The 57,102-nt window shown below is 37.3% G+C and carries 66 protein-coding genes, 3 tRNA genes, 1 rRNA gene and 1 pseudogene (1 of these 71 running past the window's edge); 6 read left to right on the forward strand and 65 right to left on the reverse strand.

All coding sequences use genetic code 11. From position 1 onward, the window contains the following. Positions 1-33: 33 nt before the first annotated feature. The 5 genes from PYW42_RS11915 to PYW42_RS11935 all read right to left on the reverse strand — a co-directional run bounded on the left by PYW42_RS11915 (position 34) and on the right by PYW42_RS11935 (position 3,216). Positions 34-106: transfer RNA gene (locus tag PYW42_RS11915), tRNA-Ala, on the reverse strand. 79 nt (positions 107-185) lie between these two features. Beyond that, positions 186-1,746: ribosomal RNA gene (locus tag PYW42_RS11920) — 16S ribosomal RNA — on the reverse strand. Between the two features lie 433 nt (positions 1,747-2,179). Next, positions 2,180-2,428, reverse strand: coding sequence for a hypothetical protein (locus PYW42_RS11925; protein ID WP_002387756.1), 249 nt, complete (start codon positions 2,426-2,428; stop codon positions 2,180-2,182). Beyond that, positions 2,412-2,783: a hypothetical protein gene (locus PYW42_RS11930; RefSeq protein WP_002385270.1), complete on the reverse strand. Its 372-nt coding sequence runs from the start codon at positions 2,781-2,783 to the stop codon at positions 2,412-2,414. Before PYW42_RS11930 ends, PYW42_RS11925 begins: the two co-directional genes overlap by 17 nt. Positions 2,784-2,847: 64 nt before the next feature. Continuing rightward, positions 2,848-3,216, reverse strand: a complete 369-nt coding sequence (locus PYW42_RS11935) for a CvfD/Ygs/GSP13 family RNA-binding post-transcriptional regulator (protein ID WP_002365178.1) — start codon at positions 3,214-3,216, stop codon at positions 2,848-2,850. Positions 3,217-3,399: 183 nt separating this feature from the next. Here PYW42_RS11935 and PYW42_RS11940 point away from each other — a divergent pair, with 183 nt between their 5' ends. Beyond that, complete coding sequence (locus PYW42_RS11940; protein WP_002411007.1) at positions 3,400-4,566, forward strand: MalY/PatB family protein; 1,167 nt, start codon at positions 3,400-3,402, stop codon at positions 4,564-4,566. A 33-nt stretch (positions 4,567-4,599) separates the two neighbouring features. Here PYW42_RS11940 and PYW42_RS11945 read toward each other — a convergent pair whose 3' ends face one another. Both PYW42_RS11945 and PYW42_RS11950 read right to left on the reverse strand, forming a co-directional pair. Then, positions 4,600-4,806: a DUF3955 domain-containing protein gene (locus PYW42_RS11945; protein ID WP_002355151.1), complete on the reverse strand. Its 207-nt coding sequence runs from the start codon at positions 4,804-4,806 to the stop codon at positions 4,600-4,602. A gap of 164 nt (positions 4,807-4,970) precedes the next feature. Continuing rightward, on the reverse strand, positions 4,971-5,561 hold the full coding sequence (locus PYW42_RS11950) for a peptidylprolyl isomerase (protein WP_275063413.1): 591 nt from the start codon (positions 5,559-5,561) through the stop codon (positions 4,971-4,973). Between the two features lie 204 nt (positions 5,562-5,765). Between PYW42_RS11950 and PYW42_RS11955 the strand changes: the two genes are divergently transcribed. Together PYW42_RS11955 and PYW42_RS11960 are read left to right on the forward strand one after the other, a co-directional pair. Then, positions 5,766-6,776, forward strand: a complete 1,011-nt coding sequence (locus PYW42_RS11955) for an NAD(P)/FAD-dependent oxidoreductase (RefSeq protein ID WP_002368301.1) — start codon at positions 5,766-5,768, stop codon at positions 6,774-6,776. 148 nt (positions 6,777-6,924) lie between these two features. Beyond that, positions 6,925-7,887: a phosphoglycerate dehydrogenase gene (locus tag PYW42_RS11960; RefSeq protein WP_010709074.1), complete on the forward strand. Its 963-nt coding sequence runs from the start codon at positions 6,925-6,927 to the stop codon at positions 7,885-7,887. A gap of 64 nt (positions 7,888-7,951) precedes the next feature. Here PYW42_RS11960 and PYW42_RS11965 read toward each other — a convergent pair whose 3' ends face one another. The 19 genes from PYW42_RS11965 to efrA all read right to left on the reverse strand — a co-directional run bounded on the left by PYW42_RS11965 (position 7,952) and on the right by efrA (position 28,519). Next, positions 7,952-9,505: a bifunctional metallophosphatase/5'-nucleotidase gene (locus tag PYW42_RS11965; protein ID WP_002380858.1), complete on the reverse strand. Its 1,554-nt coding sequence runs from the start codon at positions 9,503-9,505 to the stop codon at positions 7,952-7,954. Between the two features lie 97 nt (positions 9,506-9,602). Beyond that, the gene (locus PYW42_RS11970) at positions 9,603-10,883 is read right to left on the reverse strand and encodes an extracellular solute-binding protein (protein ID WP_002359172.1); all 1,281 of its coding nucleotides are present in this window, start codon (positions 10,881-10,883) and stop codon (positions 9,603-9,605) included. Between the two features lie 23 nt (positions 10,884-10,906). Beyond that, positions 10,907-12,196: an MBL fold metallo-hydrolase gene (locus tag PYW42_RS11975; RefSeq protein ID WP_002411005.1), complete on the reverse strand. Its 1,290-nt coding sequence runs from the start codon at positions 12,194-12,196 to the stop codon at positions 10,907-10,909. Beyond that, positions 12,180-12,998: a carbohydrate ABC transporter permease gene (locus PYW42_RS11980; protein WP_002355144.1), complete on the reverse strand. Its 819-nt coding sequence runs from the start codon at positions 12,996-12,998 to the stop codon at positions 12,180-12,182. The genes PYW42_RS11975 and PYW42_RS11980 overlap by 17 nt, the downstream gene beginning before the upstream one ends. Before the next feature lie 4 nt (positions 12,999-13,002). Continuing rightward, on the reverse strand, positions 13,003-13,878 hold the full coding sequence (locus tag PYW42_RS11985; protein WP_002355143.1) for a carbohydrate ABC transporter permease: 876 nt from the start codon (positions 13,876-13,878) through the stop codon (positions 13,003-13,005). Then, positions 13,878-15,011, reverse strand: a complete 1,134-nt coding sequence (locus PYW42_RS11990) for an ABC transporter ATP-binding protein (RefSeq protein WP_002385276.1) — start codon at positions 15,009-15,011, stop codon at positions 13,878-13,880. Before PYW42_RS11990 ends, PYW42_RS11985 begins: the two co-directional genes overlap by 1 nt. A gap of 146 nt (positions 15,012-15,157) precedes the next feature. After that, entirely contained in the window at positions 15,158-16,096 is a 939-nt protein-coding gene (locus PYW42_RS11995) for a glycosyltransferase family 2 protein (RefSeq protein ID WP_002365181.1), read from the reverse strand. 203 nt (positions 16,097-16,299) lie between these two features. Further along, entirely contained in the window at positions 16,300-16,629 is a 330-nt protein-coding gene (locus PYW42_RS12000; protein ID WP_002355140.1) for a HesB/YadR/YfhF family protein, read from the reverse strand. 54 nt (positions 16,630-16,683) lie between these two features. Next, a complete protein-coding gene (locus tag PYW42_RS12005; protein WP_002355139.1) occupies positions 16,684-17,349 on the reverse strand; it encodes a potassium channel family protein in 666 nt (221 codons plus the stop codon). Between the two features lie 103 nt (positions 17,350-17,452). Continuing rightward, positions 17,453-18,085, reverse strand: coding sequence for a response regulator (locus tag PYW42_RS12010; protein ID WP_002355137.1), 633 nt, complete (start codon positions 18,083-18,085; stop codon positions 17,453-17,455). After that, positions 18,060-19,163, reverse strand: a complete 1,104-nt coding sequence (locus tag PYW42_RS12015; protein ID WP_002365182.1) for a sensor histidine kinase — start codon at positions 19,161-19,163, stop codon at positions 18,060-18,062. The genes PYW42_RS12010 and PYW42_RS12015 overlap by 26 nt, the downstream gene beginning before the upstream one ends. Beyond that, complete coding sequence (liaF, locus tag PYW42_RS12020; RefSeq protein WP_002381168.1) at positions 19,160-19,891, reverse strand: cell wall-active antibiotics response protein LiaF; 732 nt, start codon at positions 19,889-19,891, stop codon at positions 19,160-19,162. Before liaF ends, PYW42_RS12015 begins: the two co-directional genes overlap by 4 nt. 150 nt (positions 19,892-20,041) lie before the next feature. Next, positions 20,042-20,521, reverse strand: coding sequence for a transcription elongation factor GreA (greA, locus tag PYW42_RS12025; RefSeq protein WP_002355133.1), 480 nt, complete (start codon positions 20,519-20,521; stop codon positions 20,042-20,044). A 260-nt stretch (positions 20,522-20,781) separates the two neighbouring features. Further along, a complete protein-coding gene (mltG, locus tag PYW42_RS12030; protein WP_002375722.1) occupies positions 20,782-22,167 on the reverse strand; it encodes an endolytic transglycosylase MltG in 1,386 nt (461 codons plus the stop codon). Between the two features lie 207 nt (positions 22,168-22,374). Continuing rightward, positions 22,375-23,052, reverse strand: coding sequence for an HAD family hydrolase (locus tag PYW42_RS12035; protein WP_002411004.1), 678 nt, complete (start codon positions 23,050-23,052; stop codon positions 22,375-22,377). A 74-nt stretch (positions 23,053-23,126) separates the two neighbouring features. Further along, a complete protein-coding gene (gene wecB, locus PYW42_RS12040) occupies positions 23,127-24,278 on the reverse strand; it encodes a non-hydrolyzing UDP-N-acetylglucosamine 2-epimerase (RefSeq protein WP_025189139.1) in 1,152 nt (383 codons plus the stop codon). 13 nt (positions 24,279-24,291) lie between these two features. Continuing rightward, positions 24,292-24,783, reverse strand: coding sequence for a gamma carbonic anhydrase family protein (locus PYW42_RS12045; protein ID WP_002355129.1), 492 nt, complete (start codon positions 24,781-24,783; stop codon positions 24,292-24,294). Positions 24,784-25,025: 242 nt separating this feature from the next. Then, entirely contained in the window at positions 25,026-26,795 is a 1,770-nt protein-coding gene (efrB, locus tag PYW42_RS12050) for a multidrug efflux ABC transporter subunit EfrB (RefSeq protein WP_002365186.1), read from the reverse strand. Continuing rightward, on the reverse strand, positions 26,792-28,519 hold the full coding sequence (gene efrA / locus PYW42_RS12055) for a multidrug efflux ABC transporter subunit EfrA (protein ID WP_010708444.1): 1,728 nt from the start codon (positions 28,517-28,519) through the stop codon (positions 26,792-26,794). Before efrA ends, efrB begins: the two co-directional genes overlap by 4 nt. 228 nt (positions 28,520-28,747) lie before the next feature. Here efrA and PYW42_RS12060 point away from each other — a divergent pair, with 228 nt between their 5' ends. The 3 genes from PYW42_RS12060 (at position 28,748) to rnjA (ending at position 31,338) form a co-directional block, all read left to right on the forward strand. Next, complete coding sequence (locus tag PYW42_RS12060) at positions 28,748-29,161, forward strand: YbaN family protein (RefSeq protein ID WP_002411002.1); 414 nt, start codon at positions 28,748-28,750, stop codon at positions 29,159-29,161. A 277-nt stretch (positions 29,162-29,438) separates the two neighbouring features. Beyond that, the gene (locus PYW42_RS12065) at positions 29,439-29,651 is read left to right on the forward strand and encodes a DNA-directed RNA polymerase subunit epsilon (RefSeq protein ID WP_002355123.1); all 213 of its coding nucleotides are present in this window, start codon (positions 29,439-29,441) and stop codon (positions 29,649-29,651) included. A gap of 1 nt (position 29,652) precedes the next feature. Beyond that, the gene (gene rnjA, locus PYW42_RS12070) at positions 29,653-31,338 is read left to right on the forward strand and encodes a ribonuclease J1 (RefSeq protein WP_002355122.1); all 1,686 of its coding nucleotides are present in this window, start codon (positions 29,653-29,655) and stop codon (positions 31,336-31,338) included. Between the two features lie 105 nt (positions 31,339-31,443). Here rnjA and PYW42_RS12075 read toward each other — a convergent pair whose 3' ends face one another. The 39 genes and pseudogenes from PYW42_RS12075 to PYW42_RS12265 form a co-directional block, all read right to left on the reverse strand. Further along, complete coding sequence (locus PYW42_RS12075) at positions 31,444-31,644, reverse strand: cold-shock protein (RefSeq protein ID WP_002355121.1); 201 nt, start codon at positions 31,642-31,644, stop codon at positions 31,444-31,446. A gap of 153 nt (positions 31,645-31,797) precedes the next feature. After that, positions 31,798-31,959 (reverse strand): annotated as a pseudogene (locus PYW42_RS12080) (JAB domain-containing protein); the annotation flags it as partial. 68 nt (positions 31,960-32,027) lie between these two features. After that, on the reverse strand, positions 32,028-32,513 hold the full coding sequence (locus tag PYW42_RS12085) for a hypothetical protein (protein ID WP_010816175.1): 486 nt from the start codon (positions 32,511-32,513) through the stop codon (positions 32,028-32,030). Positions 32,514-32,614: 101 nt separating this feature from the next. After that, positions 32,615-32,688 (reverse strand) — tRNA-Ile (locus PYW42_RS12090). Positions 32,689-32,712: 24 nt separating this feature from the next. Beyond that, the gene (locus PYW42_RS12095; RefSeq protein ID WP_002402066.1) at positions 32,713-33,246 is read right to left on the reverse strand and encodes a PBECR4 domain-containing protein; all 534 of its coding nucleotides are present in this window, start codon (positions 33,244-33,246) and stop codon (positions 32,713-32,715) included. Positions 33,247-33,640: 394 nt separating this feature from the next. Beyond that, positions 33,641-34,726 (reverse strand): SH3 domain-containing protein, encoded by a 1,086-nt coding sequence (locus PYW42_RS12100; RefSeq protein ID WP_010816176.1) that lies wholly within the window; start codon positions 34,724-34,726, stop codon positions 33,641-33,643. Beyond that, complete coding sequence (locus PYW42_RS12105; RefSeq protein WP_002417568.1) at positions 34,727-34,960, reverse strand: phage holin; 234 nt, start codon at positions 34,958-34,960, stop codon at positions 34,727-34,729. Beyond that, complete coding sequence (locus tag PYW42_RS12110) at positions 34,953-35,174, reverse strand: hypothetical protein (RefSeq protein ID WP_002374005.1); 222 nt, start codon at positions 35,172-35,174, stop codon at positions 34,953-34,955. The genes PYW42_RS12105 and PYW42_RS12110 overlap by 8 nt, the downstream gene beginning before the upstream one ends. A gap of 33 nt (positions 35,175-35,207) precedes the next feature. After that, positions 35,208-35,363 (reverse strand): XkdX family protein, encoded by a 156-nt coding sequence (locus tag PYW42_RS12115; protein WP_002411012.1) that lies wholly within the window; start codon positions 35,361-35,363, stop codon positions 35,208-35,210. A 1-nt stretch (position 35,364) separates the two neighbouring features. Then, positions 35,365-35,685 (reverse strand): hypothetical protein, encoded by a 321-nt coding sequence (locus PYW42_RS12120; protein WP_002374000.1) that lies wholly within the window; start codon positions 35,683-35,685, stop codon positions 35,365-35,367. 10 nt (positions 35,686-35,695) lie between these two features. Then, on the reverse strand, positions 35,696-36,184 hold the full coding sequence (locus PYW42_RS12125) for a hypothetical protein (RefSeq protein ID WP_002411010.1): 489 nt from the start codon (positions 36,182-36,184) through the stop codon (positions 35,696-35,698). Continuing rightward, the gene (locus PYW42_RS12130) at positions 36,184-36,501 is read right to left on the reverse strand and encodes a hypothetical protein (protein ID WP_010816177.1); all 318 of its coding nucleotides are present in this window, start codon (positions 36,499-36,501) and stop codon (positions 36,184-36,186) included. Before PYW42_RS12130 ends, PYW42_RS12125 begins: the two co-directional genes overlap by 1 nt. Beyond that, positions 36,494-36,811 (reverse strand): hypothetical protein, encoded by a 318-nt coding sequence (locus PYW42_RS12135; protein ID WP_002411009.1) that lies wholly within the window; start codon positions 36,809-36,811, stop codon positions 36,494-36,496. The genes PYW42_RS12130 and PYW42_RS12135 overlap by 8 nt, the downstream gene beginning before the upstream one ends. Next, positions 36,808-37,713 carry a phage baseplate upper protein gene (locus PYW42_RS12140; protein ID WP_010816178.1) on the reverse strand — a complete coding sequence of 302 codons (906 nt, stop codon included), beginning with the start codon at positions 37,711-37,713 and terminating at the stop codon, positions 36,808-36,810. Before PYW42_RS12140 ends, PYW42_RS12135 begins: the two co-directional genes overlap by 4 nt. 14 nt (positions 37,714-37,727) lie before the next feature. Next, positions 37,728-40,472: a phage tail tip lysozyme gene (locus PYW42_RS12145; protein WP_010816179.1), complete on the reverse strand. Its 2,745-nt coding sequence runs from the start codon at positions 40,470-40,472 to the stop codon at positions 37,728-37,730. After that, positions 40,469-41,173 carry a hypothetical protein gene (locus PYW42_RS12150; protein ID WP_010816180.1) on the reverse strand — a complete coding sequence of 235 codons (705 nt, stop codon included), beginning with the start codon at positions 41,171-41,173 and terminating at the stop codon, positions 40,469-40,471. The genes PYW42_RS12145 and PYW42_RS12150 overlap by 4 nt, the downstream gene beginning before the upstream one ends. 2 nt (positions 41,174-41,175) lie before the next feature. Beyond that, positions 41,176-43,473, reverse strand: a complete 2,298-nt coding sequence (locus tag PYW42_RS12155; protein ID WP_010816181.1) for a phage tail tape measure protein — start codon at positions 43,471-43,473, stop codon at positions 41,176-41,178. Positions 43,474-43,664: 191 nt separating this feature from the next. Further along, positions 43,665-44,120 (reverse strand): RNA-dependent RNA polymerase family protein, encoded by a 456-nt coding sequence (locus PYW42_RS12160; RefSeq protein ID WP_002373982.1) that lies wholly within the window; start codon positions 44,118-44,120, stop codon positions 43,665-43,667. After that, positions 44,120-44,767 carry a major tail protein gene (locus tag PYW42_RS12165; protein WP_002393025.1) on the reverse strand — a complete coding sequence of 216 codons (648 nt, stop codon included), beginning with the start codon at positions 44,765-44,767 and terminating at the stop codon, positions 44,120-44,122. Before PYW42_RS12165 ends, PYW42_RS12160 begins: the two co-directional genes overlap by 1 nt. After that, complete coding sequence (locus tag PYW42_RS12170; protein ID WP_002373978.1) at positions 44,764-45,126, reverse strand: HK97-gp10 family putative phage morphogenesis protein; 363 nt, start codon at positions 45,124-45,126, stop codon at positions 44,764-44,766. Before PYW42_RS12170 ends, PYW42_RS12165 begins: the two co-directional genes overlap by 4 nt. Then, positions 45,116-45,454 (reverse strand): hypothetical protein, encoded by a 339-nt coding sequence (locus tag PYW42_RS12175; RefSeq protein ID WP_010784237.1) that lies wholly within the window; start codon positions 45,452-45,454, stop codon positions 45,116-45,118. The genes PYW42_RS12170 and PYW42_RS12175 overlap by 11 nt, the downstream gene beginning before the upstream one ends. Continuing rightward, positions 45,444-45,770: a phage head closure protein gene (locus tag PYW42_RS12180; protein WP_010816182.1), complete on the reverse strand. Its 327-nt coding sequence runs from the start codon at positions 45,768-45,770 to the stop codon at positions 45,444-45,446. The genes PYW42_RS12175 and PYW42_RS12180 overlap by 11 nt, the downstream gene beginning before the upstream one ends. Beyond that, complete coding sequence (locus PYW42_RS12185) at positions 45,748-46,038, reverse strand: head-tail connector protein (protein ID WP_025189140.1); 291 nt, start codon at positions 46,036-46,038, stop codon at positions 45,748-45,750. The genes PYW42_RS12180 and PYW42_RS12185 overlap by 23 nt, the downstream gene beginning before the upstream one ends. Next, positions 46,031-47,386: a phage major capsid protein gene (locus PYW42_RS12190; RefSeq protein ID WP_010784239.1), complete on the reverse strand. Its 1,356-nt coding sequence runs from the start codon at positions 47,384-47,386 to the stop codon at positions 46,031-46,033. Before PYW42_RS12190 ends, PYW42_RS12185 begins: the two co-directional genes overlap by 8 nt. Positions 47,387-47,397: 11 nt before the next feature. Continuing rightward, entirely contained in the window at positions 47,398-47,970 is a 573-nt protein-coding gene (locus PYW42_RS12195; RefSeq protein WP_010816183.1) for an HK97 family phage prohead protease, read from the reverse strand. After that, the gene (locus PYW42_RS12200) at positions 47,942-49,168 is read right to left on the reverse strand and encodes a phage portal protein (protein ID WP_010784241.1); all 1,227 of its coding nucleotides are present in this window, start codon (positions 49,166-49,168) and stop codon (positions 47,942-47,944) included. The genes PYW42_RS12195 and PYW42_RS12200 overlap by 29 nt, the downstream gene beginning before the upstream one ends. 18 nt (positions 49,169-49,186) lie before the next feature. After that, positions 49,187-50,914 (reverse strand): terminase large subunit, encoded by a 1,728-nt coding sequence (locus PYW42_RS12205; RefSeq protein WP_010784242.1) that lies wholly within the window; start codon positions 50,912-50,914, stop codon positions 49,187-49,189. After that, entirely contained in the window at positions 50,911-51,363 is a 453-nt protein-coding gene (locus PYW42_RS12210) for a P27 family phage terminase small subunit (protein ID WP_010784243.1), read from the reverse strand. Before PYW42_RS12210 ends, PYW42_RS12205 begins: the two co-directional genes overlap by 4 nt. Before the next feature lie 112 nt (positions 51,364-51,475). Beyond that, positions 51,476-51,844: an HNH endonuclease gene (locus PYW42_RS12215; RefSeq protein ID WP_033627149.1), complete on the reverse strand. Its 369-nt coding sequence runs from the start codon at positions 51,842-51,844 to the stop codon at positions 51,476-51,478. Then, positions 51,844-52,260 (reverse strand): hypothetical protein, encoded by a 417-nt coding sequence (locus PYW42_RS12220; RefSeq protein WP_002393036.1) that lies wholly within the window; start codon positions 52,258-52,260, stop codon positions 51,844-51,846. Before PYW42_RS12220 ends, PYW42_RS12215 begins: the two co-directional genes overlap by 1 nt. Positions 52,261-52,415: 155 nt before the next feature. Further along, a tRNA-Trp gene (locus PYW42_RS12225) sits at positions 52,416-52,487 on the reverse strand. Positions 52,488-52,788: 301 nt separating this feature from the next. Next, complete coding sequence (locus PYW42_RS12230) at positions 52,789-53,256, reverse strand: ArpU family phage packaging/lysis transcriptional regulator (RefSeq protein ID WP_002380819.1); 468 nt, start codon at positions 53,254-53,256, stop codon at positions 52,789-52,791. 208 nt (positions 53,257-53,464) lie between these two features. Then, positions 53,465-53,701 (reverse strand): hypothetical protein, encoded by a 237-nt coding sequence (locus tag PYW42_RS12235; RefSeq protein WP_010816184.1) that lies wholly within the window; start codon positions 53,699-53,701, stop codon positions 53,465-53,467. Next, on the reverse strand, positions 53,695-54,012 hold the full coding sequence (locus PYW42_RS12240; RefSeq protein ID WP_010816185.1) for a thioredoxin domain-containing protein: 318 nt from the start codon (positions 54,010-54,012) through the stop codon (positions 53,695-53,697). Before PYW42_RS12240 ends, PYW42_RS12235 begins: the two co-directional genes overlap by 7 nt. Further along, positions 54,013-54,498 carry a hypothetical protein gene (locus PYW42_RS12245; RefSeq protein WP_010816186.1) on the reverse strand — a complete coding sequence of 162 codons (486 nt, stop codon included), beginning with the start codon at positions 54,496-54,498 and terminating at the stop codon, positions 54,013-54,015. Beyond that, on the reverse strand, positions 54,498-55,007 hold the full coding sequence (locus PYW42_RS12250; protein WP_025189142.1) for a DUF1642 domain-containing protein: 510 nt from the start codon (positions 55,005-55,007) through the stop codon (positions 54,498-54,500). The genes PYW42_RS12245 and PYW42_RS12250 overlap by 1 nt, the downstream gene beginning before the upstream one ends. Then, a complete protein-coding gene (locus tag PYW42_RS12255) occupies positions 55,000-55,593 on the reverse strand; it encodes a hypothetical protein (RefSeq protein ID WP_025189143.1) in 594 nt (197 codons plus the stop codon). The genes PYW42_RS12250 and PYW42_RS12255 overlap by 8 nt, the downstream gene beginning before the upstream one ends. A gap of 12 nt (positions 55,594-55,605) precedes the next feature. Beyond that, positions 55,606-56,550 carry a site-specific integrase gene (locus PYW42_RS12260; RefSeq protein WP_010816189.1) on the reverse strand — a complete coding sequence of 315 codons (945 nt, stop codon included), beginning with the start codon at positions 56,548-56,550 and terminating at the stop codon, positions 55,606-55,608. Next, a protein-coding gene (locus PYW42_RS12265; RefSeq protein ID WP_010816190.1) for an N-6 DNA methylase crosses the window boundary here: on the reverse strand, positions 56,547-57,102 show its 3' portion. The gene runs 98 nt beyond the window's last position; the window shows 556 of its 654 coding nt (coding positions 99-654); its start codon lies beyond the right edge, outside the window; it ends in the stop codon at positions 56,547-56,549. Before PYW42_RS12265 ends, PYW42_RS12260 begins: the two co-directional genes overlap by 4 nt.

Genomic DNA, 57,102 nt, shown 5'->3' on the forward strand with positions numbered 1-57,102 from the left:
TCAATGAACGAATCTGATAGCAAAAGCTATCAATGGAGCCTAGCGGGATCGAACCGCTGACCTCCTGCGTGCAAAGCAGGCGCTCTCCCAGCTGAGCTAAGGCCCCGAATTTATTTGATTGAGAGTAGACCTCTCAAAACTGAACAAAGTAAAGACGAAATGTGTATTTCCGTAATATTCCTTAGAAAGGAGGTGATCCAGCCGCACCTTCCGATACGGCTACCTTGTTACGACTTCACCCCAATCATCTATCCCACCTTAGGCGGCTGGCTCCAAAAAGGTTACCTCACCGACTTCGGGTGTTACAAACTCTCGTGGTGTGACGGGCGGTGTGTACAAGGCCCGGGAACGTATTCACCGCGGCGTGCTGATCCGCGATTACTAGCGATTCCGGCTTCATGCAGGCGAGTTGCAGCCTGCAATCCGAACTGAGAGAAGCTTTAAGAGATTTGCATGACCTCGCGGTCTAGCGACTCGTTGTACTTCCCATTGTAGCACGTGTGTAGCCCAGGTCATAAGGGGCATGATGATTTGACGTCATCCCCACCTTCCTCCGGTTTGTCACCGGCAGTCTCGCTAGAGTGCCCAACTAAATGATGGCAACTAACAATAAGGGTTGCGCTCGTTGCGGGACTTAACCCAACATCTCACGACACGAGCTGACGACAACCATGCACCACCTGTCACTTTGTCCCCGAAGGGAAAGCTCTATCTCTAGAGTGGTCAAAGGATGTCAAGACCTGGTAAGGTTCTTCGCGTTGCTTCGAATTAAACCACATGCTCCACCGCTTGTGCGGGCCCCCGTCAATTCCTTTGAGTTTCAACCTTGCGGTCGTACTCCCCAGGCGGAGTGCTTAATGCGTTTGCTGCAGCACTGAAGGGCGGAAACCCTCCAACACTTAGCACTCATCGTTTACGGCGTGGACTACCAGGGTATCTAATCCTGTTTGCTCCCCACGCTTTCGAGCCTCAGCGTCAGTTACAGACCAGAGAGCCGCCTTCGCCACTGGTGTTCCTCCATATATCTACGCATTTCACCGCTACACATGGAATTCCACTCTCCTCTTCTGCACTCAAGTCTCCCAGTTTCCAATGACCCTCCCCGGTTGAGCCGGGGGCTTTCACATCAGACTTAAGAAACCGCCTGCGCTCGCTTTACGCCCAATAAATCCGGACAACGCTTGCCACCTACGTATTACCGCGGCTGCTGGCACGTAGTTAGCCGTGGCTTTCTGGTTAGATACCGTCAGGGGACGTTCAGTTACTAACGTCCTTGTTCTTCTCTAACAACAGAGTTTTACGATCCGAAAACCTTCTTCACTCACGCGGCGTTGCTCGGTCAGACTTTCGTCCATTGCCGAAGATTCCCTACTGCTGCCTCCCGTAGGAGTCTGGGCCGTGTCTCAGTCCCAGTGTGGCCGATCACCCTCTCAGGTCGGCTATGCATCGTGGCCTTGGTGAGCCGTTACCTCACCAACTAGCTAATGCACCGCGGGTCCATCCATCAGCGACACCCGAAAGCGCCTTTCACTCTTATGCCATGCGGCATAAACTGTTATGCGGTATTAGCACCTGTTTCCAAGTGTTATCCCCCTCTGATGGGTAGGTTACCCACGTGTTACTCACCCGTCCGCCACTCCTCTTTCCAATTGAGTGCAAGCACTCGGGAGAAAAGAAGCGTTCGACTTGCATGTATTAGGCACGCCGCCAGCGTTCGTCCTGAGCCAGGATCAAACTCTCATAATAAAAGTTAGAACAATCTTACGATTGTTAAGCTCAATTGTTTGCTAGCATATTGCTTGCTTGTTAAAAATGTTTGTTGTCTTGAATTGAATCAAGACGCCCTACACATTTGGTTCGTCTATTCTTTGTTCAGTTTTCAAAGGTCTACGTTACCTCGCAGCAACTTTTATATCATAACAAACTTTCGTTTGAATGTCAAGAACTTTTTTTGAAAAAGTTTTTTAAGTTGTTTTGCTTGGTTGTTGTTGTCTGTTGTGACAACTTCTATATCTTATCATCTCGTTTGTTATTTGTCAACAACTTTTTTGTTGTTTTTTCAAACTTTTTTCGAGAGATTTGAAATCAAGAATTGTTATTTAATTATTGATTTCTGAATCGCTCAGCTGTGTGACTCGCCTTGCGACATGTAATAATATATCAAGATTTTGATGTTTGGTCAACACTTTTTTTCAAAAAAATTAAAAGAAGTTTTCAATCTGTTTTCATTCTTTTCAATTATTTCGTTTTTAAACTTTTTAAATCCTAATTGTCTATCAAAACAGTTTAATTCCTTACTAAAAATCGAACAATTTGAATCATATATTTGAAATAGTTCGATTAACTTTTTTACGTCCAACATAAAAAAAGAAAGAATCTGTTCGATTATCGACAGATTCTTTCTTTTTTGTTTAAAACATTGGGACACCTTCAATATGATATTTTGACCAAATCGTTTTTAATTCTGCAGGTGCTACCCATGTATAGTCTTTATCCATTTCATTTTTAAGTGCTTGTTCATCCATCTCGAAGACAAACAGCGGAACATTTTCTTTATTGATATGCGCGTTAGTTAATTCTACTAAGCTAATTGAAGTAACGTCCAATTGAACCTCTTCTTTGAACCATTGTAGCATACTAGCTAAACCCGTCATCTCATCAGAAACTTTTGCCATCGCAAACTCAATCGCTTCACCTATTGGATGCATCAAAAATTTTTTACTACCATCGTTTAAGTTCAGTATGATTGTTCCAGCGACTTTTTTGTTAGACACGACATCCACCTCAATTAATTTTTAGATTCACTAACAAAAGAAATTGTAACACACTTTCTGAAAAAATACAGAATTATTTTTCAAGCAACTTATCCATTGCTTCATCAATCCATTCTGGAAGTTCTTTGTCTAAGGTTGCAAAGCCAATTTTTTTATTCTTATCCGTAAAATATTTTTTGCGTCGATGGTTCACTGAATGAACTTTGTCTTCAAGGGTTCGTAAAGATAAGCTAATCTTTTGAGAATATTCATCAACATCAATAACTTGAACGGTTACTTTTTGTCCAACGGTTAAGAGTCCATGGATATTTTTGGTAAAGCCAGCTTGTACTTCCGAAACATGAATCAGTCCTTGTGTTTCTTCGTCTAAAGAAACAAATGCGCCATATGGTTGAAGTCCGGTAATTGTGCCAGAAAGTACCATACCAATTTTGTACTTCATCAAATTTCCTCTTTTCATACGATAAATTTCTTTTTCCGTTTCTACTCATTTAAAATAATAGCATTTTTTCAACGTTTGTGCATTATTTCTTCCCTAGTTGTTAAAACTATTGTTTCATCTTTTAAGCAAAATCTACTATACTATAGGAAGTAAGACTTTATATAGAAGAAAAGGAGTTATCTTATGTTTAATTTTAATGAAACCATTGAGCGTCGCCACACGAATTGTGTTAAATGGGACACCGTTGAAGCGAGTTACCACGAAAAAGATTTACTACCTTTATGGGTTGCTGATATGGATTTCAAAGTACATCAGCCTATTCTTGATGCCTTGTCACAAGTTATTGAACAGGGCATTCTAGGATATGCAGTTGCACCTAATGAACTGTATCAAGCAATTCAAGATTGGCAACGGCAACACCATCAATTGATTGTTGAAAAAGAAGAAATTTTGTTTAATAGTGGCGTGGTACCCAGTTTGGCCACAACCGTTCAAGCGTATACAGCACCTGCTGATTCTGTCATGATTTGTGATCCAGTCTACCCCCCTTTTGCAGATGTGGTAAAACAAAATGAGCGTAGACTCGTGCGACATTCCTTACTAGAAGTTAACGGACATTATGAAGTTGATTTGGTTAAAATGGAACAACAGATAATCGAAGAAAAGGTGAAACTGTTACTTTTTTGTAATCCCCATAATCCTGGTGGACGTGTTTGGACAAAAGAAGAATTGCTGGCAATTGGCCGTTTATGCCAAAAACACCAAGTAACTGTGGTTAGCGATGAAATTCATCAGGATTTGATTTTCAAACCGCATACCTTCACTTCCTTCACTGTCGCTGATGAAGCATTTAAGGAATTCACTGTTACCTTAACAGCGGCAACCAAAACCTTTAATTTAGCGGGGATCAAAAATTCAATGCTGTTCATTCCTAATGAAAAACTACGGCAATCTTTCGTATCTTTACAAGACAAAAATCATCAAGGCGGCATCAATACTTTTGGCTACGTGGGAACGGCAGCTGCCTATCAAACAGGGGAGGAATGGCTAACGGCATTACTTGATTATTTAAAAGAAAATATTGATTTTGCCCTTTCTTTTTTCCGTGAAGAGATGCCTAGCGTTCGTGTAATGGAGCCTGAAGGGACCTATCTTTTATGGTTAGACTTTAGTTCTTATTCACTAACGGATCGAGAACTTCGCGATACCTTAATTCATAAGGGGAAAGTGGTTCTAAATCCAGGAATTAGTTTTGGTCCCCAAGGTTCTCAACACATGCGTTTAAACTTAGCTTGTTCAAAAGAAACTCTCGAAGAAGGCCTTTTACGTATCAAAAAAGCCTTTAATTAAAAACAGCTGTCCTAGTTTTTAGGACAGCTGTTTTTAATTCTTTCTTTTGCGTTTAGCTAAATAAACTCTGACGAACCAGATACCTGAAAATAGAAGTAAAATTTCTCCAATTATTATTGTATAAAATCCTGGTTCATGAACGATTCCTTGCTGATCTACATACGTAAAAAACGTTCCTATAAATGGGAGTATTACTGCAAACAAAGCCAAGGCCATTGGATATCTGTATTTTTCTAACAAATTCGCTTCCTCTCCTTCTATTCTTTAACTCAGTATCCTATAAAGACTTCATTAAAAGAAGCGATTTGGATGCTTTTAAAAAAAAGTTAGTCGTTTTAAGAAAAAAATAAAGAGTACCAACGAATTTGTCCCTCGTTGGTACTCTCTTTTTCAATTGGTTAAACTTATTCACCAATGATTTCAACTGTGTCCATCACGACGTCAAATGTTGGACGGTCTTGGGCATCCCGTTGGACTCCACCAATTTCATCCACTACATCCATACCATCAACAACATGACCAAAAACAGTATGACGGAAGTCTAACCAAGGTGTTCCGCCTTGTTTGTAAGCTTCAATAATTTCTTCTGGAAAACCAGCGTCTTCTAACTGACTCATCATTTGAGCTGGAACATTTTGATTAGTAACAACAAAGAATTGGCTACCATTTGTGTTAGGACCAGCATTTGACATTGACAATGCGCCACGCAAATTGAAAACATCCCGAGAAAATTCATCCTCAAATGCTTCTCCATAAATACTTTCGCCGCCCATTCCTGTTCCGGTTGGGTCACCGCCTTGAATCATAAAATCAGGAATCACACGATGGAAAATAACGCCATCATAGTAGCCCTTTTTCGCTAATTCAACAAAATTTTCAACCGTTTTAGGCGCTTGTTCTGGGAATAATTGAACAGTGATGTCGCCTCGGTTTGTTTTAATGACCGCTTTTGGTCCTTTAGCATTTTCTAAATCTAATTGTGGAAATTGTGACATGAGAATGTCCTCCTAGATAATTATTTTATAGTTCCATCATATCGAAAAATGCTGAAAATTGCTATGATCTTTTTCCAATGATTAAAGAATGCTTTGATTCGTTAGCCAAACTTGCTTTTTTCGAAAAGCCGTGCTATTTTGTGAAGTGTTCGCAAAACGATCAATAGTTGTCTCAACCCTAAATGAATTAGGAGGAATTTTCAAATGTCTGATGAAAAAGATATTTATGATTTAACGATTATCGGCGGCGGTCCTGTTGGATTATTTGCCGCTTTTTATGCGGGAATTCGTAAAGCGAAAACGAAAATCATTGATAGCCTGCCGCAATTAGGTGGTCAGCTAACAATGCTGTATCCCGAAAAATATATTTATGATATTCCTGGATTCCCTGCTATTAAAGCCGGTGAGTTAATTGCCAATTTGGAAAAACAGATGCAGCCATTTCAGCACGATGTTTGCTTGGAAGAAGAGGTCACACACCTTGCACAGGAAGCAGATGGACTTTTGCGCTTAGACACAACTAAAGGCACACATTATTCTAAAACGGTTATCTTTGCGATTGGTAACGGCGCTTTCCAACCTCGACGTTTAGCTATCGAAAATGTTGAAGCCTTTGAAGGTGAGTCAATCCATTATTATGTGACTGACATGAAAAAATTCGCTGGCAAAAAAGTTGCGATTGCTGGTGGCGGCGATTCCGCAATTGACTGGGCTTTAATGCTAGAAAACGTTGCAGAAGAAGTATCTATTATCCATCGTCGCCCACAATTTCGCGGCCACGAACATAGCGTGGAACAACTGGAAAAATCTAGCGTTTCTATCAGAACTCCTTATATCATTAGTGATATTTTAAAGGAAAATGAAACGTTCACAGGCATCCAATTAACGGAGACAAAAGGTGACCAAACATTGGATCTCCCTCTGGATGATTTAATTATCAATTATGGCTTCACTTCTTCTTTAACACACCTCAAAGAATGGGGATTAGACGTTTCTAGAAATGCTATTAATGTTCATTCCGATATGTCAACTAACATTCCTGGTGTATACGCTGTAGGGGATATCTGTTCCTATGAGGGAAAAGTGAAATTAATCGCTACAGGATTTGGTGAGGCACCTACTGCCGTAAATAATGCTTTACATTACTTACGGCCCGATGCTCGACGTCAACCAGTTCATAGTACAAGTTTATTTGAAAACGGCGTACCTAAATAAGGTTAGCACTGGACTTTAGCAGTTTTTAAGCCAAGGACAAAAATCTAAATCGGATTTTTGTCCTTGGCTTTCTGCTTTACTGAAAAGCCTTTCTTTTTCTCTTTTAAATTTATTTTTGATACAATAAAAAGTGCTAGGAGGAAGAAAGATGAACCAACCAATTATTTATTTAAATGAAGTATTCAACGAAGAACAACTGGAACAAGTGAAAGCTGTGGCGCCCAATTATCTAGTTAAAACATCTACCGATCATTTATCCTCTGCTGAAGAAGAGGCAATCGAAATTATGTTAGGCTGGCATAAAGAAATTGGTCCGCGTTTATTAGCCTCTGATACTAGTCACCTAAAATGGATTCAGCTCATTTCTGCTGGTGCTGATTATATGGATTTTGATAAATTAAGAGAAAAAGGCATTCTGTTGTCTAATGGTAGCGGAATCCATAGTGTTTCTATCTCAGAACATGTTTTAGGCGTTTTATTAGCACATACCCGCGGACTGCAAGAAAGTATCCAACAACAAATGCAACACACATGGAATCAAACAGCCCCTTCCTATCAACAACTTTCTGGGCAAAAAATGTTAATCGTAGGCACTGGGCAAATCGGACAACAATTAGCTAAATTTGCTAAAGGTTTAAATCTTCAAGTTTATGGCGTGAATACCTCTGGACATGTGACGGAAGGCTTCATTGAATGCTATTCACAGAAGAATATGAGTAAAATTATCCATGAAATGTCCATTGTTGTGAACATTCTTCCTTTGACTGAAACAACAAAACATTTATACAATCAGGCACTTTTTGAAAAAATGGCTCCTGAAACAATTTTCGTAAATGTTGGTCGAGGCACCTCAGTAGCAACGAACGATTTGATAACTGCCTTAAACAATAAAACCATTGCTTTTGCTGCCTTAGATGTCTTTGAAGAAGAACCTCTTCCCGAAGATAGCCCTTTATGGGAGATGCAGAATGTTTTATTAACACCTCATATTTCTGGCATGACACCGAAGTTCAAATCAAAATTACTGGCGATTTTTATTCCAAACTTAAATCAATTTGTGACGGATCAGACCCTCGTCAAAAACCAAGTTTCCTTAAAAAAAGGCTATTAACTCAAAAAAGGCCTTCAACCATCTTTCAAGTAATTGCATGGTTGAAGGCTTTTTTTGCTATTTTTTACCAGATAACCTTGAAGTTATCATTTGTCGACGCTTGAATGATTGGATGTTTTTTTAAATATTCTGCAATCAGTTCCGTCATATCAATTTGAATTTCTCGAATAATTTTTTCAGGTTGGAACATTTGATAGTTTCCGCCACCGACTGCTCGGTATTGATTTGTCACGATTTCCAAAACATCTTCTGCTTGCACTGCTTTGCCATGATAATTAAGTTTCGTCACTCTTTCACCAAACGGTTGTCTTAAATCAAGCGTATACTCAATGCCTTCATACATATCATAATTATAGTATTGTGGTTTTGGATCGACATATTTCGGGTTGAAAATTGGTTGGCCTTTTTCTAACACAAAATAAGTAGCGCTTTGTTCTAACGCTTCACGGAGGTCTTGTCCAGTGACACGCAATACAGCCAAGGTATTTGGATAAATGTAGTTGGTAATGATATCGCGCATCGTAATTTGGTTATTAAACCCTTTGCCTTCATTGTTAAAAAGTGCAGTCCCTGAAATATCCGTTCCGCTTGAAGCCATTTGGACGTTATTAATAAATTCTATATATGGATGTTCTTTGAGGCGTACGGCATTCGGATTTTGAATCGTCATATCCCCTTCCACATTTCCCACTGGTTGGTCAAGCCACTCTTCTACCTCGTCATGTAACGCTGTTGTCAAAGCTAAAATTTCTGCATCTGGTTGTTCGTTTCCAACAGGATGAATAGCTGCGTCACTTCCAATAACGCGATAGCCTTTAGCCATAGGTTCAATTTCTAAAGTAATTTCTCCAACGAAAGCTCCTCGAAAACCTGGTTGAATCACAGGTATTCCATTCAGTTTTGTAGCAATTTCTCGATGTTGGTGACCAGTGACTAAGGCATCAATCCCAGGAACTTTTTCCAATAAATCGTAGCCTTCATTTTCTCCTGTTAGTAATTCCGTGGGTTCCCCTGTTTCTAAATCTTTTTCAAAACCGCCATGGTAAGCGACAACAACTAGGTCTGCTTCTTCCCGCAGTTTTGGCACGTATTCCGCCGCTGTTTCAACGACACTTTTAAACGTTAAATCTTTGACTGTTGCCGGCTGTTCCCAATGAGGAATATATTGGGTCGTCACGCCAAGGATGGCTACTTTAACCCCTTGTTTTTCTATGATGACATACGGCTGACCGAAATAAGGTTGTCCATCTTTACCAAGAATATTGGCAGCTAAAACTGGCTGTTGATAACTGGCAATCGTTTCCTTTAAATAATCTAAACCGTAATTAAATTCATGGTTGCCTAAAATGCTAACATCATAATTCATTTGATTAATGATTTTAGTGATGGCTTCCACTGAATGTGTTTCTGCTTTTCTTACGTAGTAACTAAGCGGCGAACCTTGAATAAAATCCCCATTTTCAATTTGAAAAACTGGTCCTTTGGCAGACGCCCGTAACTTTTTCAGCATGGTTGCTGCTTTTGCGGTTCCAAAAGGCAAATCCATCTTTTTTTCACTATAACTTGTCGGCATAATATACCCATGCATATCACTTGTTGCTAAAATTTTTATTTGCATTTTGTTTCTCTCCTTCTTCCGACCAAAAGAACAGGAAGGTTAGAACACGAGCCATAACGACTCAGATCCCAACCTCCCACGTCTGTTTATTTATTGATTATTGGTTCCATGCTTGTTCAAATTGTGATGTTGCATCTTTCAATAATTTTTTCGTGTCTTTATTTGATGAAGCAAAAATACTTTCCATAATTGTCCGCATTTCATTATAGGCTGAATCAGCATTTTCTTCTACTGGGATAGCGAATAAATCTTTTACTGCGTTTTCAAGTTGTGCAGGTACTTTGGTTGTCTTAGAATTTTTGTACTCATCACTGTGTAAAACAGATTCTAAAATTGGCATATAACCTGTTTGTTGTGCCCAGTACAATTGTGAATCAGGAGTAGCTAAGAATTTCATGAATTCAAATGCCGCTGTCCGTTGTTCTGGCGTAGCACTATCGAACATATAAATATCTGTTCCTTGTTGTAAGTTGATTTTTTCAGGACGTGGTGCAACACCGTATTCATAGCCACCAGCTTCAGCATCTTTTTGAACAAAACCAGCACCAGCAATACTACCGACAAACATTGCTACCTTTTTGTTTGCAAATGGGCCAGATAAATATTTATCTGAACCAGCTGTGCGGAAGTAACCTGCTTCGATACCATCACGGTAATAGTCCACGACTTCTTGTGAATCTTTGCTTGTTAAATCTAAGTCTTTATTAAAATCAACGCCTTTGTTTTTCATTCCAATTGCGTAATAGTTATTTAACGAGTCAAAACCAGCACCAACGACTTCTTTGTTGGATTTTTCGTAAATTGTTTTAGAAGCTTCTTTTAATTCCTCTAATGTTTTCGGTACTTCAACACCATATTCTTTCAACAAATCAGCATTATAGAATAACATTTCTGTCGATTTATTAAATGGAATGCCGTATTGTTTGCCGTCGATTTTGGCGCCGTCTAACAATACTTCACGAATTGGCTCTGCATCTTTCCAGCCGATTGTGTCATCATCCATATATGGTTTTAAGTCCACTAACATTTCATCTTGTGCAGCATTCCATAACCAGCCTGGGTACGCTTGCGTAATTGTTGGTAAATCTTTTGGTGAAGTTAAAGTCGAATTGATTTTGGCTTGTAAATCAGGGTAAGCAGATTGATTTTGTAATTCCACTTTAATTTTTGGATTTTCTTTCATGAAGTCTTTCGTTAATTTTGTTAACGCTTCTTCTTGAACCCCATTCATTGCATGCCAGAAAGTGATTGTCGTATCTTCCTTCACTTCTTTCACAATATCGTTTGATTCTTTGGCCCCATTACCGTTACCACAAGCCCCCAATGCGAAAATAGCTGCGGTTGCTAACACTGTTGTTGCTAGAGTTTTGAACTTCATTTTTTTCTCTCCCTTAAAAAAATTTATAAAACAATTTGCTCGCCACGTTCTGGCAATATTCTTTCACCATACGGGTTTTCCAGTTTTTCTGGTTTTAACGTATGGATTGGAACCAATACTTGAGGTTCAATCAATGCAATAATTTTATCCAGATCTTCTGGCATTGCATGTCCTGAACAAGCTAAACGGACAAAAGTAATGTCTTTTTTAGCCAACAAAGCTAAAAACACGCGATACTGTGGATCAAAGTCCCCTAACGGTTGCGCATCACTGTGAATGTATAAACTACCTTCTTGGAGGTTGTCAAACTGGTTCACAACTTGCCACAAATAGTCTGTTTTGTCCTTTAGTAACGTGTCATACGGGATTTCTAACGCTGGATTCAATTCTGGTATTTTACCAGATTCAGCATAATAATAACGAACTTCTATTCCAAATACTTCAAGTAACAACGCAGCCATATTTGCTTCTAAAACGACTGTACGTGGTGACTTTTCAATAATCTTAGCAAAACGTTCCACGTTTGCTGGATAACCATTAAAGGTAATTTGTCGATTCGGGTTTTCTAGTTCTAAACGAACCAAGTGCTGAACAAGATCTTCTTCACTGACAACCGCTATTTGGGCTGGATCTGGTTCACGTTCTGGGAAGCTAATGCTTACGCCTTCCATCATTAATAATTCAGTATGTTTAGCTTTTTCACAAAAAGCTAAAGTCTCTTCACGATTATGGCCATGTAAGCGCAAATCACCTGTGTATGTGATGAAATGGTCAGGCGTGCGAATCAGTAATGCCGAAGCACCGTACGCATCATGATCAACAGGCACGATTTCCACTGAAATTTCGCCAACTTTAATCACATCGTTTTTATTAAGACCAATCATTTCTCGGGTAAAATTCTTTTCTTCAAACGGTGATGGAATCAAAAAATCACCTTTGCGATTTAAACTATTTAGAATCATCTTCGTTTCTTTTAATGTGTACAACGGAACAGCTGGGTCTAAATAATTAATCATGCGCGAATGATCTAAATGGGCATGAGATAAGAAAACAGCTGTGTGTTGATACTCTTTGTCTTCTGTACCATGATATTCATAACCTAAACGTGGATCATATAAGTCTTTTAATTCTGGCACTAAACGATTATTAATTAAGGTTTCAATGTGATCATCGGGCAAATCTAATTCTGGTCGAAATTCTGTACCAAAATCAAAGAAGATGTGGGCATCTTTATACGCCACTTCAATCACGGTTCCTCCAATTGTTAAAATGCCACTGTGAAAAGTCACAGTTGTTTTAGCCTTTGATTCCATTTTTTGCAACTCCTCTGATAATTTCTTTTCTGAAAATCAAGTAAATAATTAAAATTGGAATAACGGTTAATGTTGCAGCAGCCATTTGTAAATGTACGTCACTACCGCTCTCTGTCGCAAAGGCCGATAGTCCATTATTCAATAGACGGTATTTTTTCTCGTTCGTTACCAACAATGGCCATAAGAAAGAATTCCAACTAGAAATAAATGTTAAAATCCCTACTGTTACCAACGCTGGTTTTGACATTGGTACTAAAATACGCCAAATATATTCTAAATCACTAGCGCCATCAATTTTGGCAGCCTTGTAAAAAGTATCAGGAATACCTTTTAAATACCCGTTTAAATAGTAAATATAAAAAATACTAGTTAAAAATGGAATAATTAAGGCGCTGTAAGTATTTAACAAACCTAATTGCGCAATCGTTTGATAATTGGTAAAAATAATAGATTCATACGGAACCATTAATAACGAAATCATCAAAGCAATGACCACATTTTTAAAACGGAACTTCAAACTCGTTAACGCGAATGAAGCTAACACGGCGGTGACTACCGTAGCAATCGTTGTAACGCCTGAAACAAAGACTGTGTTCAAGAAATACCGAAGAAAGGGTGCTTTTTGAAAGACCTCTGTGTAGTTTTGCCATTGTGGTTGTTTCGGAAACATGGTTGGCGGCATGCTGGTCGCTTCAGAGTAACTCATTAAACCAGCTAAAATCATATAGACAAATGGAAATAACGTAATAACGGCTAAAATGCCTAAGAAAACAAATGCGATAATCGTTAAAACTTTTTTCATTGGCTTATTGCCCCACTTTCTTTAAGAGTTTATTTTGTAAGAAAGTGACCACTAAAATAATCACAAATAAAATCACCGTGGCGGCCATCGCAATTCCGGGACGCCCTGCAATGTGGAATTTGTCATAAATATAGTACACTGCGGTTGTGGCACTGTTGGCAATCCCCGCACGACCACCGAATAAAGCATAAACTTGTGTATAAACTTTAAAGGCGCCAATTAAATTGACCGTTAATAAAAAGGCAATGGTCGGGACTAGCTGCGGAAACGTAATACGTCGGAAAATTTCGCCGTCTGAGGCGCCAAACATTTTTGCAATTTTAAAATGTTCTTCATCAATATTTCTCAACCCAGCCAACAAAATAATAATATTAAATGCTAAACTCGTCCAAACCCCAAAAATAATCAATGTCGGCATACTCATTTGAACATTATCTAGCCAGTTGACAGAAGGAATGCCGAAAAAGCCTAAGACGTAATTGACAATTCCATAATCGCCATTAAAGAAGTAACGGAAGACAATCCCAATGGCAATCGTACTCGTTACATAAGGCATAAAGAAAATCGTTTCAAAGAAACTCTTATGTTTAACTTTTTCAAAGATAATCCAAGCAATTGCTAGGGAAATTATCAAGGCAATCGGTACCACAGCAAATGCATAGAGCGCTGTATTTTTTAACGCTTTATAGAAGATTGGATCATTCAATACACGTTGGTAATTTTCTAAACCAGCGTAGCGTTGGTTAATTAAGGAACCTTTTTGGAAGCTCATCCACAAAGAACGAAACAGCGGATAAACGCTAAACAGTAAAATGATTCCTAATGATGGCAGAAGGAAGAGCCATGCTTTTGGTTGATTTTCTGGATTGTATTTTTTCATTAGTAAACCCGGTCTCCCGCTTCGTTAAAGATAAATACTTTTTTATATGAAAAATCAAAAGATAAAGTGTCTCCTTCTTCAATCGCTTCTTCTACACTTACAATTGATTTCACTTGTTCATTTCCTAATGTAAATCGTAAAATACGTTCTCGACCAATCAATTCCACTAAATCTGTCGTTGTGGTAAAGAGACCTGTTTCAGTTGGTACCACATCTTCTGGACGAGAAGCAAACGTATATTTCCCATCAGTCATTGGCATTTTAAAGCGTGCTTGCTCAAAACGCTCAAGCGGAATTTCAAAACTTTCGTGGTACATTTTGCCGTCTTTCACTTCAACAGACAATAAATTAATAATTGGGTTACCTATGAACTGAGCAACAAATAAGTTATTTGGTTCTAAGTAAAGGTTTTGAGGTTCATCATTTTGTTGAATAACCCCTTCGTTTAATAAAATAATTTTATCACTGATTGATAGCGCTTCCTCTTGGTCGTGCGTTACAAAGATTGTTGTAATGCCTACTTCTTTCACCAAGCGGCGGATTTCTTCACGAATTTTCAAACGCAAACGTGCATCCAAGTTACTTAAAGGCTCATCTAATAATAAAACATCTGGTTTTTGAACTAACGCCCGGGTAATCGCAACACGCTGTTGTTGACCACCAGAAAGTGTGCCTGGCTTTTTATGGCTTAACTCTTCAATATTCGTTAGTTTCATATATTCTTCGGCAATAGCTTGTGCCTCTGCCTTGGGAACTTTCTTACTTCCTACCGTCAAAGGAAACATTACGTTTTCTAGAACAGTCATATGTGGATATAAGGCATAGTTTTGAAAAACGAACCCGATGTTCCGATCTTTTGGTGCTGTTTTGACAACCGATTGCTGTCGAAACTGAATATCTCCATCACTTGGATGCAATAAACCTGCAATTAAGTTTAAAATTGTGGATTTCCCACACCCACTTGGTCCTAACAAACAAACCAAGTCCCCTTGCTCAATCGTAAAATTGACCGATTTTAACGCTTCAAACCCATTATCGAATACTTTTTTCAAGTCGATAACTTCTATCATGACCCAACCTCCAAAAAAACATTTAATAGCATACCTTTTGATTTTAACATTTATTTCTTGCAACCGCGAGAGCAAAGCTGTTTCATTAAGATAAAAATAGGTAAAGTTAATGTATTTTTTATGTAAAAAATGTTGTTTTTCTGAAAATCCTATTTACACTTTTTTTAATGCACAACAAAAAAACAGAGAATTTTTCTCTGCTTTTTTGGTTATTTTTTAGAATCTTTTTCTGATTCCTTTACAATATAAATTGGTCGTTTTTTCGTTTCTAAGAAAATTTTGCCGATATATTTGCCAATAATTCCTAAACATAATAGTTGCAAACCACCTACAAAAAGTACAATACAAACCATTGAAGGCCAGCCGCTTGTTGGATCACCATTAACTAATGTTCGAAAGATAATCACTAACATTGCTAGTGCAGAACCAATACACGAAAAGGCGCCAACGTATGAAGCAATATTCAATGGTGTTTCTGAAAAATTGACAATCCCGTCAATTGAATAACTTAATAGACTCCAGAAAGACCAAGAGGTTTCTCCAGCAATTCGTTCTCGATTTTTAAATTCAATATATTCTGTTTTAAAGCCGACCCAACTAAAAATCCCTTTTGAAAAACGATTATACTCAGATAACTCTAAAATCGCATCGACCATTTGTCGGGTCATGACACGGAAGTCACGGGCACCATCCACCATTTCCGTCTCAGCAATTCGATTAATGAGTTTATAGAACATCCGTGCAAAAAAGCTACGAATGGGCGGTTCACCGTCTCTTGTTATGCGTCGTGTGCCAACACAATCTAAATCTGCACTGGTTTCAATCATCTCAATCATTTGAGGTAATAACTCAGGCGGGTCTTGTAAATCAACGTCCATGACTGTCACTAAGTCACCTGTTGCTTCTTTTAAACCAGCGTATAAGCCTGCTTCTTTCCCAAAATTTCGTGAAAAAGAAAGATAACGGACCTTCTCTGGATGTTCGCGATAAAGCTGTCTTAAAACAGCTAACGTCTTATCTTTTGAGCCATCATTCACAAATATATATTCTACTGAATGAGACAGTTGCTGGCTAATTTTTTCTACTTCTTCAAAAAACAGCGGAATCGCTGCTTCCTCATTATAACAAGGGACAACAATTGATAACATTTTATTTCCTCCACACTTCAGTTAATTATCATTATACCATATAATAGCCTTATTAAATAACGATATCCAACTAAAAATAACTTAAATAGAAAGAACCTGAGAAAAAATCCAAAACGATTCTTTCTCAGGCTGACTAGCGGTTAAACGAAAGCAACAGAAATAGTCCTACGCACTACTTCAGCCTCTTTTGTTTAGCACTAAAATTATTTTGTTAAATCTTCTTGGTTCGCTTCAAATTGATAACGCGGTTCATCATTCTTTTCATCATAATCAACAATCAAATCATACCCTTTAAAGAACCAATCATCTGTTTCTTCAATAAAATAGGTAATCCCATCTAGGTTCTCTTTAATCATTGGCTCATCTGGCGCTTCTACAGACATCGCAATGGAAAAACCATCATGAACAGGTGTTTTTCCGTAAATTTTTCCGAAAAAACGAATGCCTGTCTCAGGCTGAACCCCGGTTTCTTCTTTAAACCATTGTTGGGCTTTCGGTGTCACTTCTAATTTCATTCTTTGTTCCTCCTTCACATCTCTGTCGCCATTTATTGTAGCACAGCGCAGTGCTTTTAGAGAATAAAGTGCTTAGCCATTCATTTTTTCATCTAATAAATCGACATCTGCGGTATCACCGATAACTAATAAATTATCGTTTTCTCGAACAATTTCAGAAGCATCTGGCGAAGCAATTACTTCTGTTTTCGAGCGGCGAATCGCTACCACAGTTAAACCAAATCGCTGACGGAAATTTAATTCTGCTAAGGTTTTATTGTAAAATTTTGGATTGGTGACCCGAACCTCAGCTAATGAAAATTCGCTAGATAATTCAATATAATCTAAAATATTGCGTGAAACAAGTTTATGGGCAATTCGAATACCCATATCTCGCTCTGGGTGAACGACCATGTCTGCCCCAATTTTATCTAAGACACGGGCATGATATTCATTGACTGCTTTGGCTAAGACATTGGGAACCCCCATCTCTTTAACCATTAATGTTACTAAAATACTCGCTTGAATATCTTCACCAATTGCCACCACTACGTGATCAAAATTCCGAATCCCTAAAGAACGCAACGTCATTTCATCTTGGGCGTTAGCCACCACTGCATGCGTTGCAATATTCATATATTCATTGACACGGTCTTCACTGCTGTCAATGGCCAAAACTTCTTGACCAGCTTCCACCAAAGTTTGGCATATGCTGCCGCCAAAACGTCCTAAACCAATAATTGCAAAATTTTGTTTCATTTCTTCTGACCGCTCCTGTCTGTTCGTTAAAATTAGTATAACAAATCCATAAATAAATTCCTAGAAGGATTTCCTAGAATTTATTTATGGATTTATCTGATATTTATTTGGCTAAACCATGTTGAAAAGCATAAATCGCCGCTTGGGTCCGATCATCCACATCTAGTTTTGCTAAAATGTTTGAAACATGTGTTTTAACTGTTTTCAAAGTGATAAAGAGTTCATCAGCTATTTCCTGATTACTTTTACCTTGTGCAATCAACATTAAAATTTCGTGTTCCCGGTTTGTCAAATCTTCGTGCAACACCGGCTCTTGTTTTTTTGTTAACCGTTCCATCATCTTATGCGTCACTTCAGGTTCCAACACACGCTCTCCGCGATAAGTCGCCCGAATTGCATCAGCAATCTCATGAGCTGTTGATGTTTTTAATAGGTAGCCTGCTGCACCAGCTTCAATCGCCGGATACACTTTTTCATCATCAATAAAACTCGTCACAATAATAATCTTGGCTTCTGGCCAATCTTTCAAGATCGCTTTGGTTGAATCAATGCCATCCATTTCTTCCATTACCAAATCCATCAAAATAACATCTGGACGTAGTTCCAATGCTTTTTCATAGCCAATCTTACCGTTTTCTGCTTCGCCTACGACTTCTATATCCTCTTGAATAGATAAATATGATGAAACGCCTAAACGGACCATTTCATGGTCATCCACTAACATTACTTTGATCACTTGCAGTTTCCTCCTTTATGACAGGAACTTTAATTTCAACGCTGGTTCCCTGCCCTTTAAAACTAATAATTTTAACTGTACCGCCCATGCCGACAACACGTTCTCGGATATTATTTAAGCCATAACTACCGGCTTTATTACTTTGTTCCTTCATATCAAAGCCGACACCGTCATCAACAATACGCAATAACACGTTTTTATCGACTTGGTGTAAGTATACCTCTAATTCCTTTGCTTTGGCATGTCTTAAGGTATTTGAAAGTAATTCCTGCACAATTCGGAAAAGATGATCCTCAATGCTGCTATTTAAATGAACATCTTCAACATCCCAAATCAATTCAATTTTAATTTTTGTTTGTAGTTCTTTCAGTAATTGTTCAATACCTTTACGCAAACTTTTTCCTTCTAGACTGATAGGACGCAAGTGCAACAGTAACGCGCGCATTTCCGATTGGGAGGCATTAATGATTTCTGCCACCATGGCTAGTTGTTTGCGATATGGTTCAGGGGTTTCTGTTCGTTGTGCTTGTTCATTTAAGGCAGACAACATCATCATGGCTGCAAAAAGTTGTTGACTGACTGAATCATGCAACTCCCGCGCCAAACGATGCCGCTCGTTCTCTAAAATTTCTTCTTTTGTTTGCCCATCCATTAATTGCGGTCGACTGTTTAATAATTGCAATTCTTTAGACATCTCTAATAATTTATTTTTAATCGACCAAATATCTTGTTCGACTTCGGTTAGATAATGGTCTTGATTTTCACTGGTCGTTGGTTTGTTTAAGACTGGACTTTCATAATTACCATTGGCCAATAACCGAAGTTTTTCTTCAATCCGTCCATATTGCCCTTTTTGAACCAATGAAATCAGTAAAAAGGTCAATAAGCCTATTAGTAAGGATATGAGAACAATGTGCACAATTAGTGGTAAATAAAAGACTTTTCTCTGAAGAAGCTCTAATAGCCACCGGTTTTGTTTAATCGAATGAAAATATGAAAACAATGTAATTAAGATAACAATAAAGGTGCTAAGGGACGCATATAATGAAATCATGCGTCTTGAAATCCGATCGGTCATACACGGATCACCTCAACATCTCCTACTAAAGTGTTCGTCATAATTTTCAAACGACGAAGATTGGTATCATAATCATTGCTGTAAATTTTTAATGATTCGTTTTTCAATTGATATTTTTCTTCTTCAAAACGTACCGTTCCGTAAAAAGTTGAATGTTCTAACAAAATTGCTACACCTAACGGTACTAGAATTCGCGTGCGGCCAAAACCTTTACGAATAATAATAATATTGTCTTCTTTCGGTAGTAGCGTATTACCTAAATCAATAATGGTGTCCCCAGAGATTAAATCAATATTGATATCGTCCCATTCATAGATATTGTTACCAATGCGTTCGTTGGCAAACCAGCGGCGTTTAAATCGTTTGCCATTTTTAGGTTCTTTTGCCGCCGTCTCCACCATAATCATTTGTTTTTTACGCCAAGGTGCTCGCTCAGCTATATCCACGCCTGAAATCTCAAAGCCTTTTAAGCCGATAAAGAGTACGCCAAAAATCAGCATAAACCAAACAGCCGTGCTGTTCATTGCACCAATGACAATAAAAACAACGCCGAGGACGAATTGAAAGTTGTTAAAATGTGTTTTAGATGCTTTCCTGGAAACATAGGCCACAAGTAAAACGCCAATTGTTAATAAAACAGCTAATCCAGGATTATGTACAATTTGCCATAACGCCAGAATAAAAAGTAATGCTTCTGCGACGATAAAAAAGCGCCAAGGGTTATTCATAGATTTGCCTCCTCCCTCTGTCATTTATTTTACTCGTTTATTTTATTTAATCATAGTGGTTTGCGCCTCAGGTTACCATAGGACTTTAGCCCTAAATGTCATAGATTGCGAAAGGACAGGCCTTGGAAGCTGCCTGCCCTACTCAATTATTTAGTTTGCTTCAACTTTTGTAATTTTAACTGTCATGTCGCCACCAGGTGTTGCAATAATCACTTGGTCGCCTAATTGTTTACCAATTAAGGCTTGCGCAATCGGTGAATCATTAGAAATTTTACCAGAAAATGGATCGGCTTCGGCACTTCCTACGATTGTGTATTCCTCTTCTTCTCCATCAGGCAATTCTTGGAAAGTAACTGTTTTACCGATGGAAACTTCGTCTTGGTCCACGCCATCATTATCGATGATTTCTGCAAAACGAATCATATTTTCTAACGTTGTAATACGTCCTTCAACGAAAGCTTGTTCATCTTTAGCTGATTCATACTCTGAGTTCTCTGAAAGATCCCCAAAGCTACGAGCGATTTTAATACGCTCTACGATTTCTTTACGTTTAATTGTTTTTAATTCTTCTAGCTCTTGTTCTAATTTTTCTTTTCCTTCAAGAGTCATTGGATATACTTTTTCTACCATGTTAATTCTCCTTTTTCGCTTAACGATACGTAGTTCTTGGTTGGTTATTGAAAAAAATTCCGCTTTCAATCCACAAAAGAGTACCACGCTTTTTCTAAATTGTAAATATAATTATTGAATTTTTGTGATTTTGCTAAATTTTATTTATATAAATTTCTAGTTACTACTCTTTCCCTCTGTTAAACAGATTACTTTTTGAGTATCTAAAAGCTTGGTGAATCATACAAAATTGATTCACCAAGCTCTTTTATGTTTTCATTTTATTCACTACTTGAATTATTGACATACTGATCTACTAATACTTGATGTTCTTCATATGTTTTTGAGAAGTAGACTTTTCCTGTAGAAATATCTGCTACAAAGTATAAATAGTCACTTGGTGTCGGATTCAAGACTGCTTTAATTGACTCCTCACTTGGGCTATCTAATGGTCCTGGTCCATAACCAGTATTTTTATACAAGTTATAAGACGAGTCCACTTCCAAGTCAGCATACGTTACAGTTTCTTTGTGTTCTCCTAGAGCATACAAAATAGAAATATCTGATTGGATTGGCATATCGGCAGCCAAGCGGTTAAAGAATACTTGCGCAATTTGTTTGCGGTCTGCTTCTTTGACTCCTTCTTTTTCAACCAATGAAGCTAACGTTAAGACTTGCTGATTGGTTAAATTCTTTGCATGAATTGTCGGCGTATATTGTTCCATTACTGTGTTCATTTTAGCAATCATTTGTTCGACAAATTCAGGAAGTGTTGCTTTTTTGTAGTAATCATAAGTTGCCGGGAACAAATAGCCTTCTAAGCGATAACGAACACCTTCTGCAGTTGCAGCACTTTCAAGTAAATCAGGATACTTAGCTTTCATTTGATTGAAGAAGTCTTCGTTTTTCATTAATGCAATGAAATCTGCTTTCTTGAAATCTGTATTTTTTTCAATAGCTTCGCCAATTTTATCTATATCGTAGCCTTCAGGAATCGTTACTTTGCCATCTGCAATTTTAGTTGGTTCTGGCGTGCCTCCTTCTTTTAGCATTTCACCAATTTCATCGAGTGTCATGCTTGGAGACATTTGATAATAGCCCGCTTGAAAATCTGTTAAGTTTTTAAATTTTACGTAGTAGTTAAAAACCATTCCGCTTTTAATGACGTTGCTTTCTTCTAAAACCGCAGCAATTTGCTTATTAGAAGATCCTTCTGGGATATGCACTTGAACAAGCTTCTTATTGTTCTTGTCTAGTGGTTGTAGCCCAGCGTCTACATATTTATAAAAAGTAAACCCAAAGATTGCCATCATTAAAACCAATACAGAAACTACAATTAACACGATACGACCGACTAAACGATCTTCTTTTTTACGTGTTTGTTTTTTTGTATTTGTTGGCTTTTCGTCTGTTTCAATCGGGGTTGGCTCTTCGACTGTCTGTGTCGTCTTGTCTTTCCCACGTCTTCGAGCAGCTCTAGAACCTGCACGTGTTTGTGTTGTGCGGCTCGCTGTTTCTTGTGATTCATCAGATGAAGGTTGGGGAGACCTATCATTTTTTTCAGAGGAATCAGGTTGATCGCCATCATTTCTACCTTTTAAAGACCCAGTTACTTGATCTCTAAGCGAAGATTTGGGATCTTGGTTATTTTGGTTATCATTAGCCAAAACTAACCCTCCTTACTATTCTATCGTTTATGACTGAAACTATTATACATGAAACCTCTTTAAAATTAAATGTTTTTAATAAAAAGACCGTCATTCCCTGATAAAAAATTCATCATTGACAACGTTTAAAGCCTATGATGGCGCTTTTCTATTGAAACGATAATAAATCTTAAAATCCTCCTAAATTTATCGAAAATCCATTTTCTATTAAGAATTTTGTAGCAAAATAGCACCTAAGTCTTTAGGCGATTGTACTAGGAATGTCGCTCCCGCCTCTTGTAATTCTATTTCTTCACCAAATCCATACAAGACACCTATACTATCTAAGCCATTTTGTTGAGCACCAAGAATGTCATGATTACGATCACCAACCATGATAATTGCTTCTTTGGTTGGGTCTAATTGAGCTTCCGTTAATGCATACTGAATCACATCTGCTTTTTTAGAACGATGACCGTCCATGCTCGCTCCATAGATGCCTGTAAAATAACGATCTAAATCAAAATGAGTAATAATCTTTTTAGCAAATTCTTCTGGCTTGGAAGTCGCAATGTATAACTTTGCTCCCGCTTCCTTTAACCTTGTTAGTACCTCTGGGATCCCTGGATACACATGATTTTCAAACATACCTTTTCTCTGATAATACGCTCGATAATGACCCACGGCTTGTTGCGCTGCTTCAGCTGAAGGCGCCATGTGCAAAAATGACTCATATAAAGGCGGCCCTATGAAAGAACGTAACGTCTCCTCGCTAGGAGCTGGCCAGCCTAATTGTTCTGTTGCGTACAAAATAGAACGCATAATGCCGCTACCAGAATCCGTAATTGTGCCATCTAAATCAAATAAAATCGTTTGATACATCTTCACTTCACTACTTTCTAGCATTTTTTGTCTAATTGATTCTTCAAAATAAGATACGCAAAAGAAGCACATTTTTCAGCGCTTCTCTGCCTTTTTATTTATTTTGCTGTAAACGTATCTGGTTTTTTATCTGATTGCTGCATTTCATAGGCAATGGCTTCAACGATTCGACGGCTAGCTTGACCATCCCCATACGGATTTTGTGCATGCGCCATCGCGTGGTAAGCATCAGAATCAGTCAATAATGTTTTCGCCTCTTGATAGACTACTTGTTCGTCTGTACCAACCAATTTCAATGTTCCTGCCGCTACGCCTTCTGGACGTTCCGTTGTATCTCGTAAAACTAAAACTGGCACCCCTAAGGAAGGAGCTTCTTCTTGCACACCGCCAGAATCAGTTAAAATTAACGCACTTTTCGCTGCAAAATTTTGAAAATCTTTGACATCCAATGGTTCAATTAAATGCACACGAGCTAATTCACCTAAGTGTTCCGCTACTATTTCACGGACTTTGGGATTTTTGTGCATAGGGAAAATGACTTCAATTTCTGGATGTTCCATTACAAGTCGACGAACAGCTTTAAAAACATTTGCCATTGGCAGGCCTAAATTTTCACGACGATGCATTGTGATTAGTACAATGCGTTGGTCTGTAGGGATTTTTTCCAATAAATCATTTTGATAGTGGGCATCAACGGTGTACGCCATCGCGTCAATCGCTGTATTGCCAGTCACATAAATATGTTCTTCTGGATGATTTTCTTTGATTAAATTGTCCTTACTTTGAGTAGTTGGGGCAAAATAAATATCAGTTAACACATCTACCAGTTGACGATTCATTTCTTCCGGAAACGGAGAATATTTTTGCCAGGTCCGCAATTCTGCTTCCACATGTCCCACTGGAATCTGTTGATAAAAAGCAGCCAATGCAGCCGCAAATGACGTGGTTGTATCGCCATGAACCAAGACAATATCCGGCTGTTCTGTCACAAGAACCTCAGTTAATAAATTCAAAACACGACTTGTAATATCTGTTAAGGTTTGCCCATCTTTCATGATATTTAAATCATGATTCGGTGTAATTTGAAAATCTTCTAACACTTGATCCAACATTTGGCGATGTTGCGCTGTTACGACTACTACAGAGTCAAATCCTTCACTTTGCTCTTCTAAAACTTTGATTAAGGGGGCCATTTTGATCGCTTCTGGCCGTGTTCCAAAAACCGTCATTACTTTAATTTTCTTCATCATTTTCCTCCTAATTCTATGTTAGTTTCGGGTATTTTTGTTGGCGAAATTCTTCTGCTCGTTGAATATAATGTAAGGCGTTCGTATGATTACTGGCTATTTCTGCTGCCGTTAACGGACGGATAACCTTCGCGGGTCGACCAAATGCTAAAACATTTGGCGGGATAATTTTGCCTTCTGTCACTAAAGAGCCCGCACCAATCAGGCTGTTTTCTCCAATAATGGCATTATTTAGAATCGTTGAACCCATGCCAATCAAAGCACCATCACCGATTTTACAACCGTGTAACATGCATTGATGGCCCACCGTTACATACTTGCCTACAATTGTCGGGGCATCTTCATCAACATGAATAATCGTGCCATCTTGAATATTACTACCTTCACCAATGGTAATTGTGTTACTGTCACCTCTTAAGACCGACTGAAACCAAATATTACTATCCTTCGCTAGTTGTACGTTTCCATAGACATCTGCACTAGCAGCAATAAAATATTCTTTTTTCAAACTCTGTCACCTCTTTTCATTAAGTATAGACAAGAATTCCTCACTTTCATAGTAAAAAAGACAAGAAAAGAGCGTGGGACAAAAATCACTTTGGATTTTTGCTCCACGCTCAAAAACTGATAAACGGCGGGAACAAAAGCAACTCCTTCGGAAATAAGCCGGAATTCTCCAAAAATTACAGAACAATTTTCGGAAATTCCTTCTTATTTCTCGGAGTTAAGCGCTTCTGTCCCGACCTCTTTTTATTCCTCATAGTCGCCTTCTTCAGCAAATTGACTATTGTATAGTTTTTCATAGAAGCCACCTTGTTCCAGCAACTCATGATGCGTACCTTTTTCAATGATTTCTCCTTGTTTCATAACAAGAATTAAATCAGCTTCACGAATAGTTGATAGGCGGTGGGCAATAACGAAACTCGTTCGTCCTTCCATAACACGATCCATTGCTTTTTGAATTAAGGCTTCCAAGCGTGTATCGACTGAACTAGTCGCCTCATCTAAAATCAAAATTTTCGGATCAGAAATTACCGCTCGGGCAATGGTCAACAATTGTTTTTGACCAAGGGAAACGTTATCTCCCTCAGAATTGATTTCCATTTCATACCCGTCTGGCATTGTCCGAATGAAGTGATCCACATTGGCCGTTTTCGCTGCATCGACAACTTCATAATCCGTGGCATCTAACTTCCCAAAACGAATGTTATCTGCAATGGTACCTTTATACAACCAAGCATCTTGCAATACCATTCCAAATACAGATCGGACATCACTACGGTTCATTTTTTTCGTATCAATGCCATCAATTTTAATGGCGCCTTCTGTTACATCATAAAAACGCATCAGTAAGTTGATTAAGGTTGTTTTCCCAGCGCCAGTTGGTCCCACAATCGCAACCATTTGGCCCGCATCAACTTTAAAGTTCAAATTACGAATTAACGGTTTTTCTGGGTCATAACTAAAGCTGACATTTTCAAATTCAACAGAGCCTAAAATAGGTTCTGGCAAAGGAACATCTTGTTCGTTAAGTTCTTCTTCTGGCTCATCTAGGATTTCAAAAATCCGCATGGTCGAAGCTGAAGCGCTTTGTAAAGCTGCAGACAACTGCGTAATATTCCCCATTGGTTGGCTAATTTGCCAAATATATTGAATAAACGCTTGTAATTGCCCCACTACGATCACACCAGCAACCACATAGTAACTACCAAGGACAGCTACCCCGATATAGGTCCCATAAGCGGTCATCTGAACCAATGGCAACATTAATCCTGAGATAAAGGATGCTTTGAAACCAAAACCATTTAAACGATGATTAACTTGTTTAAAGCCTTCAAGGGTTTCTTTTTCCCGACCATATAGTTTTAAAACACTGAACCCAGTCATATTTTCTTGAACATAACCATTTAAGTCTCCTAAAGAATTTTGCATTCCTTGGAAATATTTCTGGGAGATTTTAACAATTGTTCTTGAAATAATCAGAGACAACGGAATCATAATTACTGAAAAAATCGCCATCAGCGGATTGATTAAGAACATCATCACTACCGCCATCACAATACCTAGGACTGCCGAAACAATATTAATAAAACTTTGTTGCATCGCATTGCTGACAGCATCCACATCGTTCGTCACCCGTGACAAAATATTTCCTTGTTGGTTCTTATCAAAATAAGAAACTGGCAAACGATTGATTTTTTCTTCAATATCGCGACGTAAATCGCGCATGGATTGTTGAACGACATTCGTCATTAAAAAGCCTGACAAAAATTGTGCCACACAATAACCTGTTCCCACAACTAAAATCCAAATTAAACATTGGATTACATAATCAAAATTAATGGATTCGCCAGCCGCAATATTACGGCTAATTTCTGTCGTTGGTAATCCAGTCAAATAAGGCAACGCTGCATTAAAGGCAACGGTTAATATTGTAAATAAAATAACTAAATAAAACGTCACTCGGTACGGTTTAATATAGCGACCGATTCGTTTCATAGAAGAAAAGGCGTGTTTCATGCTAATTCCTCCTCTGACAATTGAGAAGCCGCAATATCATAGTAAATTGGACAAGTCTCAAGTAATTCACGATGTGTGCCAATTCCGACCACGTCGCCTTCGTTTAAAACAACAATGCGGTCCGCATGCATAATTGTTCCAACACGTTGTGCCACAATTAAAACAGTAGATTCTGTTGTTTCTTTTTTCAGACGCGCTCGTAAATTTGCATCTGTTTGATAATCTAACGCAGAAAAACTATCATCAAATATATAAATTTCCGGATTGCGAATAATCGCCCGTGCGATAGCTAAACGTTGTTTTTGACCACCAGAAAAGTTCGTGCCACCTTCTGAAAGAGGTTCATCATAGCCTTGCGGTTTTTGTGAAACAAATTCTGTTGCTTGAGCAATGTCAATTGCTCGTTCCATTTCTTCTAACGTCGCATCTTCCTTACCGTAGCGAAGGTTATCAGCAATTGTACCAGTAAAAAGTAACGCTTTTTGTGGAATATAGCCAATCTTATTGCGTAATGCACTAAGTTTGTACTCTTTTACGTTCACTCCATCGATTAAAATTTCACCTTCTGATACATCATAAAACCGTGGAATCAATTGAATTAATGTTGATTTCCCACTACCTGTGCTCCCAATAAAGGCCACTGTTTCACCAGGTGACGCCTTAAAACTTACATTGCGGATGACTGGGCTTTCCGCATGTCCAGGATAGGCAAAGGTTACATTTTTAAACTCTAGATAGCCTTTAGTAGCTGTTTCTGTTACGCCTTCTTCTTCACGAATAGCTGGTTCCATGTCTAAGGCTTCTTGAATCCGCGAAGCCGAAACCGCAGCCCGAGGATACATCATAAAGACACTGGCAAATAACATAAACGAGAACAGCGCATGGAAAATATATTCAATAAAAGCTATTAAATTCCCAACTTCTAAATCCCCATGGCTGATTTGAACAGTCCCGCTCCAAATGATTAAGACCATTACAATATTAAATAAGAAAAAGAACCCTGGTTGGGCTGCTGCCATTAAACGAAACAGGCTTTTTGAACTTTTAGTGTAAGTTTCATTGACTTTATTAAAACGAGATTCTTCAAATTTTTCATTAACAAATGCGCGTATTACCCGCAATCCAGAAAGATTTTCTCTTAAAATCCCATTGATTCCATCTAAGTTCTTTTGTTGCTTTTTAGATAACGGTTCTGACAAACGAGCAATTCCGACAACTGCTAGCAGTAGAAAAGGCAAGGCACCTAAAACGTACATTCCTAACGACGGACTCGTCCGCATCACCATGTAAAGACTGGCAATAAACATCACTGGCGTCATAAAGCCAAGACGTAAAATATTTCCCATGAAGAGCATAATTTGGTATGCATCATTGGTAGTTCGCGTAATTAAGGAAGAAACCCCAATACTTTCATATTCACTGTGTGAGAAAGTTTGAATCTTTTCAAATAAATCATCACGAATATCACGAACAATGTTTGTTGTAATTCTGGCACCAAAGTACCCTAGCAAAATATTCATTGCGACACCAATAATCGTAATTACAACCATCCAAATCCCTTGCTGATAAATATAGTCCATATCTTTAGGAATAATTCCTTTGTCAATCATTCGTGCTAAAATGGTCGGCAAGCCTAATTCAATCAAAATAAAACCAAACACACAAATAAAATCAGCGAAAAGTAATTTCTTATAACGCATTGTGTAACGCCACATTAACTTCAATTAATCATCTCCTTCTTATCTTACTTTAAATTTTCTAGTACTCCCACTGTATCAAAAAGAAATCGGTAATACAAGCTGTCTGGCTAGAAAAAACAGCCTTTCGCTTTCTATCCTTTCTCTTTTAGATTTTCTAAAAAATAGATAATTTTAATGATTTACTTATACGATTAAAATTGCTACTTCCTTTTGATTGTGCCATAATTGGGAAAAACTGAAAGGACCCTTTGAATGAAAAAATTATTCTTCATTTTTCTCGGTTCCTGTACGTTTGCTTTAGGCACGTTAGGAATCTTTTTGCCGCTTTTACCCACCACTGGTTTTTATTTATTAACGGCCTTTTTTTGGATGCGTAGTTCAGATAAACTTTATAACAAATTTTTAGCTTCTTCTTATTATCAAAAATATATCCAAGAAGCCTTCTTTGAGAAAAAAATTACTCGTAGAGGTAAATGGAAACTATTTATTTCCATGTTTCTTTTATTTGCCATTCCGTGTTTAATTGTCCGAAATACGTTGATGACTACGACTTTAGCGATTGTTTATTTAGCCCACGTGATTGGCTTAAGTTGGTATTGGCGTCCTAAAAAAAGGCACTCGAACTTGATCAAGAATAAGGCGAAACAAGAAGTTTGTTTTTTTTAAAAGTCCAGTGAGTGTTTCTATACTTCCTTATCATTCTATGATAAAATAAGCTTAATTGTTGTTATTCACAACACACGGGACGGTTGAAAAAAGAACACATAAAATCAAATACCCAGAATGAAGCAAAGTCGAGGCTTCATTTCATCATTAACAGATGTTTTTGATGAGCATTCTTTTTTAGGTGATCAGCACCTCGTTTTGTTGTGTTTAATTTTCTGTCTTAAAATGAAAAAAACTATAAATTGCTACTATTAGTAGCTGAAGGAGAAATGAATCGATGATTTACAAAGTATACTATCAAGAAACAAAAATCAGAAACCCAAAAAGAGAAGACACAAAATCTCTTTACATGGAAGCCGATAGCGATGTAATCGTGCGCCAATTAGTTGAAGAAAATACCCCATACAATATTGAATACGTTCAATTATTAGACGAAAAACATCTTGCTTACGAGCAAGAACATGCGGACTTCACTCTAACGGAGTTTTAACATGAAAGTAAACATAAAAAATAACGAAACTGGCGTTTTTGCAATCGGTGGTTTAGGCGAAATTGGAAAAAACACATATGGGGTACAATTCCAAGATGAAATTATCATTATTGATGCTGGGATCAAATTCCCAGAAGATGATTTACTTGGGATTGACTACGTGATTCCAGATTATAGCTACATCGTTCAAAATTTGCATAAAGTCAAAGCACTCGTTATTACCCACGGTCATGAAGACCATATTGGTGGCGTTCCTTATCTTTTACGTCAAGCGAATATCCCAATCTATGCGGGACCACTAGCCTTGGCTTTAATTACCAACAAACTAGATGAACATGGTTTATTGCGAGAAGCGGAATTACACGAAATTAATGAAGATACGGTGATTCGTTTTAGAAAAACAGCGATTAGCTTTTTCCGGACGACTCACAGTATTCCTGATGCCTTGGGCGTTGTGGTTAAAACGCCTTCTGGTAACATTGTCGCAACAGGTGACTTTAAGTTTGACTTTACACCCGTTGGCGAGCCAGCCAACTTACACAGAATGGCAAAATTAGGTGAAGAAGGCGTTCTTTGTCTTCTTTCAGACAGTACCAATGCTGAAATACCCACCTTTACAAAATCCGAAAAAACAATTGGGACCTCTATTTTAAAAATCTTTGAAAAAATTGATGGTCGGATTATCTTTGCCAGTTTTGCTTCAAACATTTTCCGTTTACAACAAGCTGCTGATGCAGCCGTGAAAACCGGTCGCAAAATTGCTGTTTTTGGTCGTAGCATGGAAAATGCCATTGTCAATGGCGAACGCTTAGGCTACATCAAAGTGCCAAAAGGAACGTTTGTCGATGCGGCGGAACTGAATCAATTGCCAGCAAATGAAACAATGATTTTATGTACTGGCTCTCAAGGAGAACCTATGGCCGCGCTTAGTCGGATTGCTAACGGTACACATCGCCAAATTAGTATTCAACCAGGCGATACGGTTGTTTTCTCAAGTTCACCAATTCCTGGGAATACGACAAGCGTTAACCGTTTAATCAACTTATTATCTGAAGCCGGTGCAGAAGTTATCCACGGAAAAATCAATAATATCCATACTTCTGGTCACGGTGGACAAGAAGAGCAAAAATTAATGCTTCGTTTGATGAAGCCTAAATATTTCATGCCTGTTCATGGTGAATTTAGAATGTTAAAAATCCATGCTTCGCTCGCTCAAGATACAGGGGTTCCTGAAGAAAATTGCTTTATCATGGGCAACGGCGATGTCTTAGCTTTAACGGCTGATAGCGCACGTCCTGCTGGTCACTTCAACGCTAATGACGTGTACGTTGATGGAAATGGTGTCGGTGATATCGGGAATGTTGTTTTACGGGATCGTCGTATCTTATCTGAAGAAGGTTTAGTTTTAGCGGTAGCAACAGTTGATATTAAAAATAAAGAAATTATGGCTGGTCCAGACATTCTTTCCCGTGGTTTTGTCTACATGCGTGAGTCTGGTGATATGATTCATGAAGGCCAACGTCTTTTATTCAATGCTCTACGTGAAGCAATGAAAGATAAAAACTGTACCGAAGCAAAATTAGGCGAAGCCATGACGACCGCTTTACAGCCTTTCTTGTTTGAACAAACAGAACGTCATCCAATGATTCTGCCAATGATTATGACTGCCACAGTTAGTGATCAATAAAGCTCTCATTTAATAGAGAAGAAAAATGCTTGTCCATTTTTCTTCTCTATTTTTTCTAACAAAAAAACACCTAACGCATGTTAGGTGTTTTTGGATTATTTTTTATTAGTTTTTTTCTACGTTAACTGCTTGAGGGCCACGGTCTGAATCTTCAACATCAAAAGTCACTGCTTGACCTTCTTCTAAAGTTTTGAAACCATCACCTTGGATAGCTGAGAAGTGTACGAATACGTCGCTTCCGTCTTCGCGTGAGATAAACCCAAAACCTTTTTCTGCGTTAAACCATTTTACTGTTCCTTGTTCCATTCTTTTGTTCCTCCTCGTGCATTTGCACATAAATAGTCGTAACTTTGCTCGCTTCCAATAGAATATTTAAAAAAATTTAAAAAGTCTACATAATTCCAAACAAGATTACCCTTTCATTTTACACGTGATAAAATATTTTTGCAAGAATTGTCCTCATTCTGAAGCAAAAAAATTCTCTTCTCTCAAACTAATGTATCCGCTATCACCAACAATAATATGATCCAACAATTGAATCCCCATCATTTCGCCACATTCTTCCATTCGTTTGGTAAATTGGATATCTTGTGGAGACGGTGTCGGATTGCCAGATGGATGATATATTTTAGTGCAAACAAAAAAGCTCTACTTCCCGTAACTGAGAAGCAGAGCTTTTGCGTTTTTAATTATTCTATCCACTCATCATTGAAATATTCGTCCACAAATTCATCTATCGTTTCGCAGTGTTCTTGTTCTTCCTCGAATGGATTTTCTTCTATCACATATTCTTCACTCCATTTCGTGAAATTATGAATCTGGATATGTCTTATATCGTAAAAATCGATTTCTTGTTCACCAATCAGCACAACATCGAATTCTGCCATCCCACGGAAAACACCAAAAACATGTGGTTTTACACGATCATATTCATCTAATGAGTTCAGCTGAATTTCTAGTACCTTATTTTGTTTGATTGAACGATCCAAAAAATATTCTATTTGCTTTTGGGATTGTTGAGGCAGTCTATCAATATTGCGAGCATGATATTCATCAGTACTCTTTATTGCTTCAGTCAATTCGCCCAACGGAAACGCCGTTGGCCACTTTAATTCAAAAGGACGGTCAACATAATCATTGTAAGGTTTAAACTCTTTTTTAGTTCGTCTCACCATCTGATACACTCTCCTATCAGAAACATTATACGAACGTTTGTTCTATTTTTCAACAAAAAAATACCTATTTCTCATAAGAAAAAGAGGCAGATGTTTTACTATGGACCATACGGGACTCGAACCTGTGACCGAACGGTTATGAGCCGTTTGCTCTAACCAACTGAGCTAATGGTCCTGAAAACTTTACTTATTAAGTAATCTATAAATTAAATGAAATAAGCTCTAAAGTTAGAATTTTTGCTCTTTTTGATTTAGTAAATGTTGGGCGACTACTCTTTGATACGTAGAAAGTGACTGGTGCATAGACACAATCGTTTACTTCACGTAATCCAAGTGTTAATATTTTATTTTTATGCGGATGGCTAAAAGCTATGTCTAGTTTCATAGATGAACCAAACTTATCTGCTTCAGACACATATATCACTGAATCATTGTATCCCTCTAAAAATATTTCTAGAATAAATTCAAATAGCTCTACTCGATCTTTTATAGTACCAAAATTGCTGTGCCTTTGCAGATGTTTATATGTAATAACTTCATCATTCAATTTTTGACAAATTATTCTAGGTGAATCCTTATAAATTTTGTGTAAACCCAATAAATGTGGGAGTTGTAAGATGTCAAATTTTACATAAAAACAGTCCAGTTTAACAAATGGCGTTGTTATAACAGCCATTTTGCCATCAAGATTTGATAAAAATAAGTTGTATGTTTTCTGCAAATCTTTAGGCATTTTTACAACTCCTCTATAATTTTAGACATAAAAAAAAAGAGTGCAAATCATGGATACCGTCCCATGCTGACCAACGCTAGGTTAACCCACCTGCTGGGGAACGTGGGTGCACTCAATTCCCACTTTGCTTGTAAATAATGATCTAAAGCTAGACTAGAAAACGAGGTAATGATATCCTTTCCTCACACTTAATATAACATCTAAATGTATCGTATGCAATAAAAATATCTCATGAAATTATTTAAAATACAGCATAAAAACAAGTTTAAGAAGATTTTTTCACTTACAAACACGTAAATGTGCCTGATCATCAGCTGGTTGCCATATTGTTAATTTTAATTAAATAACAAAAAAAAGAGTCACCTTTGGGAAGGCGACTCAAAGAAAGTTATTCTTAGTATCCAGTTCCCCAGGTATTCGATGGATTTCCATCATTTGGGCCAACTGGAATATAAATGCGTGTTCCGTTTACATCAGAGCCACCTAAGAAAACATAGCCATCTGCTACACGAACTGAATCATACTTAAAAGTAGAACCTTTCGGCCATACTCCGTATACAGGCGCTAACAAGCTTGGCGCACCGTTGCGAAGAACGATACCTTCACTAACACCGATAGTAAAAGTTTTTGCTGGCGTTGGTTTACTATTTTCCCATAGCTCAGCAATATCACCATCGTTTGCATAACCTAATAATTTACCACTATTTTCGATACGATACAAGTTTTTACGGCCATTTAGTTTTTGTGTAATGGTTCCAACCTGTGTCCATAAAGTATTAGCATTGATATGTTGTTCAATTGGCGCATCTGGATTTTTGTAGATTGTTGTAAAGCGAACGTGCTGCCCAACTTTGTATTTAGGTTGATTGGGCTTACCAGGGTTCACAATAACTTCACTACCGTCTTCTGGAAGCCCAGTTTGTAAATCTTGTGCAAACTGTGCCTTGCTAATCCCCCAAGATGCCAAATAGCCGTAAGGATCTGTGTGATTTCCACCTAAATTGTTTGTCACCCACAAATGAGTTTTTATGCCGTAACCTGTCGGATCGTCTAAATCAAACGTCACATTAATTTGACGTGCTAAATCACGTAATAAGTTAACGTAAGCTGCATAGTCTTTCTTAAACATAGCTTTATTTGAAGTATTGGCTAATTCGACTTGTGCATGAGCATAAGGGTTTGCATCTCCTGCGCCCCAAGCTATACGACCGTTTTCCGCTACCTGAAGTACACGGCCCCCTCCACCTACAACATATTGCGTAAACGCTTCTTGTCGTTGCCAGTTGTTAAGCATGTTATTGGCTTCGTTTTCTACACCAGCGTCCATATTTGCAGTATCATGCGCAATGATGTATCGATTAACTGTTGATGGCCAACCTGCGTTAATATTTCCGCGGGTTTCTACTTGGTAAGCATCTACATTGATTGCGGGCATAAAAAATAGAGCGACTAGCGCTCCTGCTAAAATTTTCTTTTTCATCTATTTGTCTCCTTTTCTATCTGATAATCCAGGCGTTGTATGGTCTGTCACAATTCCTAAAATAGTTAATACAACAAACACTGCATTGATAACATCTAGCAATTGCTGATTAATCACATCAATTTGAAATTTATACCCAAAAGGGACTGCAACTACTTGAATCAGTAACAAAACTGCAGGAATAAGAGACAACCAGAATTGTTTGTTTTTTATTCTTGATTTCCAATCAATCATTTTTATTTCCTCCAATTCCTCGAAAGAGGGTTTTATTTTGTTCTTCCAATCGACTAATACGCACTTCATGGTTATTTAATCGGTCAACAGCCTGTTTTAGTTCTTTCATGCTATCTTCTAATTGAGAAAAGACATGATAGAATTTCATTAATGCGAAGATAATTCCGCCTAAAAATGTAATCAGCGCTAACCATTGTTCTAGTGTTAAGTTCATCCTGCACCTACTTTCTACTTACCATAAAACCGTCTAGCTTTCGCTAAACGGTTCCCCACAAATTTTTGTGTATTCTTCTTCGGTTAAACAATTCATATTCACGTAATCAACTAAATCCTGTTTTGTATAACAATTCCAATCATACAACTGTTTAATATTATCGAAACCTGGAAAAACATTCGTTTTCATCTTATTCCGCCCCTTTCGTAAGTTCAGCTACTTGTTTCATCAATTCACCAGTCATTCTTTGAGTTTGTTGAATAACTTGATTTTGCTGAGAAACTTGCTTCATTAGTTCAGCATTCTGTTTTTGTAAAAGTTCCAATTCCGTTGGTGGTGTTGGGGCAGGTTCTGGGACGTTGTCAGGATCGTAAATTAAACTCGTTCCATCCCATCGATAATTGAAGAAGTCAGAAAAATCTTCATTTACTTCAACTTCAATTGTTTTCGGTTGTTCTACTAGTGAATAACCTTGCAAAAACCCTTTTACATTATCAATCCATATTTTCATTTTACCCCTCCTAATATTCGAAAATTTTTGTCAAAATATACATTTTATTCCCCGATCCAGCAGCTGTACCGTCAGGTGCATTTAAATCATGACCAGTGATTTTTGCATCTTTTATATACAAATATTTTGTTTGAGGATTTTTGCCATTATACGCGTTTAAATTAAACACAGTTCCACCACTCCCGCTATTAGAGATGTGATTTTTTGGCACGTACTGGAATTGAAAAACTGCGTCATTGGCTTGTCCTGTTGAACTCATTTCCTGCCATTGCAAAATCCAACCATTTTGGCACTGCGACAGTGGCTTTGATGGTGTTGTGCCACTTCCGGAAGCTCCACCATACCACACACCGGTCCATAGCGGTGATCCTTGAATAATCTTTTGATATGATTTGTCGGCATCTGCTTTAGTTGGATAATTTTCTAATCCATCGACAGCTTCTACCACAGTTGCCATTGCTTTTGGCTCATTGTTTTCCATTAATTGAACAATATCCATTAAACTTCACCCACCTTTTCAAATGTGAAAACTGGCAATGCATCCAGTTTCGCTTTATCCGTTTTAGACATTAAACCGTCTTTTTCAGCAGTAGCATTACTTGGTATTGTTGGAATAACAGTAGTGTCAGGCAATGCTTTTACGTCAGCAGCATTCAATATAACTTCGCCTGTATGACCATTTACAGATGAAACAGTACCTGCTCCAGCATCACCAAGTTTTGCATCTACAAATTCATTTAATCCAACAACACCAGTTGTACTAGTTTGTACATCAATAGCTACGCCGTCTTTTTTAACTACATATAAATCAGGCATTTGATTCTTCATCTCCTTTTACTTTTTCAAATTCCACACTAGAACCACCTAGTTTACCTGCTTCATAATCTGCGATGATTTGTGTGATTTTTGAATATTCTTCTTGAGATATCATCACACCATCTTTAGGTAAATCTAAATCTGCACGTGTAATAATTACTGGGCCTGATCTTCCGTTAACAGATGAAACCATCGATTGCCCGCCCATTATTTCTGATAATCCAATGATTGCTGATACGTGTGTCATCGGAAAAAACTGACGTTTAACGCCTTTTTCATCTGTTTCCATCATTCTTTTTGATTCTATCATTTACTAACACCCTCAATTCTAAACGTGTTTTGTTTTTCATCATCAATTTTAGCAATAATCAATGCGCCATCTTTCATCGGACGGTTAACACTACCGATTACTTTCACTTGATGATTGGTTGAAAATGAATCATCTTGAAGAATTTCCAGTGTACTTACATTGCCATGTTTTAATGTAAATAAGCGTTCCTCTAATCTCTGATACAAATAATCCATATCAGCCAATAAACGCTCTGAAAGTGAATTGTGGCGCACTCCTTGTATGTCTACACGTGCATCCATTAATTCGGCTAACATTGTGCCGCCTGGATCAACAGTTTTTAAAATATCTTTGATCGACTCGAACCACATTAGATAATCTGATTCTTGGCCGTTTCGCCAAGCCTCAAATGTATCTTGTTGATTTTTACGCCATTCCTCAAACTCTTCTTTTCTAGCGTTCATCCATGCTGTGAAGTCGCCTTTGTTTTCGTTGATAAAAGCGGTCATGTCTGCGATTAAATCTTCAATGGACTGCCAATAAGAACCCATTTCACCTTCTGTTTTAGAAACAGCATTCACAACAAAGTAAGAAAAGTTCTGCGTTGAGCCAATTAGATTGTCGCCTTTATGAATACTGAAGTATGCTTCCTGTCTGTGCAATGACTGCATAGAGTATTCATCAAAGGTATACTGGATAATCCCTTTTTTGGCATTCACAATTTTTGCTGCTCGTTGAATCGGATACTCTTTATCAATAACTGATTCAAAAAATACTTCGCAACCTGTTAAATCAAGTGGCAAAGCATTTTCAACTAATATAGCTTCTAAAACTTCGGTATTTCGGTTCCCTTGCCGTACATTTTGTATGCCAATGTAATTGTATGGCTCCGTAGTGCTTAGTGTCGCTTGCCATTTAACCATTTATTTGCTCCTTTCTAAAAATTAATAACATCACGCGGATTTATTCGCTGCCACTGGGCGCCTTTCCATACTTCAAAGTGAAGATGAACGCCAGAAGCTAATCCAGTTGCTCCCATGATTCCCACACGTGAATTAGTTGTTACTTTGTCGCCTACTGACAAATCAACAGAATCTAAGTGACCATAATAGGTCCAGTAGCCATCATCGTGCTTAATTACTACATAATTTCCCCCTGTTCCGTCATAAGTAACAGTTTCAACTGTGCCGCTACGTGCCACGTAAACAGGTGGCATACTTCCAGCAGGCATCGATGCAATATCAATACCACCATGAATCACATTTGTTCCCCAGCCAATCTCATCCCATTCTTGAGTGATAGTGTAACTAGAACGTACAGGATTAACCCACTTGTTAGTTCCTGGTTTTAAATTGTGTAGCAAATCATACCAATATTGAGCTAATGGAATACGTTCAGGATGTGTGACCGCTGGGCGTTCAAAGTTCGCTTCAAATGCCATCGTTGTCGTGCCAATATCTGTTAGTGCTTTGAACTCTGCAACGGAATATGGATAAGCCGCGGAAGGAATATATTGGCCATTATGCATATGCCAATCAAGCAACTTCAACTGTGTGGTAATATTTCGATAGTCTCCACTGATACCAGCTTGAGCCAATAATCGTTGCACATAAGCACGGCCGCTTTCACCAGCGATTGGCGACGTCCATTGAACTAGACCATAACCAGGACCTCCGCCGCCTTCATCGATATCGGGCATAATTCCAGATTCTTGATCCATGTTCCCTAAAATCCCAGCGGCTGCTTGTTCGCTGTATCCTTTTGATTTTAAGAACTGCCAAACTGCCCAAGCGTTTTTCTCTTTTTCGGTTGTTAGTTCTGGTGGAACGTCACCATCGTTACCACCTGATCCATCGCCAGGAATAACTTCCTTACCGCCGACATATAACTTATCAAATTTAGCGATAGTTCCTGTTAAAATACCGCTAATATCCATTTCACTTTTGAGTGTAGTTTTTCCAGAAATACTGAACTTACCTTCATGCGACCAACTAGCATAACTATTCACTTTCTTATTATCTGGATGAACATCTGCTGGTATTTGAATAATTGGGACTGATTGTACATCATTATTTTTGCTAATCGTATTGATTGAAAAAATGTAACCAGGTTTTTGTCTAACAGCGAATCCATTTGCCTTTTTTCCACTTCCATCATACGTTGCCTTAATGTCACCGAACAATTCGCCATGAACATCATTTAGTCCAGTGCTTACTCTCTTTCTCTCGAAAGAAACTTTGCCGCCTTCCATAACAACTTGGAAATCTTTATCATCTAATGTTTTTAGAGCCACACCCTGTACTAAGATTCCTGTTAAAATACCTGCAGTAATAAAATTTGCAACAATTGAGCCATCTTGAGTAATAGCTGTTTCAAACGGGCCATTTACTCCGTTGTTCGAATATCCGAGACCTCCTAGATTCCAACGCCATACTTTTTTTGCATCATTTGCATTTGGTCTGTCCATGATTAAAATTTCTTCTGGTGCATCTTTAGGACGAAAACGAACATAGCCACCTTTTGTTCCTGTTATCCACTGGGTAGCATTCACTATTGCATTTTGCAAATCTTCGCTTTTAACTTCCAGTTTTTTAGTTATTTGATTAACTGCGGTATTTACTGAATCTGTGTAAGATTTTATTTCGTTTCCTAACACGATATTTTTATACTTACCTAAAGTAGGAAGCCACGTACATTCTGTTACTCGTTCTTTAACCCCAGTTATACCGTTATATTCAATATCACAATAAACAGTATCTCCGAAATTCAACTTCATCATCTTGCCGTAAAGTTTTTGGTACTCAATCGTATTTTCCAAAGTAACCATATTAATTTCATGAGTGACTTTTGGTTCATGTATTCGCTCTTTATCAAAGAGTGATTGACCCCACTTCTTCAATTCCTCTATAGTTTTACATTCACTATTTGTTCTACTGGTAATACGTCTATTTTCATCGTTTACTCCCTTTGTTTCCAAAAAGGCAAATGTTACTGGCTCTTGATCTTCGTTATAGTTAACATCATCAGGTGTCCCGCCAATTAAATAGAGACTGTTGAAAACATTTAAGTCATCAACAGTCTCTTTTATTGATTCTAAATTAACACCTAAGTCTATCCTAAAACCGTTATCCTCACCAATTCTATCTTTTAACATTAGTCTGTAATTATCCATATCTAACTCGCCAGAAGTAACTCCAGTTAGATTCTCATTGCCGTTATTTTGCCCAATAATTGCAGATATTGGATTTACTTCTTTTGCAGTAAACTGATGCCGCGTATTGATATTACTTTCATAGATAAATGGTTGTTTAAACGCTAAATTGGATTTTAGATTTTCCATAATCTGCTTACCAGTGCCGTTTGCCGTATATGCCATTTGGATAAAATTTCGGTTGGCTTCATAACCAATGTGTAGAGCCTTAATAGAAATAGAATGTAGATTCTTATCAACTGATTTGATTCTAAAATATTGCCATGATCCGTCCGATACCATCGCTTTCAAATAATATCCTTTTTTTATTTGGTTATTATTTTTCCCTACTAACGAATAATTTCCGTAAAACGAATATTCGCTATTTAATGAACGAGTAATTTCTGGAGCATCTGCCCAATCTAAAAGAGAAACCCCATTTTCGGATAAGTCAATTGGCACTTTTTCATAAATATAAATTGGATTGATCAAAAAAATACACTCCTTATCTTCATTCTTATACTAGCGATATTTCCTGTTATCATTATTTTATTTTTACCTGGTAGCATTTTTATCCAACTGCCTTTCGTTCGCTGAATACGTCCATCTTGCGTACAAACAGCCATCTCGTTGTCTAATGACAGCAAACCAGCATTTGTATCTAATATGGTTAACGTGTTCTTACCACAATTAATTTCAATATCGCCACCATTGGAATGGATTTCAATTAACGGTTGAGAAACCTCATCGCCATGGTTTATTACAGTATTTTCACCCTTATTTAGATTTATGAAAGGTTCGTTTACTTTTCTTTTTAGAGGTTCGCAACGAAAGGTTATTTCAAATGAATAAAAAGTTCCCCATTCGTTGACATATTCAACTTCATTGTTAATATTACATACTGCATTAACATACACATTCACATTGTTATGAGTGATTAATTCAGATTGTCCACTAAGCCATCGTTTCACTTCTGGCAAACGTTCATAACTAACGCTGACATCTTTAATTTTTAAATCAAATGGTTCATAATCACCAAACCATTCGTTCAGCACTCTGTTACTGCCAATAACAGTGATTTCGTTATATCTTGGTTTAGCGACAATTTCAGGTAATTCAGACTCAATAATTAAGCCGTAATCTAAAAGAGCATTTGCTCCTTTCCATACAAAATTAGGCGTATATCTATCCATTTTTACACATCTCCTGTCGCTAAATTATTCCAGACATTCGCTTGAAACATTTTTCTGTTTAAACGGTTGATTTCACTTGGATTATTTGCATCCACTTGACCGATTGTCACATAGTTATTAACAGTAGAACTGCCTTTCAAAGCACCACTAATACCTTTTGATTTTTCATCTTGTGAAAGTGGCGTGACTGTAGTCTTGCCATTTTTTGCTGTTAATAATTCAGGGCCAGCTTCACCAACGATTGCTTGTCCATTAATCATATGACCGCCTTCAGCAAGATATGGAATTTTCGCAATGCTAAATCCTTTGCCACCAACGCCAGGTACCCATTTTGGTATTTTGATATTGTTTAAACCACCTAAAAAACCATTAATTAGAGTAATCATAGCGTTAATTGGTGCTTTGGCTACTGCAGTAATTCCTTCAAAAATACCGCCGAAAATATCAACAATACCTTGCCACGCTCTTGACCAATCACCTGTAAACACTCCTGTAACGAAATCTATGATGCCGCCAAAAATTCTTGTAATCGCGTTGACGTAATCACTAATGATTTTTACAGCACCATCCATAGCGCCGCCAATAAATCCTGTGATGAAATCAAAAGTAGACTTTGTTGTATCTGCTAAAACTTTAAACACACCAACTACTATGTCTTTGATCACATTAAATGACATATTGATAAAATCTCTAAACCAGCCTACTTTGTTGTAAGCAATCACAATCCCAGCAACAAAAGCAGCTAATGCAGCAATCACAATTCCAATAGGTGAAGCAATAAAGGCAATAACTGGAATCAAACTACTAATGGAACTAGCAAGTGTTCCTAAAACCACCAAGACTGGTCCAATAGCAGCGACTACACCTGCAATGGTAATGATTGTTTGCTTTTGATTGTCGGTCAGTCCACTAAACCACGTTGAAACCTTTTGAATCGTATTACTTGCTGCTTCAAAAGCAGGAAGAAGCGCTATTTGTACTTGCTCACCAAGTTCCCCCATTGCAATTTTAAATTGATTCTGTGCAATTTTCGCTTGGTCGATTGGATCGAGAATATCGTTAAATGTTTGATCTACAGTGCCAGCTGCATTTTTAGCTGAGTCTGCTAATCCATCCATTGACAATGCACCACTATCAATTGCTTCTACCATTTTTGATGCAGCTTTAGTTCCGAATACTTCGCTTGCAATAGTAAGTTTTTCTTGTTCAGTTGTTGCACCTTTAATAGATTCAATTGTCCCGCTTAATCCATCCTGCATAGTTTTGTTATCCTTTGCATAGACGACACTAGCTTTCGCTAAATACCCAAGCGTTCCTGCAGAATCTATACCAGCTTTTTCCATTTGACCTATTAATGTAGTTGATTCAGAAAAACCAAGTCCCATCGCTTTGAGTTGGGGTGCTCCTTTATTTACTGCATCAAATAACTGGTCTACCCCTACTCCAGTATCTTGGCTAGTTTTAGATACTGAATCCAAAATCATTGGCAAGTCCTCAATAGATAGCCTAAAAAGGTCCATTGATTTTTTGGCATTGATAGTTGATTGAGAAACATCTGATCCATTAATTTCTGAAAACTTAAGCATTCGTCCTGTGGTATCTTCTAATTGCTTATCCATTAAGCCAAATTGTGTATTCACTTCACCAATCCCAGTTGATATATTTTCCATATCTGTTGGAATTTGGCCAGCTACTGTTTTAAAGCTGTCTTGCAATGATTCTAGTTGCTCTCCTGTAGCACCAGTGGCAGTTGTGATACTGTCCAAACTGTCATCTAATTCTTTAAATGCAGCAATAGAAGCGGCGCCAATTCCCATGATCGGTGCTGTTAAACCAACAGTCATCTTCTTACCGACAGATTTCATTTTGTCCCCAGCTTTTTCAATTTTAGCTAACTTCTCGGCAGTCTTAACAGACAAGTCACCTTGTTCTTTCAAGGCTTCGTTGGTACTTTCTAATGCAGATCGTAATTTATTTTCACCTGTTTCTGATTCCAACAAGCGTTTGTAAAGCTTTTGTGATTGCTCTGAATACTCCCCAGTTTCTTTAACTGATTTTTCGTATTCCTCGCGCAATAATTTGGTTCTTTGTTCGGCTAAAGATAATTGCTTTTCAAGCTTTTTCTTAGTTGCCGTTAATTTTTCTGTTTGTGTTGCATCTTTATCCATAGCGGATACCTGGTTTTTGTACTCGGTAGCCGCTAAGTTCATTTCTTTGTTGATATCTTTGATTGTTCGAGAATAATTGACTTCTCCGTTTGTCTTAAAATTTAAGACAACATCAGATTCTTTCTTTGACACGTTAGCGCTCCTTTCCTACCACCAAGGACTTTTATCCATAGTCACACTTGCAGGTGGTTCAAACTCCGTATTACTCGTTAACCACTGTATGTATGACTTAAGCCACAAGTTCGGTGTTGATTTCAAAAAGAAACCCTCACTCCATCCCAAAAGAGTAAGGGCGACGTATAAGTAAAAAGCCCAGGGCGTTCCTACTTCCGTTTGTGTTTTTTCTTTTTGTTTTTCTTTTGTTGCGGAGTTTGATAATCTTGTGGCTTCTTGGATTTTTTTACATCATCAACTTGAAAATTCTGTTCTGTAAATACCTCCATGCAGGCACCGTATACTTCAACAATTGTAGAATTCATTCCTAAGAATTTAAAAATTGTTTCTGGTGTTTCGTCTAATCCGCCAGTTTTTAACATGCCGTAAATTAAAGCACGCATGATCTTTAAATCTGAAGCAGATAAATCTTTTGAAGAGATACGTCCACCGCTCTTGTTTAGCATTGCATTCATATCTTCTTCAAATTTTGAATAGTCGTCATCATAAATATCCGCAATATGCTCCATGGTTTCCATGGTTAACAAGATTGGGAACTGATGACCTTTAATTGTGACAGTTGGTGTGTCTGAAACGACAATCCCATAATCAGCTAACTTTGCCATTATTCACCGCCACCCCCAGGTGTTGATGGAGTTACTAATTTTTTCCATTGTTCTTCATCGTAAATAGGTTGTGCAATGAATTTTTCAAAGTCACCTGGTTTTGCACTTAATCGGTTAGAATCGAAACTTGCATACATAACGTTGTTATACTTCAAACCGTTAGCAACAAAATTAGCAGTTACATCGTCAATTTTTGTGTCATCTTCTGCAGTTGCATATTCTTCATCAATGACATTGGATAATTGTGTTTTTGGATACCAAACTGCTTTTTTTCCTCCGCCTTCAATATTTCCAATGAATCCAAATGCGAAGTAAGGAAATTCACGAGCCGTATTTTTTCCAAATGTTACTCCTGCTTCTGCAAGCAAACCTTTTATCTCGTCCATTACTTCGATAGGAATCCCCACGTGATCTAATCCAATCTCATGTTCTGTCTCGCGACTTACACGGCGAAACATTTTACTTGATGCCCATTTAACTAGCGCTGAGCCATTTCCTTTAATGGCAAGTTTTGTTGCAATAGCCAGTCTTATTACTTCACTATAAGTTGGTGCCACCCCAACTTCATCAGGCGTTGCCATCATGGCAATTAAGATGTCATCTAATCCTTCAAAATAATACACATCTTGTTTTCCCAAATTACTCATCCTTCCCATAAATCTAATATTTGTTGTGTCATGATTTTTTCAATCTGATCTTTATTTTGTTCAAACGTACCACTAGCAAAATGCTGGGCTTTTTGGTTAACAGAACCGTTTTCAGCAAACCGCCAATAATATGCAGTTTCTTCAAAAACCACTTGAACTCTATCCTCTTCTATAACGACTTTTACTTGATCAGCCATATGCTTTTTCTTTAATAGCGATCTAGGTATTTGAGGTAGTAACTGCTCTACAAAAAAACTCGCAGCATCTGTTAATGATTCTAAAGACAATTTTGTAGGATCTACCTGTGCAAGAGTTCCCAAATAGTCTGCCATATCTGCAAATCCATTATTATTGGCCATCTTCTATACACCTCACATACGTATAAAAATTCGTCACTGTATCATCGTTTTCATCACCCTGAATACCTACAAAATCAGCATAAGGAATACCAGCGTTTTCCAACGCATTTTCTAAATCCGTCAAATCTTTTTCTGTACCTGTTGTATAGAAAGAAATTTGATAATATGGCAATCGCCTATGAACTTTAGAGGAAGCCATCTTTTTACCTTTACTAACATTGGAATACACGATATATGGATAGTCCGTTCCTTTTTCCGCTTTGTCACGTGTCACAGGTACACCTACTGTTTTTAGCGTTGCCCTTAATTTCTCAAAACTAATCGACATAAGCCAAACTCAACTCCATTTCTCGTTTATCCATATTTGTATAAATACGAGTGATTTTATAAGTCACAGAATCGATTCTAACGGCACTAAACTTTTCAGTGATGGATTTATCCAATCTCACTATAATTCGTCTAACAACGTCCGTTTTCGCTTGCTGTGAAAGATATTTTTCTTGTGCGGTCACACCAATATCTTCGTAGAACAGATTTCTTTTCGATTTATAAACTGTAACTGGCCTATCGTTTAAATCAAGCGCTACTTCAATATTCAACAATTCAGCTTTCCAACGAAGATTATTGGTTTGTCTCTTCGGCATGTTGAATCACTCCTTGAATAATAAATGGTGTGATTGCATTTATTGCCTTATCTAATTCATCTTCTGAAATACGATACTCATAGGCAATTCCTGCAACCATTAAAATCAAGTATTCTTCTTGCCCACCAGTTGCAGTTTTTACATAATTTTTTGCCATATCTAAATAAAAAGAGAGCATAGAAGCATCCATGCCCTCTTCAAAATGAATATGTGCTTTAAATTTTTCTTCTAAAGATAATGTTTCAGCTTCGTTATTCACATTAACCACCTACTGGTTTTGTAATTTCATAACGATAAACAGCTGGCTCGAATGGTGAGTAAACTAATTGGCCATCTAACAAGTTGTAAATTTGGAAACCAACTTGATTTTTTCCAGAGAATTTTTCAACCAATTTTTGAATTTCTAACGCTCCAATAACTTCTTGAATTTTGAAAGCAGAAAAATCACCAAAATATAATACTGGTGTATCTGGTTCACCTTTTTTATCTGCTGCATCGGTCCAATCAACTGGATAACCAACTAATTGATAACCAATACCGCCTTCTGCTTGCGTGAATGGTCGTAACAATGGGAATCCATCATCTGTTTTCATTTTTTCAATAGCAGTTAAAGCTGCACGATTAATAATAAAACGACCTTTTTTCATTACTTCTGTTACTGGTGTATTTTTAAATTCAATCAATGCATCATATAATTTTTGACCAGCACCTGCAGCTGTTAAATCTACAGGTTTTTTAAATGCAACAGCTTTTTTAGCTAAAGCTCCTGGGTTTTCATTTCCTGCATCGTCGCCATTAAACATATAATTAATTTCTTTACGAACATATGCTTTTTTCAATTCTTCTACAACAATATCTTCTACTGGCACACCAGACATTTTTAATAGCTTTTTAGTTACAGTTGCCAATGCATCGAATTCTGATGGATCAAGTAAAATTTCATCAAATTCAATTGCAGTTTCTACAATGTCAGTTTTACGTTCTTTTTTATTTACATTAGCATCTGCTTTTTTAACAAGAATTGGATATTTCACATCACCAGCAGTACGCTTGACTGTTCCGTACTTACGTAATAAATTTTCTTCTTGTGCGTAGGTGATTACTTCGGATGCAATAACTTCTGGTACAGTTACTGAACCATTACCTGCTTCAATACCTAATGAACGTGCTTCTTGCTCTGTAATATTTCCAACAACAAAATTTGCAAATGCTTTACGAATTTCTTTCTCACGTTTTTCTTTAGACAAAGTATTTCGCGCTTGCATACCATTACGGATAGAACCAAGCAATCCATCTCGTTGTTCTTGGCTAATCATTCCTGAACGATTTTCTTCTTCAACTTCAGTAGAACGGCCTTCACCATCTGTATCTGTTGCTGCAACTACTGTTGTATCACTATTTTCTGAATCATTATTTTCATCACTTGGTTCTTCATCAGTTGATACTTCATCTAGCTCTTCTTTAATACCTTTTAATTCATCAATTAAACCATCAATTTCTTCATTAATTGAATCCAAATCAGCTTCACGTACTTCTCCAGATTCAATTTGACCTTTTAAATCACTTAATCGTTGCTCGTGGCGAGCTTGTAATTGACGTAATAATTTTTTATTCATGTTTTTTCCTCCTACGCTTCAAGCGCTGTTTTGATTTTTTTAATTAAATTTTTTCTAGTTTTAATATCTTGCTTCATTTCTTGTTTGTTTCTTGATAACGCTGCTTCTGTATCTTCGTAAGCAGGTAACGAAACAATAGAAACTTCATATAATTCGACTTCATTTATGGTTCTTAGTACTGGTTCGGAATTATAATCCCAAGTTTCTTCCGTAGGATAAAACCCAAAACTACACTGGTTGATGTCGCCGCGTGTCATCGATTGAATCAAATCATTTGCGATTGTTGTGTTTGGCAACTCAACTTCAAATCGTAGTCCCTTCTCATCTTCTTCAAGTTTCAAAGTTCCGCTTTTTGTACGCCCTAGTACTTTGCCCCAATCATGATCAAATAAACAACGTACGTCGGAATTTGCTAAAGCACGGCTAAAGGCACCTGGCTTAATCACTTCATTCAGCCCATCCCATAACTCTGTCGGGCTATTAAATACGGCTGCATAGCCAGTAACAATCTGTGTTTGACTATCTTCTTCACTTCTTGTGGTGAGGTTAGTGATGTCAAATGTCCGAATTTCCTGTTTCTTCATTCTTATCACCTCCCTTCAAGTCGTGCTCTGTTGTCAACGAGTTATCTGTAGCATTCTTCTTGCCAATTTCTGTTAGATCATTTGAAATATATACAGCTTGTGTTGCTGCAGTATTTTGTTTAGGAAAACCAAGCATTTCTGCTACATTGTCAGGACTTGTAATACCAGTTCGCACAATGTTATATCCGATATTTGTCTTGGTAGAATACGGTACAAAATCTAAAATATTAATTTTCCATTCCACTCGATAGCCAGAATTAGGCGTAAAAAAAAGAGCTGAGTAATGCTCGCTCTTGTTCTTTAGTATTGGTTTAATTGCTTTATTGTGAAGATACATCATCGCTTTTTCAATATCTGATTTCATCAATGATTGATACGTATTTACATCTATTCCTAAAAATTTCCCTAAGTCTTTTTTATAAACACCTAAGTAATTAAGAATAGCGGAATCATCCACAGGACTTTTTAAAGTATCAATAGAATAACCTTTTCCAAGCGGAATCATTTTAACTGAATGATTACTATCGTCCTGAACGCCTTCCAACTGATCTAAAATAGCTTTTACAATTTTTTGTTGGGCGCTGTTATTCGGATTAATGTGAGCATCCAGCTTTAATAAGAAAGCAAGTAAACCGCCTTTAGTATATTTATCTGTCAAAACTTTTTCAGCGCTTAGAACGCCTTCTAGTGTGCTTTTTGCAAGATCGATAATTCCAGCACCTTTTAAGGAATCAACACCAATATTTTTTATATGACGAATCATGTTTCTTGGTATTGGCTGTCCATTCATTGAAAATTTTTCAATTAAACGATCATCAATGGTTGTTTGTACGCCGTAACCTAAATGAAGTTGATCGTTATCAGTAATTGGAAAAGCTTCCCCGTTAATTAGCAATGTGTTTGTTTCTAGTTTTGCAAATTCAAAACCAGTTAGATAATTGTTCGGTTTTTTTAATATATTTAACAAGAAATGATTTTTTACTTCTTCGCCATCAGGACCAATCACTACTGGTTCAGCTAACGCAACTTGATTTGAAATATCTTGTACCAACTCATACACATCGGACGATTCCATAATTGATGAATCATTAACATAACGTTGCGAATATCTTGTTGAGTTTCCATAAATATCTTCAATCCATCCACGTTTTTCTAAAAATCCATATACTGCATTTGAAAATCTATCTCTTAACTTCAATTTCTCACCGCCTTTCTATTATCGATAGATAGAATCTAAATAATTGTCCATGTCGTCCTCATTCACATCAATCATTTGATCCATTGTTTCTTTATGCGCACAAAGAAAGGCCACAAATCCATCGATCTTTCTCTTTGACTGGTTTTTACTTGGCACTTTACGTCCTTGAAAATCCATTTTGACAACCACATTTAAAGCGCAATACAAAAATAAAGGATTATCAAACATAATCCTTTGCTCATAAAATAATCGTTCGGTATCTTCAAGTGGTGAATTCAATACTCTTGCGTACTGGTCAACTTGTATACATTCCAAGCCTAAGTTTTCCAATTTTTCAACTAGTCGGTCACTCATCGCTGGATCATAATTGACTTGTTGAACATCATAAAAATCCATGCAATCTTCAATAAAATGAAATATTTGTTCCTGATCAATTAACTTACCGTCACAGAATTCAACAAATCCTTGTTCTGCTAATTCAGAATACGGCACATTATCTTCCTTTTCTCGAAAATCAATATTTTCACTAGGAATAAAATATAATTGTTTTACTTTGAGTATCGCTTTTCCTTCGGCATCCCATGTAGGAAAATTTAATGATACACAAGTTAAATCTCGGCTTTTAGATAAGTCCAAACCAATCCAACATGGCTCACCGCTTAAATTTCCTAATTCATTTGTAGAAACCAAACAAGGTTCCACTTGATCTTGTTCAAAGAAATTATCCGCACCATTAACAAACACATCTAAATGCTTCGTTAAAAATTCAGCTTTCGAGTGAGCGGAACGTTGCGCAGTTTTAAATGCTGATTCTAAAGCAGACAAATCAACAGATATTCCCCAGTTAGGATTGCACATTTCCCAAACTTTTTTATCTGTCCAATCATAATTTTTATTTGGCTCATAAATTAAAACAAAGTTTGAATCATTGTCATCACGCTTTAAGACCTCTTTTGCTTCTTTATAGACGCGAATACCAACTGAACTACTTCCCTTACCAGCTGTTGAAATATTAAACATTAACGGTTGCGGTAATGAAATTTGTGCTGACTTAAAGTTGTCGTACTGTTCCATTTTTTCTTGTTTATGCAACTCATCGTTTAAAACAAAATATGGATTGGAACCCTCTATGTTGTCAATATTTTTGGTTTGAACAATGAACTTGTTTGTATAAGCCATTTCTTCATGTAAATAGTCATACGTAATACTTGAAACGGTTCCTTTTGGACCTTTAAATATTTTAGTTCCATCTAATAACACAGGATTATTTAGAATAGTAGCAGCAAACGGCTTAGCAGCATATTGCGCTTGGGCAAAATCGGAAGCACATGCATAGCAATCGACAGATAATGCACCTTCGCCATACATCGCATATCCCAACGCACCTACGGCTATTAATGTTTTCCCGTTTTTCTTTGGTATTTGTACATATGCTTCCCGAGTGACACGAACGACTTGGCCCTTTTCGTTTTCCTTTACCCAACCATAAATCCAAGAATAAATGAATTTTTCCCACGACTCTAAAAGAAATGGTTTGCCGACCATGTCGCCTTTCGTGTGAACAATAAAGGATTCTACCCAGTCCATCATTTCATTTGCACGATCAACATCAAACCAAATATCTTTTCGTTTTTTCCATCGATACCAACGATCTATTGCTAAACGAACTGTTTTTGGATATTTCTTAGGATGCTTTCTAACTTCTTTCGCAAATAAATCGGCATAATTTACACCAGGTTCAATCATGTTTCATTACCTGCCTTTTTACGCCATTTATTTCGATGTTTAGCCAATTCATCAACAGGTTTTTCTTCTGGTCGTTTTATTTCTTCACCTGCTCTGGCTGTTGAACCACCAGTAATTTGTCTACCTGCTTTAGATTTATTTGTTAATCCTAATAAATCTAAAGCTTTCATCTTTTTATCGGCCCAAACTTCGACTTGTTGCGCCAATGGATGTTTACTGTTGTTGGTTGCACCAGCTTTATTTGTTGTTTTTTGTGTTTCAGGAAAACCTTTTTCTTTCCACAACATGTATTTGTATTGATAAACTTCAAAAATATCCAAGTATGACTCAATCAATGGATCAAGAGTAATAGTGTATAAATCAGACTTGCGCATAATTTCTAAAATCCGTGCTTTTTCATGATTAACTTTTTCATCAATAATCGCTTTACGTTGCGCTTTAGTGGTCATTTTTTATACACCCCCTTTTTATTTTTGAAATTTTGACCTAACGATACGCGTGACTCCCTCTACCCTATCTCCCAGAGAAAAATTTGAATTCAATTTGATAGGGGGGCTTCATTTAAAAATAAGACGGAAAAACTTTTTTCTCATCTGATTCATTTTCTTCAATCACATGGCATTTTGGACACAACAAACGAATATTGTTTGGATCAAGCTTGAGCATTTCGTTCTTCTTGATTGGTATCACATGATGCCGATGCGCTTGCCTTCCGAATACAAAGCGGCCACATCTTTGACAGCAACCGCCTTCTCTTTCATAAACAAAATCAGCAACATCTTGCCATGCTTTTGTTCGATAAAACGATTTGTTCTTATGGTGATAAACATTGCCTTGCTTCTTCTTTTTTCTCGAACTTCTAGCATGTTCAGAACAATAGGCACCTCTTTCTGTTGTGTTAGAACAGCCTTCAAACTGGCAATAGCGCATTATTCAGATTCTTTAATAATATTGAGAATCTCAGCTTTTACACGAACAGCACTTGGAATTTCAATATCATTTCGTTTCGCATATTCACGTAATTCTTTTACAGACATCTTATCGAAAGACAATTCATCATTATTAGTACCTGCATCACCAGCCATATCCATTTCTGTATGACCATCGCTATCGATTGGTTCGTCATTTGACTGTTCATACTTAATTCCATCAGTATCAACCGTTACATTCCCTACAGTAATTGGTAATCCACCAACATGTAAATCAGCTTCTTTACTTAGCATTGATTCAGGATTTTCAGTAACTTCAAAATCAGTTTCTTGACCTTTAGGTACAAACACATTTCTTTTTTCTTCAGTATCCCAGTACTCTTTACCAGATGCTGAACTTCTAATTAATACACGCATTGTCTTACTTATCCCCTTTCAAAATGAAAACTCTACTACACTTAATACAAAAAGGACTGCATATAAATGCAACCCTCGTGAAAGGTAGTAGCGCCAATTTGTTTGTCCGAACATTTATTGACGATCTATTTTATTTAAGCAGCTTATGCCACTTACTGGAACAATAGGATTCGAACCTATACCAACGGTTTTGGAGACCGCTGCTCTACCGATTAAGCTATGCTCCATTAACTCTCGCAAACCTGTAGAAAAAAGAGAGAGGAAATTCACCTCACTTCTTTAGTTTTATAATTGGTGGTTTGCGAGAGAATCTAAATGAGATCACAAGTGACTAAACGAAGAAAGTAGATTTTTTTTACTTCCTTGTAATCTCAAATCAAAAAAATAAGTAGGCAATCGTTCCGTTAATGTATTTGTGTAAGTGTGTCGCATTTCTTATTTTTTTGACACTATCATAATAACTCGTTTAGAAGGTATATGAAGTGTAGATAAAGTGTATAAAAGAGGTATAAAAAGTGTAATAAATGGCTACTTAAAAGCAACCAGTTCTAGTGCTGAAGCAAATTGAACAATGATCATATTAGATTCTTGTTTCACTGATTCTTCACTGATACAGTTTCGTTGTGCTGCTAGATAGATTGGATTGCCGTTGATATAACGGTCATAGAAAATTCTTTTTCTTCGCTCAGTAACATCTGGTTTGTGCGGATGCTGAATCGCAGAATAACCTCTAACGAAAAGCTTATGCAAATAATCAAACTCTTCTTGAGCTTCTTCTTTCTGGATTAACATTTGCTCGGCTTCGAAAACGTTATTGGCCGTTGATGGTGGAACCAAAGAGAATGAAGCTGTTACTTTTGGTTCCCTCGGCTGGCCAACACGACATCTAGCAGCAAGGTACGCAGACAGGAACACACTGACGTTATGTTTAGTTTGTTCCATGTCTACATCCTTTGCATCTGGTGTTTCATATTTCTTTACGTCAAAAAGTACCATCCTTTGATTCCCCCGTTTGTGATTTGTGGTATAATGATAACGACTTTTCCACAAGGTTATCCACACATTATCCACAGTCGGAGAAATCCGACTTTTTTTTGTTGGCAGCTTTCTTTACTCATGATAAAATATTTTTATTGTGACCAATGTTTGGGGCAAAGTAACCTCACATATCACAAGCTACCACTTTTCTGGTAAAATATTCTTCTTAGTCAACCAGTGGTCGGTTGGCTTTTTTATTGTTTAATTCGACCGTTATCGGTCTGCCATATTTTAAAATTTTCCATTCGCCATCTTTTGTATTGGTTTGATTCATATGATTTCTTTCATCACAAGCTATCGCATAATCGAAAAATAAATCGGATTGCTCTGATCCATGTAAGTATTCAACATAAATGCCATCGACTTGTCGCTCTAAAATATAAACTTCTGGATAACTTAGCATTGTTGTTCTCCTTCAAGAGATATAGTCGCACCAGTGATTTTTAAGCCAATTAGTTTAATTAAAACCATGATTGCTTCATCCACTAGCAATCCATCTCGTTGAATAGAACTGGCACATGTAAAGCGGTCCATGCTTACAATCTCATCCACCGTAACAGGATATGGAATAGTAACGCCTGCTTTTTTGGCAATTTGTTCAATAGCTCGGACATGCGATTTATTCGATGCTAAAATATACTGACCTGTTCTAGCTGACTCTTTAACTAGCTCTGTTGTTTTTCCAGTACCTCGATCTCTTGCTATAATTTTCATCTATTTGGCCTCCTCACTTAATCCCCAAAAAGGCTTTACCTTATAAAACTTCTCAACTTCTCGATTCAAAGAGCGCACCATGCTTTCCAAGACCGTCGCTCGTGTTCCTAATGTGACATTTTGCTTTTTCGCTTTTTTGACACTTGTAATGCCTAAATTATGACTTAGTTCAGAAAAAACTAGAATTCCCTGATTATAATACTTCCAACCTAACTCTGGATTAGCTTGAATCTTTTCCCATAATTCGTTAGTGACCACTAAATAGTTATAATCACCTAAAAACGTTTGTTTTGCAGAACTTTTCAAGTCTGCCATTGTAACTTTAATTTCATAGCATCTAATGGTGTTGTCAGTAGAATAAGTCATAAAGTCGACTCTTTCCTTGCCACGCCACCCAATAGTAACTTCAAAACAGCCGAACACTCCCATTTTGTTGGTATAATGCCACAAGCATTTCTCAGCTTGTCTGGTTAAATCAGTTTTCATTAGTTACCATCAACTTTCACAGCAAACGGCCAATAGCGCTCATCAATTGCTTTGATTTGATTTTCTGTTAACGTATCCACCTTTTCCTTACATATCGTAAAATCAATTGTTCCCGCTAAATTTAAAAAAGTATATCCTATGTTGGTCGCCCCTTTGTCTGATAATAAAACGTGATATAATGGTTCCTTCTCGACTTCGTAACCGTTAGCTAATGCATTAACAAATAAATCTCTGTTCGACTTAAACCACAAAGAAAATTCATCATCGGGCATTGCGCTTAAGAAAGAATCTGCGGAACCGATAATATCAACTTTATCAGAACCCATTCCTAAACTTTCTTCAATAAAATCATCAGCAGTTTTAGGTAATATAGCTTTTTTCGGTTCATCTAGTTGTTTTGCTAAGCTAATTGCTTTTTCGACAGCATAGTTAGCACCTTTCAAATAATCAAGGCTATCTGTAGGAACTTCTAAGCATTCTAACTCTTCAATCAATTCTTGTTTATTCATCGCTAATCCCCCTTGAAACTTTGGAATCATCTTCTTCACTCGCTTTCAACTCTTGTTTGCTTAAATATTCTTGGAATCTCACTTTATCTTGCACATTCCAAACGTGGTTACCATAGTTTTTATACTCAGTTCTAGGCATTTTTTTATAAGGGATTTTTTCACGTTGGCAATGTGCGATTAGAGACGACATCTTGATGTTTAATTTTGTGCATATTTGGCTAAGGTAGTAATCTTCATCAATCAAACGTCGGATTTCTGTGTCTAGCTCTTTAATCTTCTTGTGCTTTGTCAGCCCTAATTTCTTAGCCCTAAACTCAACAGCTCCAACTGTACGATTTAACCTATCAGCTATATACTTATTTTTCATAGATAAATAGTGCTTTTTTAAGAACTCATCCTCTTTTTCAGACCATAGACGGTGCATGTAGCATCTAAAATTATCTTCTTTTCGCATTTTGCACAATTTTTTTCTAATTGCATTGATGCTTCTGTTCAAGTACTTAGAAGCTTCAATTAGCTGAGTATCGTTTTCAAAAACAAAATATTCTAAATACACTAGTTCGTCTTCTGTCCATTTTCTATACATGAAATCACCACACTAGGAAAGTTGCATCAATGCACCAAGAATCTTTTCATCATCTTTACTCTGCAATTCATCAATGATATGCATATATGTTTCTTGAGTAGTAGTCACGCTTGAATGACCTAGACGTTTAGCTATGCTGTGAGTTGACACCCCGTCAGCGAGTAAAATACTTGCATGCGTGTGTCTAAGTCCGTGCATTGTGATGACAGTGATTCCTGATTCTTTGCATTTTCTGATCAGGTGGGAATTGTATGTTGAATTGAAAATTCGTTTATATTTGCCTGTCTTTTCATCTCGATTTACAAAAATCAATTCATCTTGAGGTAAATTTTCAATGAGCGGTTTAAACTGACCAACTATCTGCCAATCAATGCTTATCGTTCTAACAGAACTTTTGTTTTTCGTATCCTGAAAAAACATTGTAGAATTTTTGTAGTTCAATGTTTTATTAATGCTGACGGTATTTCTAGTCCAATCAAAATCAGCTGGTGTTAACGCAATGGCTTCCGCAAAACGCATTCCTGTTTTTGCAACCAGTAAAATAAACCAATCCATATTTATCCCTTCGCCAAGTTCTAGTGATTTCAACAGCTTTTGTAGTTCGCCTTTTTGCAAGAATTTTTTCTTTTTTGGTCTCGGCGGTATTCCTTTGATAATCGCTTTGTAGGTTGGATCACGTTTAATTAGTCCTTCGTGATACATATCTCTTACACAGCTGCCAATTTGGTGATGGAAGTCCATTGTTGTCTGCCGCTCATGTGTCAGAGCGTATTCATTAAGAATGCTTTGATAAGCCTTTCTATCTAATTTATCTATCGTTAAATCAGGGCAAATTTCAGTAAGGTGTTTGTGGGCTATATAATATTTACTAACTGAGATATCTCTAATTGCACCGACTTTGTAAGTTTCAATCCATTCTAAAAAATAGCCAGTAAAAAGTCTGGGACGTTTGCTCATTCGTTTTCTCCTCCTAACACGCTGGGACTTTCGATGTGATCAATAGCTTCTTCCAGCCATTCTCTAACTTGAAACTCTCTTGTAATCACATCGCTGTGCGGCATAACATTTACATCGCTAAAAGCCAACGAATCATCTTTTGAATTTTGTAAAAAGTAAATCTGTTTTATTTTTCTGTCTAGCGAATCACCGTGGACTACGGTGGCATTCATCCCACGAATAGCAAGATTGAACAGCAGGAACGGAATGGTTCTATCAGATAACTCCTCTAAATCGTAAAAAGTCATTGATGGTTTATATTCAAAAAAACCAATAGATAGTCTGTCTGCTCGCCATTTTTGTATGATCATTCCACCTGTCCCAGAAGCTACTTCATGTGTCAATCCACTTCCAGGTCCTACGATTTTTGCAATCACTTCCCCAATTGAATTTGGCGTAAAATCTTGCTTCTTAACTTTCCGATCAGCATGTTCGTCTTGAAAATATTCGTGAAACCAATCGAAAGTTAAATCTTTTTCTATTTCTAAAAATTTGTTAAACACGATTTCTCGT

The organism is Enterococcus faecalis (genome assembly GCF_029024925.1).
Classification (GTDB): Bacteria; Bacillota; Bacilli; order Lactobacillales; family Enterococcaceae; genus Enterococcus; species Enterococcus faecalis.

What these genes read in the sequence shown, in the direction of transcription:
- PYW42_RS12085 (WP_010816175.1), bottom strand. Translation starts at nt 32,513, where the DNA reads ATGGTGAGACGAACTAAAAAAGAGTTTAAACCTTACAATGATTATGTT.
- PYW42_RS12005 (WP_002355139.1), bottom strand. Translation starts at nt 17,349, where the DNA reads ATGAAACAAAATTTTGCAATTATTGGTTTAGGACGTTTTGGCGGCAGC.
- PYW42_RS11965 (WP_002380858.1), bottom strand. Translation starts at nt 9,505, where the DNA reads ATGCAAATAAAAATTTTAGCAACAAGTGATATGCATGGGTATATTATG.
- PYW42_RS12125 (WP_002411010.1), bottom strand. Translation starts at nt 36,184, where the DNA reads ATGGATATTGTTCAATTAATGGAAAACAATGAGCCAAAAGCAATGGCA.
- PYW42_RS11935 (WP_002365178.1), bottom strand. Translation starts at nt 3,216, where the DNA reads ATGAAGTACAAAATTGGTATGGTACTTTCTGGCACAATTACCGGACTT.
- PYW42_RS12195 (WP_010816183.1), bottom strand. Translation starts at nt 47,970, where the DNA reads ATGAAGAAACAGGAAATTCGGACATTTGACATCACTAACCTCACCACA.
- PYW42_RS11960 (WP_010709074.1), top strand. Translation starts at nt 6,925, where the DNA reads ATGAACCAACCAATTATTTATTTAAATGAAGTATTCAACGAAGAACAA.
- PYW42_RS12215 (WP_033627149.1), bottom strand. Translation starts at nt 51,844, where the DNA reads ATGCGCTATTGCCAGTTTGAAGGCTGTTCTAACACAACAGAAAGAGGT.
- PYW42_RS12160 (WP_002373982.1), bottom strand. Translation starts at nt 44,120, where the DNA reads ATGGCAAAGTTAGCTGATTATGGGATTGTCGTTTCAGACACACCAACT.
- PYW42_RS12060 (WP_002411002.1), top strand. Translation starts at nt 28,748, where the DNA reads ATGAAAAAATTATTCTTCATTTTTCTCGGTTCCTGTACGTTTGCTTTA.
- PYW42_RS12255 (WP_025189143.1), bottom strand. Translation starts at nt 55,593, where the DNA reads ATGTATAGAAAATGGACAGAAGACGAACTAGTGTATTTAGAATATTTT.
- PYW42_RS12165 (WP_002393025.1), bottom strand. Translation starts at nt 44,767, where the DNA reads ATGAGTAATTTGGGAAAACAAGATGTGTATTATTTTGAAGGATTAGAT.
- PYW42_RS11975 (WP_002411005.1), bottom strand. Translation starts at nt 12,196, where the DNA reads ATGGAATCAAAGGCTAAAACAACTGTGACTTTTCACAGTGGCATTTTA.
- PYW42_RS12150 (WP_010816180.1), bottom strand. Translation starts at nt 41,173, where the DNA reads ATGGATAGATATACGCCTAATTTTGTATGGAAAGGAGCAAATGCTCTT.
- PYW42_RS12240 (WP_010816185.1), bottom strand. Translation starts at nt 54,012, where the DNA reads ATGAAAATTATAGCAAGAGATCGAGGTACTGGAAAAACAACAGAGCTA.
- PYW42_RS12115 (WP_002411012.1), bottom strand. Translation starts at nt 35,363, where the DNA reads ATGAAAACGAATGTTTTTCCAGGTTTCGATAATATTAAACAGTTGTAT.
- PYW42_RS12175 (WP_010784237.1), bottom strand. Translation starts at nt 45,454, where the DNA reads ATGTCGATTAGTTTTGAGAAATTAAGGGCAACGCTAAAAACAGTAGGT.
- PYW42_RS12075 (WP_002355121.1), bottom strand. Translation starts at nt 31,644, where the DNA reads ATGGAACAAGGAACAGTAAAATGGTTTAACGCAGAAAAAGGTTTTGGG.
- PYW42_RS12110 (WP_002374005.1), bottom strand. Translation starts at nt 35,174, where the DNA reads ATGAACTTAACACTAGAACAATGGTTAGCGCTGATTACATTTTTAGGC.
- PYW42_RS12140 (WP_010816178.1), bottom strand. Translation starts at nt 37,713, where the DNA reads ATGGTTAAATGGCAAGCGACACTAAGCACTACGGAGCCATACAATTAC.
- PYW42_RS11940 (WP_002411007.1), top strand. Translation starts at nt 3,400, where the DNA reads ATGTTTAATTTTAATGAAACCATTGAGCGTCGCCACACGAATTGTGTT.
- PYW42_RS12205 (WP_010784242.1), bottom strand. Translation starts at nt 50,914, where the DNA reads ATGATTGAACCTGGTGTAAATTATGCCGATTTATTTGCGAAAGAAGTT.
- PYW42_RS12065 (WP_002355123.1), top strand. Translation starts at nt 29,439, where the DNA reads ATGATTTACAAAGTATACTATCAAGAAACAAAAATCAGAAACCCAAAA.
- PYW42_RS12170 (WP_002373978.1), bottom strand. Translation starts at nt 45,126, where the DNA reads ATGGCCAATAATAATGGATTTGCAGATATGGCAGACTATTTGGGAACT.
- PYW42_RS11985 (WP_002355143.1), bottom strand. Translation starts at nt 13,878, where the DNA reads ATGAAAAAATACAATCCAGAAAATCAACCAAAAGCATGGCTCTTCCTT.
- PYW42_RS11950 (WP_275063413.1), bottom strand. Translation starts at nt 5,561, where the DNA reads ATGTCACAATTTCCACAATTAGATTTAGAAAATGCTAAAGGACCAAAA.
- PYW42_RS12120 (WP_002374000.1), bottom strand. Translation starts at nt 35,685, where the DNA reads ATGAAAATATGGATTGATAATGTAAAAGGGTTTTTGCAAGGTTATTCA.
- PYW42_RS12260 (WP_010816189.1), bottom strand. Translation starts at nt 56,550, where the DNA reads ATGAGCAAACGTCCCAGACTTTTTACTGGCTATTTTTTAGAATGGATT.
- rnjA (WP_002355122.1), top strand. Translation starts at nt 29,653, where the DNA reads ATGAAAGTAAACATAAAAAATAACGAAACTGGCGTTTTTGCAATCGGT.
- PYW42_RS11980 (WP_002355144.1), bottom strand. Translation starts at nt 12,998, where the DNA reads ATGAAAAAAGTTTTAACGATTATCGCATTTGTTTTCTTAGGCATTTTA.
- PYW42_RS11995 (WP_002365181.1), bottom strand. Translation starts at nt 16,096, where the DNA reads ATGTTATCAATTGTTGTCCCTTGTTATAATGAGGAAGCAGCGATTCCG.
- PYW42_RS12105 (WP_002417568.1), bottom strand. Translation starts at nt 34,960, where the DNA reads ATGATTGATTGGAAATCAAGAATAAAAAACAAACAATTCTGGTTGTCT.
- PYW42_RS12220 (WP_002393036.1), bottom strand. Translation starts at nt 52,260, where the DNA reads ATGCGTGTATTAATTAGAAGTTCAGCATCTGGTAAAGAGTACTGGGAT.
- wecB (WP_025189139.1), bottom strand. Translation starts at nt 24,278, where the DNA reads ATGATGAAGAAAATTAAAGTAATGACGGTTTTTGGAACACGGCCAGAA.
- PYW42_RS12135 (WP_002411009.1), bottom strand. Translation starts at nt 36,811, where the DNA reads ATGATAGAATCAAAAAGAATGATGGAAACAGATGAAAAAGGCGTTAAA.
- PYW42_RS12250 (WP_025189142.1), bottom strand. Translation starts at nt 55,007, where the DNA reads ATGAATAAACAAGAATTGATTGAAGAGTTAGAATGCTTAGAAGTTCCT.
- PYW42_RS12095 (WP_002402066.1), bottom strand. Translation starts at nt 33,246, where the DNA reads ATGCCTAAAGATTTGCAGAAAACATACAACTTATTTTTATCAAATCTT.
- PYW42_RS11970 (WP_002359172.1), bottom strand. Translation starts at nt 10,883, where the DNA reads ATGAAGTTCAAAACTCTAGCAACAACAGTGTTAGCAACCGCAGCTATT.
- PYW42_RS11955 (WP_002368301.1), top strand. Translation starts at nt 5,766, where the DNA reads ATGTCTGATGAAAAAGATATTTATGATTTAACGATTATCGGCGGCGGT.
- PYW42_RS12245 (WP_010816186.1), bottom strand. Translation starts at nt 54,498, where the DNA reads ATGAAAACTGATTTAACCAGACAAGCTGAGAAATGCTTGTGGCATTAT.
- PYW42_RS12100 (WP_010816176.1), bottom strand. Translation starts at nt 34,726, where the DNA reads ATGAAAAAGAAAATTTTAGCAGGAGCGCTAGTCGCTCTATTTTTTATG.
- liaF (WP_002381168.1), bottom strand. Translation starts at nt 19,891, where the DNA reads ATGAATAACCCTTGGCGCTTTTTTATCGTCGCAGAAGCATTACTTTTT.
- PYW42_RS12015 (WP_002365182.1), bottom strand. Translation starts at nt 19,163, where the DNA reads ATGACCGATCGGATTTCAAGACGCATGATTTCATTATATGCGTCCCTT.
- PYW42_RS12130 (WP_010816177.1), bottom strand. Translation starts at nt 36,501, where the DNA reads ATGCCTGATTTATATGTAGTTAAAAAAGACGGCGTAGCTATTGATGTA.
- PYW42_RS12230 (WP_002380819.1), bottom strand. Translation starts at nt 53,256, where the DNA reads ATGGTACTTTTTGACGTAAAGAAATATGAAACACCAGATGCAAAGGAT.
- efrB (WP_002365186.1), bottom strand. Translation starts at nt 26,795, where the DNA reads ATGAAACACGCCTTTTCTTCTATGAAACGAATCGGTCGCTATATTAAA.
- PYW42_RS12180 (WP_010816182.1), bottom strand. Translation starts at nt 45,770, where the DNA reads ATGCCGAAGAGACAAACCAATAATCTTCGTTGGAAAGCTGAATTGTTG.
- greA (WP_002355133.1), bottom strand. Translation starts at nt 20,521, where the DNA reads ATGGTAGAAAAAGTATATCCAATGACTCTTGAAGGAAAAGAAAAATTA.
- PYW42_RS12210 (WP_010784243.1), bottom strand. Translation starts at nt 51,363, where the DNA reads ATGACCACTAAAGCGCAACGTAAAGCGATTATTGATGAAAAAGTTAAT.
- PYW42_RS12235 (WP_010816184.1), bottom strand. Translation starts at nt 53,701, where the DNA reads ATGCTAAGTTATCCAGAAGTTTATATTTTAGAGCGACAAGTCGATGGC.
- PYW42_RS12035 (WP_002411004.1), bottom strand. Translation starts at nt 23,052, where the DNA reads ATGCTAGAAAGTAGTGAAGTGAAGATGTATCAAACGATTTTATTTGAT.
- PYW42_RS12190 (WP_010784239.1), bottom strand. Translation starts at nt 47,386, where the DNA reads ATGAATAAAAAATTATTACGTCAATTACAAGCTCGCCACGAGCAACGA.